This window comes from Marinobacter sp. (assembly GCF_048269445.1).
In the GTDB taxonomy this organism is placed as follows: domain Bacteria; phylum Pseudomonadota; class Gammaproteobacteria; order Pseudomonadales; family Oleiphilaceae; genus Marinobacter.
Genome location: NZ_JBLXIQ010000008.1, coordinates 57,672 through 115,342, shown reverse-complemented (window position 1 = coordinate 115,342; position 57,671 = coordinate 57,672). Strand labels below are relative to the sequence as shown.

48 protein-coding genes, 2 tRNA genes and 2 pseudogenes (2 of these 52 cut by a window edge) are annotated in these 57,671 nt (G+C 53.7%); 22 read left to right on the top strand and 30 right to left on the bottom strand.

The window, feature by feature from the left end; genetic code table 11:
- Both ACN0XM_RS16640 and ACN0XM_RS16635 read right to left on the bottom strand, forming a co-directional pair.
- A protein-coding gene (locus ACN0XM_RS16640; RefSeq protein ID WP_417568059.1) for a hypothetical protein crosses the window boundary here: on the bottom strand, positions 1 to 2,288 show its 5' portion. 652 nt of this gene lie to the left of the window's left edge; only the first 2,288 of its 2,940 coding nucleotides appear in the window; its start codon is at positions 2,286 to 2,288; its stop codon lies beyond the left edge, outside the window.
- Positions 2,281 to 3,063, bottom strand: a complete 783-nt coding sequence (locus ACN0XM_RS16635) for a hypothetical protein (RefSeq protein ID WP_417568058.1) — start codon at positions 3,061 to 3,063, stop codon at positions 2,281 to 2,283. The genes ACN0XM_RS16640 and ACN0XM_RS16635 overlap by 8 nt, the downstream gene beginning before the upstream one ends.
- 141 nt (positions 3,064 to 3,204) lie before the next feature.
- Here ACN0XM_RS16635 and ACN0XM_RS16630 point away from each other — a divergent pair, with 141 nt between their 5' ends.
- Positions 3,205 to 3,747: a CIA30 family protein gene (locus ACN0XM_RS16630; protein WP_417568057.1), complete on the top strand. Its 543-nt coding sequence runs from the start codon at positions 3,205 to 3,207 to the stop codon at positions 3,745 to 3,747.
- A 171-nt stretch (positions 3,748 to 3,918) separates the two neighbouring features.
- On the opposite strand, the gene ACN0XM_RS16625 is transcribed toward ACN0XM_RS16630, so the two are convergent.
- Positions 3,919 to 4,131: a penicillin-binding protein gene (locus ACN0XM_RS16625; protein WP_417568056.1), complete on the bottom strand. Its 213-nt coding sequence runs from the start codon at positions 4,129 to 4,131 to the stop codon at positions 3,919 to 3,921.
- 183 nt (positions 4,132 to 4,314) lie between these two features.
- Here ACN0XM_RS16625 and ACN0XM_RS16620 point away from each other — a divergent pair, with 183 nt between their 5' ends.
- Both ACN0XM_RS16620 and ACN0XM_RS16615 read left to right on the top strand, forming a co-directional pair.
- Positions 4,315 to 5,133, top strand: coding sequence for an SDR family NAD(P)-dependent oxidoreductase (locus ACN0XM_RS16620; protein ID WP_417568055.1), 819 nt, complete (start codon positions 4,315 to 4,317; stop codon positions 5,131 to 5,133).
- A gap of 184 nt (positions 5,134 to 5,317) precedes the next feature.
- On the top strand, positions 5,318 to 6,037 hold the full coding sequence (locus ACN0XM_RS16615; RefSeq protein ID WP_417568054.1) for a DUF2799 domain-containing protein: 720 nt from the start codon (positions 5,318 to 5,320) through the stop codon (positions 6,035 to 6,037).
- 10 nt (positions 6,038 to 6,047) lie between these two features.
- Here the strand turns inward: ACN0XM_RS16615 and ACN0XM_RS16610 are convergent, their stop codons facing one another.
- The 8 genes from ACN0XM_RS16610 to ACN0XM_RS16575 form a co-directional block, all read right to left on the bottom strand.
- A complete protein-coding gene (locus ACN0XM_RS16610) occupies positions 6,048 to 6,392 on the bottom strand; it encodes a hypothetical protein (protein WP_417568053.1) in 345 nt (114 codons plus the stop codon).
- 22 nt (positions 6,393 to 6,414) lie between these two features.
- Complete coding sequence (locus ACN0XM_RS16605) at positions 6,415 to 7,038, bottom strand: hypothetical protein (protein ID WP_417568052.1); 624 nt, start codon at positions 7,036 to 7,038, stop codon at positions 6,415 to 6,417.
- A gap of 53 nt (positions 7,039 to 7,091) precedes the next feature.
- Complete coding sequence (locus ACN0XM_RS16600) at positions 7,092 to 7,718, bottom strand: SOUL family heme-binding protein (protein ID WP_417568051.1); 627 nt, start codon at positions 7,716 to 7,718, stop codon at positions 7,092 to 7,094.
- A 503-nt stretch (positions 7,719 to 8,221) separates the two neighbouring features.
- Positions 8,222 to 11,113: a formate dehydrogenase subunit alpha gene (gene fdhF, locus ACN0XM_RS16595; protein ID WP_417568050.1), complete on the bottom strand. Its 2,892-nt coding sequence runs from the start codon at positions 11,111 to 11,113 to the stop codon at positions 8,222 to 8,224.
- Between the two features lie 11 nt (positions 11,114 to 11,124).
- On the bottom strand, positions 11,125 to 12,840 hold the full coding sequence (locus ACN0XM_RS16590) for an NADH-ubiquinone oxidoreductase-F iron-sulfur binding region domain-containing protein (protein ID WP_417568049.1): 1,716 nt from the start codon (positions 12,838 to 12,840) through the stop codon (positions 11,125 to 11,127).
- 333 nt (positions 12,841 to 13,173) lie between these two features.
- Positions 13,174 to 13,719, bottom strand: a complete 546-nt coding sequence (locus ACN0XM_RS16585) for a hypothetical protein (RefSeq protein WP_417568048.1) — start codon at positions 13,717 to 13,719, stop codon at positions 13,174 to 13,176.
- A 36-nt stretch (positions 13,720 to 13,755) separates the two neighbouring features.
- Complete coding sequence (locus ACN0XM_RS16580; protein ID WP_417568047.1) at positions 13,756 to 14,403, bottom strand: hypothetical protein; 648 nt, start codon at positions 14,401 to 14,403, stop codon at positions 13,756 to 13,758.
- Between the two features lie 94 nt (positions 14,404 to 14,497).
- The gene (locus ACN0XM_RS16575) at positions 14,498 to 15,472 is read right to left on the bottom strand and encodes a hypothetical protein (RefSeq protein ID WP_417568046.1); all 975 of its coding nucleotides are present in this window, start codon (positions 15,470 to 15,472) and stop codon (positions 14,498 to 14,500) included.
- A 273-nt stretch (positions 15,473 to 15,745) separates the two neighbouring features.
- On the opposite strand from ACN0XM_RS16575, the pseudogene ACN0XM_RS16570 reads away from it, so the two are divergent.
- From ACN0XM_RS16570 to ACN0XM_RS16560, 3 genes and pseudogenes are all read left to right on the top strand, one after another.
- A pseudogene (locus ACN0XM_RS16570) lies at positions 15,746 to 15,880 on the top strand (IS1595 family transposase); the annotation flags it as partial.
- 315 nt (positions 15,881 to 16,195) lie between these two features.
- A complete protein-coding gene (locus tag ACN0XM_RS16565) occupies positions 16,196 to 16,759 on the top strand; it encodes a hypothetical protein (protein WP_417568045.1) in 564 nt (187 codons plus the stop codon).
- 2 nt (positions 16,760 to 16,761) lie between these two features.
- Positions 16,762 to 17,367 (top strand): replication protein P, encoded by a 606-nt coding sequence (locus ACN0XM_RS16560; protein ID WP_417568044.1) that lies wholly within the window; start codon positions 16,762 to 16,764, stop codon positions 17,365 to 17,367.
- A 211-nt stretch (positions 17,368 to 17,578) separates the two neighbouring features.
- Here ACN0XM_RS16560 and ACN0XM_RS16555 read toward each other — a convergent pair whose 3' ends face one another.
- From ACN0XM_RS16555 to ACN0XM_RS16535, 5 genes are read right to left on the bottom strand one after another with little or no spacing between them, the layout of a single operon-like run.
- On the bottom strand, positions 17,579 to 18,322 hold the full coding sequence (locus ACN0XM_RS16555) for a hypothetical protein (protein WP_417568043.1): 744 nt from the start codon (positions 18,320 to 18,322) through the stop codon (positions 17,579 to 17,581).
- A gap of 53 nt (positions 18,323 to 18,375) precedes the next feature.
- A complete protein-coding gene (locus tag ACN0XM_RS16550; RefSeq protein WP_417568042.1) occupies positions 18,376 to 19,548 on the bottom strand; it encodes a hypothetical protein in 1,173 nt (390 codons plus the stop codon).
- Between the two features lie 3 nt (positions 19,549 to 19,551).
- Positions 19,552 to 20,115 carry a hypothetical protein gene (locus ACN0XM_RS16545; RefSeq protein ID WP_417568041.1) on the bottom strand — a complete coding sequence of 188 codons (564 nt, stop codon included), beginning with the start codon at positions 20,113 to 20,115 and terminating at the stop codon, positions 19,552 to 19,554.
- Positions 20,033 to 20,407 carry a hypothetical protein gene (locus ACN0XM_RS16540; protein ID WP_417568040.1) on the bottom strand — a complete coding sequence of 125 codons (375 nt, stop codon included), beginning with the start codon at positions 20,405 to 20,407 and terminating at the stop codon, positions 20,033 to 20,035. Before ACN0XM_RS16540 ends, ACN0XM_RS16545 begins: the two co-directional genes overlap by 83 nt.
- Complete coding sequence (locus tag ACN0XM_RS16535; protein ID WP_417568039.1) at positions 20,404 to 20,973, bottom strand: hypothetical protein; 570 nt, start codon at positions 20,971 to 20,973, stop codon at positions 20,404 to 20,406. The genes ACN0XM_RS16540 and ACN0XM_RS16535 overlap by 4 nt, the downstream gene beginning before the upstream one ends.
- 298 nt (positions 20,974 to 21,271) lie before the next feature.
- Here ACN0XM_RS16535 and mobI point away from each other — a divergent pair, with 298 nt between their 5' ends.
- On the top strand, positions 21,272 to 21,706 hold the full coding sequence (gene mobI, locus ACN0XM_RS16530) for a conjugative transfer protein MobI(A/C) (protein ID WP_417568038.1): 435 nt from the start codon (positions 21,272 to 21,274) through the stop codon (positions 21,704 to 21,706).
- A gap of 114 nt (positions 21,707 to 21,820) precedes the next feature.
- Here mobI and ACN0XM_RS16525 read toward each other — a convergent pair whose 3' ends face one another.
- The 4 genes from ACN0XM_RS16525 to ACN0XM_RS16510 form a co-directional block, all read right to left on the bottom strand.
- On the bottom strand, positions 21,821 to 25,159 hold the full coding sequence (locus ACN0XM_RS16525) for a DEAD/DEAH box helicase family protein (protein ID WP_417568037.1): 3,339 nt from the start codon (positions 25,157 to 25,159) through the stop codon (positions 21,821 to 21,823).
- A 10-nt stretch (positions 25,160 to 25,169) separates the two neighbouring features.
- Complete coding sequence (locus ACN0XM_RS16520; RefSeq protein WP_417568036.1) at positions 25,170 to 28,721, bottom strand: site-specific DNA-methyltransferase; 3,552 nt, start codon at positions 28,719 to 28,721, stop codon at positions 25,170 to 25,172.
- Positions 28,722 to 28,819: 98 nt separating this feature from the next.
- Positions 28,820 to 31,693 carry an SNF2-related protein gene (locus tag ACN0XM_RS16515; RefSeq protein ID WP_417568035.1) on the bottom strand — a complete coding sequence of 958 codons (2,874 nt, stop codon included), beginning with the start codon at positions 31,691 to 31,693 and terminating at the stop codon, positions 28,820 to 28,822.
- Positions 31,694 to 31,778: 85 nt separating this feature from the next.
- Positions 31,779 to 34,112 carry an AAA family ATPase gene (locus tag ACN0XM_RS16510; RefSeq protein ID WP_417568034.1) on the bottom strand — a complete coding sequence of 778 codons (2,334 nt, stop codon included), beginning with the start codon at positions 34,110 to 34,112 and terminating at the stop codon, positions 31,779 to 31,781.
- 170 nt (positions 34,113 to 34,282) lie between these two features.
- Between ACN0XM_RS16510 and ACN0XM_RS16505 the strand changes: the two genes are divergently transcribed.
- The 6 genes from ACN0XM_RS16505 to ACN0XM_RS16480 all read left to right on the top strand — a co-directional run bounded on the left by ACN0XM_RS16505 (position 34,283) and on the right by ACN0XM_RS16480 (position 42,070).
- Positions 34,283 to 35,725 carry a hypothetical protein gene (locus tag ACN0XM_RS16505; RefSeq protein WP_417568033.1) on the top strand — a complete coding sequence of 481 codons (1,443 nt, stop codon included), beginning with the start codon at positions 34,283 to 34,285 and terminating at the stop codon, positions 35,723 to 35,725.
- Positions 35,726 to 36,430: 705 nt separating this feature from the next.
- Positions 36,431 to 36,580 (top strand): hypothetical protein, encoded by a 150-nt coding sequence (locus ACN0XM_RS16500; protein WP_288992021.1) that lies wholly within the window; start codon positions 36,431 to 36,433, stop codon positions 36,578 to 36,580.
- Between the two features lie 260 nt (positions 36,581 to 36,840).
- The gene (locus ACN0XM_RS16495; protein ID WP_417568032.1) at positions 36,841 to 39,093 is read left to right on the top strand and encodes a hypothetical protein; all 2,253 of its coding nucleotides are present in this window, start codon (positions 36,841 to 36,843) and stop codon (positions 39,091 to 39,093) included.
- Between the two features lie 219 nt (positions 39,094 to 39,312).
- The gene (locus tag ACN0XM_RS16490) at positions 39,313 to 39,573 is read left to right on the top strand and encodes a hypothetical protein (protein ID WP_417568031.1); all 261 of its coding nucleotides are present in this window, start codon (positions 39,313 to 39,315) and stop codon (positions 39,571 to 39,573) included.
- A gap of 1 nt (position 39,574) precedes the next feature.
- Positions 39,575 to 40,843 (top strand): hypothetical protein, encoded by a 1,269-nt coding sequence (locus ACN0XM_RS16485; protein WP_417568030.1) that lies wholly within the window; start codon positions 39,575 to 39,577, stop codon positions 40,841 to 40,843.
- 279 nt (positions 40,844 to 41,122) lie between these two features.
- Positions 41,123 to 42,070 carry a hypothetical protein gene (locus ACN0XM_RS16480; RefSeq protein WP_417568029.1) on the top strand — a complete coding sequence of 316 codons (948 nt, stop codon included), beginning with the start codon at positions 41,123 to 41,125 and terminating at the stop codon, positions 42,068 to 42,070.
- Positions 42,071 to 42,167: 97 nt separating this feature from the next.
- Here ACN0XM_RS16480 and ACN0XM_RS16475 read toward each other — a convergent pair.
- Together ACN0XM_RS16475 and ACN0XM_RS16470 are read right to left on the bottom strand one after the other, a co-directional pair.
- Positions 42,168 to 42,241, bottom strand: a tRNA-Cys gene (locus ACN0XM_RS16475).
- 53 nt (positions 42,242 to 42,294) lie between these two features.
- Positions 42,295 to 42,370, bottom strand: a tRNA-Gly gene (locus ACN0XM_RS16470).
- 225 nt (positions 42,371 to 42,595) lie between these two features.
- On the opposite strand from ACN0XM_RS16470, the gene ACN0XM_RS16465 reads away from it, so the two are divergent.
- The 4 genes from ACN0XM_RS16465 to ACN0XM_RS16450 are packed head-to-tail and all read left to right on the top strand — an operon-like array spanning position 42,596 to position 46,144.
- Positions 42,596 to 43,762 (top strand): MlaE family lipid ABC transporter permease subunit, encoded by a 1,167-nt coding sequence (locus tag ACN0XM_RS16465; RefSeq protein ID WP_417568028.1) that lies wholly within the window; start codon positions 42,596 to 42,598, stop codon positions 43,760 to 43,762.
- A 2-nt stretch (positions 43,763 to 43,764) separates the two neighbouring features.
- The gene (locus ACN0XM_RS16460; RefSeq protein ID WP_417568027.1) at positions 43,765 to 44,562 is read left to right on the top strand and encodes an ABC transporter ATP-binding protein; all 798 of its coding nucleotides are present in this window, start codon (positions 43,765 to 43,767) and stop codon (positions 44,560 to 44,562) included.
- Positions 44,563 to 44,567: 5 nt separating this feature from the next.
- Positions 44,568 to 45,506, top strand: coding sequence for an MlaD family protein (locus ACN0XM_RS16455; protein ID WP_417568026.1), 939 nt, complete (start codon positions 44,568 to 44,570; stop codon positions 45,504 to 45,506).
- On the top strand, positions 45,503 to 46,144 hold the full coding sequence (locus ACN0XM_RS16450) for an ABC-type transport auxiliary lipoprotein family protein (protein ID WP_417568025.1): 642 nt from the start codon (positions 45,503 to 45,505) through the stop codon (positions 46,142 to 46,144). The genes ACN0XM_RS16455 and ACN0XM_RS16450 overlap by 4 nt, the downstream gene beginning before the upstream one ends.
- Here the strand turns inward: ACN0XM_RS16450 and pgsA are convergent.
- The 5 genes from pgsA to ACN0XM_RS16425 all read right to left on the bottom strand — a co-directional run bounded on the left by pgsA (position 46,089) and on the right by ACN0XM_RS16425 (position 51,225).
- Entirely contained in the window at positions 46,089 to 46,655 is a 567-nt protein-coding gene (gene pgsA, locus ACN0XM_RS16445) for a CDP-diacylglycerol--glycerol-3-phosphate 3-phosphatidyltransferase (RefSeq protein ID WP_417568024.1), read from the bottom strand. The genes ACN0XM_RS16450 and pgsA overlap by 56 nt on opposite strands.
- Before the next feature lie 7 nt (positions 46,656 to 46,662).
- Entirely contained in the window at positions 46,663 to 48,525 is a 1,863-nt protein-coding gene (uvrC, locus tag ACN0XM_RS16440) for an excinuclease ABC subunit UvrC (RefSeq protein WP_417568023.1), read from the bottom strand.
- Complete coding sequence (gene uvrY / locus ACN0XM_RS16435; RefSeq protein ID WP_417568022.1) at positions 48,509 to 49,168, bottom strand: UvrY/SirA/GacA family response regulator transcription factor; 660 nt, start codon at positions 49,166 to 49,168, stop codon at positions 48,509 to 48,511. Before uvrY ends, uvrC begins: the two co-directional genes overlap by 17 nt.
- Positions 49,169 to 49,268: 100 nt before the next feature.
- Complete coding sequence (locus ACN0XM_RS16430; RefSeq protein ID WP_417568021.1) at positions 49,269 to 49,520, bottom strand: hypothetical protein; 252 nt, start codon at positions 49,518 to 49,520, stop codon at positions 49,269 to 49,271.
- Between the two features lie 85 nt (positions 49,521 to 49,605).
- Positions 49,606 to 51,225, bottom strand: coding sequence for a methyl-accepting chemotaxis protein (locus ACN0XM_RS16425; protein WP_417568020.1), 1,620 nt, complete (start codon positions 51,223 to 51,225; stop codon positions 49,606 to 49,608).
- Positions 51,226 to 51,393: 168 nt separating this feature from the next.
- On the opposite strand from ACN0XM_RS16425, the gene ACN0XM_RS16420 reads away from it, so the two are divergent.
- Both ACN0XM_RS16420 and ACN0XM_RS16415 read left to right on the top strand, forming a co-directional pair.
- Positions 51,394 to 52,098 carry an AzlC family ABC transporter permease gene (locus ACN0XM_RS16420; RefSeq protein WP_417568019.1) on the top strand — a complete coding sequence of 235 codons (705 nt, stop codon included), beginning with the start codon at positions 51,394 to 51,396 and terminating at the stop codon, positions 52,096 to 52,098.
- Entirely contained in the window at positions 52,091 to 52,420 is a 330-nt protein-coding gene (locus ACN0XM_RS16415) for a branched-chain amino acid transporter permease (protein WP_417568018.1), read from the top strand. The genes ACN0XM_RS16420 and ACN0XM_RS16415 overlap by 8 nt, the downstream gene beginning before the upstream one ends.
- A gap of 24 nt (positions 52,421 to 52,444) precedes the next feature.
- On the opposite strand, the gene ACN0XM_RS16410 is transcribed toward ACN0XM_RS16415, so the two are convergent.
- The gene (locus ACN0XM_RS16410) at positions 52,445 to 52,840 is read right to left on the bottom strand and encodes a DUF1330 domain-containing protein (RefSeq protein ID WP_417568017.1); all 396 of its coding nucleotides are present in this window, start codon (positions 52,838 to 52,840) and stop codon (positions 52,445 to 52,447) included.
- Positions 52,841 to 53,049: 209 nt separating this feature from the next.
- On the opposite strand from ACN0XM_RS16410, the pseudogene ACN0XM_RS16405 reads away from it, so the two are divergent.
- A pseudogene (locus ACN0XM_RS16405) lies at positions 53,050 to 53,229 on the top strand (molybdopterin cofactor-binding domain-containing protein); the annotation flags it as partial.
- Positions 53,230 to 53,277: 48 nt separating this feature from the next.
- Here ACN0XM_RS16405 and ACN0XM_RS16400 read toward each other — a convergent pair.
- Positions 53,278 to 55,374 carry a diguanylate cyclase gene (locus tag ACN0XM_RS16400; RefSeq protein WP_417568016.1) on the bottom strand — a complete coding sequence of 699 codons (2,097 nt, stop codon included), beginning with the start codon at positions 55,372 to 55,374 and terminating at the stop codon, positions 53,278 to 53,280.
- A 270-nt stretch (positions 55,375 to 55,644) separates the two neighbouring features.
- Between ACN0XM_RS16400 and ACN0XM_RS16395 the strand changes: the two genes are divergently transcribed.
- Complete coding sequence (locus ACN0XM_RS16395) at positions 55,645 to 56,592, top strand: AEC family transporter (RefSeq protein ID WP_417568015.1); 948 nt, start codon at positions 55,645 to 55,647, stop codon at positions 56,590 to 56,592.
- On the opposite strand, the gene ACN0XM_RS16390 is transcribed toward ACN0XM_RS16395, so the two are convergent.
- Positions 56,589 to 57,359, bottom strand: a complete 771-nt coding sequence (locus tag ACN0XM_RS16390) for a fructosamine kinase family protein (RefSeq protein ID WP_417568013.1) — start codon at positions 57,357 to 57,359, stop codon at positions 56,589 to 56,591. The genes ACN0XM_RS16395 and ACN0XM_RS16390 overlap by 4 nt on opposite strands.
- An 85-nt stretch (positions 57,360 to 57,444) precedes the next feature.
- On the opposite strand from ACN0XM_RS16390, the gene ACN0XM_RS16385 reads away from it, so the two are divergent.
- On the top strand, positions 57,445 to 57,671 hold the 5' portion of the coding sequence (locus ACN0XM_RS16385) for an acylphosphatase (RefSeq protein ID WP_417568012.1). It continues 49 nt past the right edge of the window; the window shows 227 of its 276 coding nt (coding positions 1-227); its start codon is at positions 57,445 to 57,447; its stop codon lies off the right edge, out of view.

Below are 57,671 nucleotides of genomic sequence, written 5' to 3'. Positions count from 1 at the left end.
AGCTCGCGGTTGAGTTGCGCCTCAAAACGGGCAATGTGCTCGTGGTTGGATTTCAGGGCCTGGCGGTAACTGGCCACTGTCTCGTTGTGAATACCAACTTGCTGCTCCAGCACATTCCAGCGCTCGGCCATGCCAGCAAACAGATCCGACAGGCTTTTAAAGGTCTCACGAATGACCGATGATGCCGGGCCGTCTTTCTGCAATTCGCCTTCGGTGTCTTCATGAATGCCCAGATAGACGAACTGGCGCAAGTGGTCGAGGATACTGCGACGCCGTTCTTCCAGGTCGTCCAACTGGGTCTGTAGATCGTCGAAGGCGGCAACGGAGACCCGCTCAATGGCCAGCGGCTGCTCGGCGTCCACGGCTGTCAGATACGGGAAACGGTGCTCCACGGTTCCCACGCTACGGCTGAGGCCCGCCAGCTCCCGCTCTCGCTCTTCGATCCGCTCTTTTTCTGCTCTGGCCCTGGCCGCTTTTTGCTGCACGGCATCCTGTTTCTCCTGTTCCAGCTGGGCCTGTTCTTCCAACTTGGCCAGCTGCTCCTCCGCCGCCTGCTTTTCCTCAGTGGCGTCCCGCAGGGTGGTGGCCGCGGCCGGGTAACGGCTCAGGGTGTCCAGATCTTTTTCGATGGCGCGGATCTCTTTTTCCGTGCGCTCGATCAACCGGGGCCGATCATGTTCCTGGTTGGCTGTGTCTGCTAGCTCGGCACGCTCCTTTTCCAGGCCATGAAGCTCGCCTTCAATATGCCGGCGTTGCTCTGCAAAGTCAGTCTGCCGGGCCGGCTGGGCCTGGTATTCGGCGTCGAACCAGTCAAAGCCTTTATCATTGGGTACGAACAACCGGGCAAAGGCTTCGATGGCGGCCTTGGTCTCTGCGTCCAGATCCTGGCCCGGACTGGCCATAACCAAACGCTGATCCACAGATCGCAACGGCGCAGCGGTGGCCTCATCCAGCTGATTCTGTAACTGCCATTTTTGCTTGCTCTCACGATCCTTCAGGGTTTCGAGTTTGCGCTCCAACTCCTGATTTTTCCGCTCTATCTGCTCCAGCCTGATTTCTGACTGGGCGGCACTTTTCAATGCCGCCAGATGCCCTTTCTTGCCCTCGAGTTCCTCTCTCTGGATGTCCTCGATTTCCTGCAGAGTCATCTCCCCGTACTGGGATACCAGCAGTTCGCCATCTTTCTGGTTCTGCTCTGCCTGCTTTAGTCGACGGTCGGCGGAACGGATTTCGCCCTTCAGACCGCTGGAATCCTGCTCCAGTTTTTTCAGAGCCTGCAGTATGTGGCGCAGTGTGTCGTTCTGCTCATTGAACGCATCGACTGCGGCTCTGCGCCTGGAACCAATGTCCTGCAAGGCATTGGTCAGGCCAGCCCGAAAAGCGGCATAGTCGTGCTGACTGCGAAGCAGCGTTTGGTGCGCCTGGTAATCCCGGTAGAGTTTTTCAAACCGCGGGCGCTCTTTTTCGATTCGGGTGAGCTGGGTTTGTTGCTGTTTTAACTGGTCATGCCGGTTAAGAAAGTCGTCGATATTGAAATCGAAGGCATCGTCGGCAAACTTCTTGTCCGCCTCAATGATGCTGGCCACCGCATTGGCCATGGCCTGATCGTCCGCCTTCATTTCAAACAGCAGGAGGATCAGCGTGCGCAGCGATTGCACCCGACGCTCCTCGGACTCACCCAGGGGCAGCACCGAATAGCGCACGGCATCGGCGTTCATCAGCTCGCTGCTGTACAGCATCTGTTTGAGTTTGGCGGGGTCATTCACCAGCCGGGTATCTTTGGAGAATTTTTTCAGCGCCTCTGATAAACGGCTGAAGGACAGCTCTGGCACGGCCTGGCCGATTCCGTCCTCATCATCACCGTTCCAGAACAGGGGCCGCAACTGGTCATACCCCACCGGCACGAAAGCGCGGCCATAGCTGAGCTGACTGGCGCTGTCCCGGTACAGGATCTGGCAATGCACCCCGGCCGGGTTCTCGGCTTCCATGATCAGGAAACTGAAATGGCTGGGGAAGTAATGCTGGTAGCTTTCCTCGTTGGTGTAAAAGCTGCCGGCGCTGGCATTACGGAAAGCGAATTTCTTGCGGCTGTTCTTGAAGTTGTTTTCCGGCAACAGAAACAGACGCAGCGAATTCAGCAGACTGGACTTGCCCAGGTTGCCCGGGCCCAGGATCAGACCGTGGTTGTCCACCGGGATTTCCACGTAACAGAAACCGGCGGAATCCACCAGCACCAGACGGCGGATGCCGAAGGTGAATTTGCTTGGGCTCGCCTGGGGTTCAGTCATCCAGAATCATCTCCTGTTCCATGAATTTGCCGGTAGATCGAAACGCCTCTGCCAGGGCCACAAAACCAAGCCCCTCAGCCAGCGATACAGCTCTTGTAAACCGCTCGGTGCTGTCCGGCACCTTGCAGAACTGGTTCAGCCTTGGCTGCCAGTTGGTCGGCTGAACAAACGTGGCTTTGTCACCGAGAGAGGCTGCTATCGTCGAGAACATTTGCAGCCCACCGGCATCATAATCGAAGGCGCAGAATACTTCCTCGTAGCCCTTCAGCCAATCAAGAATCGCGGCCCGGGTAACCCGGTTGCCACCTCCCAACACCACATCACACTCCTCCAGCTCCAAACGCCATCCCAGTGCCTCACTGGCAAAGTTCAGCATCTGTGGATATTCGTAGAAATTACGCTCGTTCTCCACGACCAGCACGAACCGGGCTCGCTGAAAACCCATATCGATGGAATCGTTCCCGATGACCACCACATCCGGCCGGCTGGACGCCAGTCCCTGATGGTAGACGAGGGTGAAACTTACCTCGGTGCCATGTCGATGGGAGTTGCCCTTTTTCGCGGCATCCACCCGGCTTACCGGCGCCTGCGCTATGTTCTGCAGCTCTGCAAAAGCGGTTTCATCCAGAACGGTGACAATCCAACCGTTGGATCGTACCTTATCCGTCGCAAATAATTCCCGATGGCGGCGGCGAAAGGTGTCCGGGAGTTTCTTCAAGAACGCTTCATAGTTAATGGGTTGGCCACGGAGGATTTTCTGAATGTAGTCGTTCAAGGGCTCACCACAATCACTCTGAATATTGTTTTCGGACGTATAGTTAGCGATTAGTGTAACGCTTCCAAACACCGACTGTATTGGGGATCGGTGATTCAAAATGACGGCCTCAGTCTTTGCAAAACCATTTAAGGTAAAGCAATGAAACCAACGCAAAGTACCGGCCACTGCAAACCAGCCCCGGCATTGGTCACTTTTGATGGTCAAGAGAGAGACCTTGAGTGGGAATCCCTCGGTGATCAAGTGATGGGTGGGCAATCCGACGGCAAGGTTGCCTGCTCGGAGGAAGGGTACGGCCACTTTTCTGGCACTGTGCGGTTAGATAACGGCGGCGGCTTTGCCTCGGCCAAAGCGGACCTGCCCCAACCACGGGATGCATCCGGCTGGACAGGTATTGAACTGCTGGCTCGCGGCGATGGTAAAACCTACAAGATCGGGCTTCGAACCAGCACTGATCGGCGCAGCATTGTGTACCAACATGCACTTACACCCGATAAGGAAAACTGGAGCCGAATACGGCTTCCGTTCAGTGACTTCACTCCTACCTGGCGAGGGAAAACGGTGACGGATGCGGAACCACTAAACATCCGGCACCTGGCGTCAGTGAGTCTTTTCATATCCGGGCGGCAGGCCGGTGAATTTCACCTCCGAATGCAGAACTGGGTGCTCTTCCTTGATTCGTGACCTACCAGACATCAACAGGGGACTCGTTCACCTCAAATCCCTATCCGAAAAAATCCAGCAACGCCCCAGCCACCTGCTCAGGGGCCTCCTCCGGCAGAAAGTGCCCGCCAGCCTGATGCGCATGGCAGCTCAGCGACTCTACAACGACAAACGAAGCCAAAAAGCCACACCTCAGTAGCAGGAATTTGGCTCAGAATCCGGATTGATATCACCGCTGACCTCTTCGGGGTCGATGCCATGGTGAGCCAGCACTTCCCGAACAAATTTCACCTGTGCCTGAACCTTGTCGGTATCGTCACCGTACTCGAAGCGGTTGATCTCCATTGGGTGTGGCATAAACGTGAAAGCAATTTTAAGCGCTTGCAGAGTGTCTTCGTCGGCCATACTTGGGCTCCCGTCATTGAATAGTCGGTAAACAAAGTTACGATGTAGATCGTATCGACGATATCTTGATGGCGCATCAAACGAAAGGACAGCAACTATGAAAAATCGCAACGCAGCCTGGCTTGTCATCGGGTTATGTCGGCGCTGTTTGAGTCGGCGGAATCTGAAGGTGCGGATATTGCGATGACGAACCTCGCCCTGATAACCGGTGCCAGCGCCGGCATTGGCCGTGAGGCCTGCGCCCTCTTTGCCCGGAAAGGCTACAGGGTTATCGCCCTGTCCCGACAGCCAACTGGCGTTGAGTCCGCAGCTCTGGAGATGGCACTGGATCTTGAGTCCTTTGACCAGATTGAGGGCCTTGCGGGCGCACTGGATCCGGAAATCGCGAGCGCCGAGCGGGTTATCCTGGTCAACAACTCGGGTTACGGGCAATTCGGCGCGCTTCGCGATCTGTCCGAATCCATGTGGCAAAAGCAATTCAGCACCCACGTATTCGGCCCGATCAAGCTGGCCGCAGTCTGCCTGAGGCTCTGCGAACAACACGGAATACCGTTACGGGTCATCGCCGTCAGCTCCGTTCTCTCTATCGCGCCCCAGAAAATGAAAGGCGCCTACTGTGCCGCCAAGTCCGCGATGAACGCCGCTCACGACAGCTTCTGGTTTGATGAACAGGGCAGCAAAAGCCTGGAAAGCGTCTCGCTTGTGCTCCCGGGGCCCGTGGCGACCCGCTTCAGAGAGCATGCCCTGGCCGCCTTACGGCCCGTGATTGAGCGGGCGAGCATGGCGCACCAGGAAAAATACGAGGCAATGGAAGCAGCTCTCGCGCCTGGCGCCAGAATAAAGCCCTTTACAGCCAGTGCGGCAGACGTTGCCGAAAAGATCTACAGAGCTGCAGAAGCGGCACGCCCCAAGCCTCGGTATCTGGTTACACCGCAGACTTATATTGCCGCTTTTATCACTCGATTTCTGCCCCACTCTATCCAGCGGAGACTATTGGGGTAGGTAACCATCCCCTAAAGCCGTTCCTTTTCCGGGAGCTTTTAAAAAGGCTTCGTAGTTAATCGCTTGGCCACGGGTGTCGCCGCAATTCGACGTGCTATTATTGCGACCTGGAATTTAGTCAAAACCCCTGCTGTATGATCGGGCGCCGCTTCATAATTCTCAATAATCTGGAAGAACACGCTCTATGCTTAACCGCAAAATCTCCTGGTTTGCCACTGCCGCTGCGTTTCTCATGCTGGCCGGATGCGCAACAATGAATGAGCAGGAATGCCGCGTCGCAGACTGGCACGCCGTTGGTTATCAGCACGGTGCAAACGGCCAGGGCACACAAAGCTTCAGCGAATACCAGTCAGATTGTGCTGATCACAACATCCGCGCGGATTTCCAGGCATTCAAAGAAGGGCATAGGTCCGGATTGTCTGACTTCTGCGTGTTTGAACGCGGTAAAAACCTGGGACTGAAAGGCGCAAGCTACAACGCCAACTGCACTGCCACACGATACCCCGATTTCAAAGCGGGCTATGACATGGGGGTTGCGGGATTCTGCACCTACGAAAACGGCCTCACATCCGGCGAAGCAGGAGGTAAGCTCAGCCCTACATGCTCAGAATTCCCCCGTTTTGCAGAAGGCTATCAAGAAGGCTATGCCCGGCACGAGTTAGCGACAGCCATTAGCCGTATTGAAGACCAGCTAACTGCCACCGAGCAAAAGATCGTCAAAGAGCGGCAATTCATTGAAGATTCAGAGACGCTCATCGTCAGTGATGGCACGACACCGGAACAGCGCGCCGATGCGCTTGAAGACATTAACTACCATCGGGAAGAGATTGCGCGCCTGAAACGCGAACTACTCACCCTTGATGATGAGCGCAGTGAACTAATCCATACACTGGAGACGCTCTAGCTCCAGAACGTCAGCCCCCGCGCTGGCGAAGGGACTTCTTTACCTGCCTGGCCTGGCTCAGTTCATCCTTCACGTAGGCCCCGGCGGCCTTGAGGATGCCCAGATCCGGATCCGCCTCTTCGTCATCTGCAAGCCGGAAAATCTGCTGGTAATACCAGGACTGGCCGCCCAGCACGTTGATTTTTTTGAGTGGCATCAGCGGGCAATCACACACCTCACGAATCGTCTGAGCATAATCCAGGAAGTAAGCCTCCCGCTTGCGAGTGCTTTCCCGCATGGCCGGCCCATCGCTCGCGGTTTCGGCATTGCCACTGTACCCGAGCAGCCGCGGCTGTTCGTAGGTGCCGCCGGACACCTCCAGCAGATCAATACCCTCCTCATTGAGCCAGCGCCCCGCCCCAGCGATCAGTCCGCTGGTTGGTTACCGGAGAGAGAAAAGAGGACAACAGATAACCATGAGCACCATGCACCTGAACACCGGTGAAACCCGCCTCTTTGGCAATCCGGGCAACGTTGGCAAAGCGCTGGATAAAATCGAGGATCTCCGGCTCCGTGAGCGCCCGTGGGCGGGCGTAGTTGCCCATCAGCGATAGCTGCACCGCCGACGGCCCCATTGGGCGCGAGGTAACGTAACGCGGCGACTGCCGACCAGCATGGGAAATCTGCATCCACAAATGGTTGCCGTTGCGGGTGCCTGCTTCGGCCCAGGCACGCAACTGCGCCATACCCTCGGGCTCGCCCTTCCCTTTCGTTAAATCGGGCGCCGGATCAATCGCCACGTTACCCGGCCGCTCCAGCACCCGGTGATCAATCATGACGTTGCCGGTAATCAGCAGCCCTGCCCCGCCATCGGACCACCGCCCATAAAGGGTTTCATGACGGTGGGTAGCGTGTAGCTGATCGTCTGCCAGCCCCTCGGTCATGGCAGCCTTGGCAATTCGGTTGGGCAGGACTGCTCCGCAGGGGAGTTTCAGGGGTTGGGCGAGGGGGGATTGGGGCATTACATCATCCTGATGGTTTGAATTCGTTGATTTTCAAATCATAATCTGAGGTTTCATTGCGCCCGTTCTATGGGAATCAATACTTCGTTCCGTCTCAGAAACCACGGCACGAACGGTGCGTTATAACGCGCCCATATCGGCGCTCCAGTTGCGATGTACCCCTTTTTATCAATCCACTTTTCCAGCTTGGATTTGTTCTTTTGGTAGCCTGATTCACTCCAAAACCCGGAGTATCGTATGGCTGCCATCGTCCGTTGCGGCACCCGACGTAAAACGATCCGTTGGTCCATGGGTTTCGGTATGCTATCCATCGTAAATGATCCCGGCATCATAAAACTTACTACCCATTTACCATCAACCTGGGTCTGACCTACCGGTGCTGTCATTTCGATATCCTGACCTTCGGCCACCTGCCCAACGGGCGCGGTCATGGCAATTTCCTGCTGGGATTGGTTATTGCCGGAAATGTATTTAAACAAACGACCGAAAGCTTCGCTGCCCGCGTCTTCAAATTCTGTGTCAACGACGGTCTCTGCAACGATCTGCGGCTCATAATGACGCACTTCCAGATTCTCCTCCTTCAGAAGTACTGTGTATTCCGCTTCTTCTGTTGCCATGGTGGTTGCCGATATGAACATTGAACAAAGGGCGATAACTAGCGCTGCCTGCCGCTTAAGCATGACGTTTCCTTTCATATTTGCCTTCAGGCTCGAGGTCTACCTGTAACCATCCCTTTGGAATCAGCGCATGGCTAGCTAGAGTTTTTTATCTTCGAATAAGGCGACCGACAATATCTCGCGTTAAAACCGAGCCTTGTAGTTTTGCGGCAACAAATGCACATGTTGCTCAATCGCCCCCGGCAAAATAAAAAGTTTCGGGGCGGTGGTGAATTCGTAGACCCGGTACAAGCGGAATGCGTCAGAGTAGTCATTGGAAAACGCCCGCTCGTGCAAGTTGCAAGAGTCCCCTGAAGACACTGCATCCGGGCTACTGAGCCGCCGCAAGCCCTGATACCAATCCACAAATTCGACCAAAGACTAAGAGTGTCCATTTAGCCTGAGCATTATGATCAGATTAAGTATCGTGCATTCAAATACTTAAATTGCTTTATTGATAACTTACTGGAGCTTGAACCAGCCCGCTAGCACCACCTTGGATCGAAGGCAACGAGTCGCTTCGGAAACTACACCGGGCTCAACCGGCACGCCGCGTACTTGAACTCCGGAATCTTCCCGTCCGGGTCCAGCGCCGGGTTGGTGAGCAGGTTGGCCGCTGCCTCCACAAAGGCGAAGGGTACGAACACCATGCCCTCGGGCATGGTCTGATCGGCCCGCGCCGCCAGGGTGATGCTGCCGCGCCGGGTGGCAATTTGAATGGGATCACCCGATGCTACGCCCAGGCGAGCGAACTCCGCTGGTGCCAGAAAGGCAGCTGCTTCGGGCTCCCGCTCGTCCAGTACCCGGCTGCGACGGGTCATGGCACCGGTGTGCCAGTGCTCAAGCAGTCGCCCGGTGGTTAAAACGGTGGGATAGGCCTCATCCACCGGCTCGTCGGGCGGCAGTGGCCAAGCGGGCGAAAATCTGGCCCGGCCGCCAGCCCGTGGGAAGGCATCAGAGAAGACAACATCGTACCCCGGCGCGTCGTCGGCCGGACATGGATAGGTCACGGAACCTTCGCGTTCCAGCCGGGACCAGGAGATATGATCGAGTGAGTGCATGCCCTGTTTCATCTCGGCGAACACTTGCTTGGGGCCGGCGTAGTTCCAACCCAGTCCGAAACGCCGGGCAATTTCCTGAATAGCCCACCAGTCGGGCTTTGCCTCTCCTGGCGGCGGCAGTGCGGCACGGCCCATTTGCACCTGCCGGTTGGTATTGGTGACGGTGCCTGTTTTTTCCGACCAGGCGGCGGCAGGCAGGATGACGTCGGCAAACTGGGCGGTCTCCGTGACGAACAGGTCCTGCACCACCAGGTGCTCAAGGGCAGCAAGCGCGGCCCGGGCATGGGTCAGATCCGGGTCGGACATCGCGGGGTTTTCTCCGAGGATGTACATGCCCTTGATCGTTCCCGCCGCGATGGCGTCCATAATTTCCACAACGGTGAGCCCCGGCTCAGGGTCAAGTTCGGTGTCCCAGAGTTCTTCGAAGGCGGCGCGCAGCTGGGCGTCTCCCACCGGTTGGTAGTCGGGCAGCACCATGGGGATCAGGCCGGCGTCTGAGGCGCCCTGGACGTTGTTTTGACCGCGCAACGGATGCAGGCCAGTGCCCGGCCGGCCCGTGTGGCCGCATGTTAGGGCCAGTGAAATCAGGCAGCGGGCGTTGTCAGTGCCGTGCACGTGCTGGGAAATGCCCATGCCCCAGAAGATCATTGCTTTATCGGCATTCGCATAAGCGCGAGCCACTTCACGAATGGCGTCTGGCTCAACGCCGCAGAGCGGGCTCATCACCTCCGGCGACATATCCGCAACACTGGCTGCCAGCGCCGCGAAGCCCTCGGTGTGGGTATCTATGTAGGCCTGGTCAAAGAGTCCTTCGCTGATGATCACGTGGAGCATGGCGTTGAAAAGTGCCACGTCGCCACCGGGCGAGAAACGCAGGCTGCGCCAGGCATAGGCATCCAGCGCCTGGCCCCGGGGGTCGATGATGATCAGTTTGGTGCCGTTTCGCGCCGCCTGCTTGAAATAGGTGGCGGCCACCGGGTGGTTCACCGCCGGGTTGCAGCCGGTGAGGATCACCACATCAGCCTCCAACGCCTGCATGAAGGACGCGGTGACTGCGCCAGAGCCCAGGCATTCCATCAGCGCCGCCACGGAGCTGGCGTGGCACAGCCGCGTGCAGTGGTCGACATGGTTGGAGCCGAAACCGGTGCGTACCAGTTTCTGGAACAGCCAGGCCTCTTCGTTGGAGCACTTGGCGCTGCCAAAGCCGGCGAGCGCATCCGGGCCGTGTTGTGTTTTGAGTTGGGTTAATCCGTTTGCGGCAAGATCCAGTGCCTCTTCCCAGCTTGCCTCTCGAAAGTGCGTTAACGGATTGGCCGGATCGAAGTCAGGGTCGAGCCCCTTGGCCACGCCCGCCCGGCGGATCAGCGGCCGGGTGAGACGTGCCGGGTGCGCGGGGTAATCGAAACCGTAGCGCCCCTTAACGCAAAGCCGGCCCTGGTTTGAGGGCCCGTCTCTGCCTTCAACAAAGAGGATACGCCCGCCCTGCTCGCCGGCCCCTGCTGGGGCGTGGGAAGGTTCGTCTTTGACGTGATAGGTGAGCTGGCAGCCCACCCCGCAGTACGGGCAGACGGAGTCAACGGTGCGATCGGCCATGGCGGAGTCTCCGCGGCCCTGGGCATCGATCAAAGTGGCAGGCATCAATGCCCCGGTCGGGCAGGCCTGCACGCATTCTCCGCAGGCCACGCAGGTGCTGTCTCCCATGGGGTCATCGAAATCAAACACGACCTTGGACGCGGCGCCACGGTGCGCCAGCCCGATAACGTCGTTGCCCTGCACCTCGCGGCAGGCACGCTCGCACAAGCCGCAGGTGATGCAGGCGTCCAGATTCACGCTCATGGCAGAATGGGTGATGTCATGACCCTGGGCGTGGGCCAGTGAATCCGGCCGCGGCGTAACATGGTGAACCGTGGGCTCGTCGCGCTCTGAACGGGCCGGGAGGCGTTGGCGCACGGCACCGGCATCAATGGCCAGTTGATCTGCTGTATGCCACAGGTGGCTGGACTGGTCCGGGCTTTGCGCTCGCTCGGGCTGATCGGCCAACAGCAATTCCAGTACCCCTCTGCGGGCTTCCTGGGCACGGACGGAGACTGCGCTTCGCACCACCATGCCAGGCGCTGCCTCGCGGATACAGCTTGCGGCGAGCACCCGCTCACCCGCCACTTCCACCATGCAGGCGCGGCAATTGCCATCCGCGCGGTAACCTGGACCGTCTTTGAAGCAAAGGTGCGGGATGGTCTCGCCGGCCCGCTTGGCAACCTGCCACAGGGTTTCGCCGGGGAAGGCCTGAACTTCAACGTCGTCGAGTGTCAGGGTAAAGCTTGTGGTCGCAACGCTCATGGCTCTTTTTGGATGGCTCATGGCTGCCTCCCCTAACCTTTCGCTATCAGGTTGCGGCTTGCGAGTTCGCTGCGGAAGTCTCGCAGCAGACTCAGAACCGGATTGGGTGCGGCCTGGCCGAGACCGCAGATGGAAGCATCCGCCATCACTCTGGCCAGCTGCTGGAGCGTCTCCTCGTCCCAGGTATCACGCTCCAGTAACGTGAGCATCTTCTCGGTGCCCACACGGCAGGGAGTGCACTGGCCGCATGACTCATCCGCGAAGAAGCCCAAAAGGTTGGAGGCTGCCGCGGCCAAATCGTCCTGATCTGATAGAACGATCACGGCAGCAGAGCCGATGAAGCAGCCGTGTTCCTGCAGAGTGTCGAAGTCCAGGGGGATGTCTGCTTTGCTGGCCGGCAGTATGCCGCCGGAAGCCCCACCGGGCAGATAGGCCAAGAGTTGATGCCCTTCCGCCATGCCGCCGCAGTATTCCTCTAACAGCTCATTGAGGGTAATGCCGGCGGGGGCGAGATGAACGCCGGGCCGCGCGACCCGACCAGAGACAGAAAAGCTCCGAAGGCCGCGACGACCATGGCGCCCCTGGCTGGCGAACCAGTCGGCGCCCTGGGCGTGGATGCGGGGAATCCAGTAAACCGTCTCGACGTTATTAACCAGGGTGGGCTGGCCAAATAGCCCTTTCTGGGCAACGAACGGCGGGCGATGGCGTGGCTTGCCCGGCTTGCCCTCAAGGGACTCGATCAGGGCGGATTCCTCGCCACAGATATAGGCACCCGCGCCACGGCGCAGGATCACGAAGCCCTGCTCGATAATTGCGGCTGCTTCCAGTTCGGCAATAGCCTCTTTCAGCACACCATGCAGGCCGGGGTACTCGTCCCGCAGGTAAATGTACAGGGCCTTCGCCTCAACCGCCCAGGCGCTAACCAACGCGCCTTCCAGGAATACGTGGGGTTCTCGTTCCAGGTAATAGCGATCCTTAAAAGTGCCCGGCTCACCCTCATCGGCGTTGATCACCGCGTAGCGTGGCCCGGGCTCGGCCCGCACGGCCTGCCACTTGCGGAAGGTAGGAAATCCTGCGCCACCAAGGCCGCGCAGGCCAGCATGCTCGAGTTCCTTCTCCAGCGCTTCGACACTCACCCGGCCTTCACGGCAATCCGTTAGCAATTGATAACCACCGGCCGAACGATAATCCGACAGACGTGGCCAGGAGATCGCCTCTGGCTGAACCTGCCCCTGCTCTACCGCGGCCTCAACATTCAGGGCGTTGGCATTCAGGACATGATGATGCCCAACGGCTACCACGGGCGCGGTGTCGCAGCGCCCCATGCAGGGCGCGCGCCGTACCCTCACCCTGGCGGGATCAGCTCCGTCAGTCAGCGCCTGATGCAGCGCCTCCACTCCTGCCAAACGACAGGATAGCGAGTCACACACCCGGAGGGTCAAGGAAGGCGGTGGTGCTTGTTCGTCGTGAATAACATCGAAATGGGCGTAGAAGGTGGCCGTTTCGTAAATGGCGGCCATGGGCAGATTCATGAAAGCTGCAAGTGCCCGGAGGCGGGGCATAGAGAGGTAACCGTCTGCGTCCTGCAGTGCATGTAGGTGCTCGATCAGGCGATCGCGATCTCGCAATGACGAATCGACACCTTCGTCACCGATCAGGTCCCGCAGCTCCGCCAATACGACGGGTTCCAGTTGGCGGCCGCGAAGTGAAGCGCGCCGGGGTTTGCCCCTCTTTTCGTCTGTGCTCATTGTTTTTGACCAGGCACCAAAGTACAAAAGACAGCCTTGTTGGCTGGCCTGACTAATTACCGATCATTGAAGCATATCGAGCTGTGATGACGCCAGAAGATTGGAAACGGGTTGCGTAGGAAGCCAGCCCTAGTCTGAAGCCGTCAAAATGCTGGGGATTACTGGAAATAATGGAGGCGCGGGTCGGAATCGAACCGGCGTACACGGAGTTGCAGGACGAGCTTTCTGATTATGACTTATTCTTTATTTTCAATGGCTTAATTGATATTCTTAGAAATGAAACTACGCTCATTCAATCTCCATAAAAACGTTTATGCTCAATAAGTTGCGTTATTATTTTTTGGGTGAAGATTTGAGCTCCCATAACTGTACTTTTCGTTCGTAGTGCAACCGCGTTTTGCTACTCCCAGCTTTTTCTCCATGATTACCATGGATCGCCTCTGCCAAGTCATCATGCTTTTCCTGTAAAGCCCGAAGTATTAACAGTGATTTGCTGATCAGTTCCTCGCTACGATCCGGATCAAACCAGCGACCGTTGAACTTACCACCATGATATAAGTTGTTTCGTACCCGTCGAATGTGGGAGAAGAGAATCTGGGGCGAACGTTCTGCGGTTTCCACACTCTGCCAAAATAGAACCCCGTCTTTTAAGATCTGCTTCTTCGGCGGGTGGTCAAACAGATAACTGATGGCATCCAGTAGTTCCCCGTTCGCCTCGTCCATAACCAGGAGACCAATTTCGTTGGAGAACCTATCCCACTCAGGCTCAGCTTGACCGCCTACTCCACTGCGGGCGTATTGCATCGCTTTCAGAGCGTATTCGTATTGGGCGAAAAGCTTGAAAAAGCAAAACGCCAAATTATCGAGATCCTCAGGCATGCTCTCTCCTTACACTGGTTATACCCATGTTGAATGTCAGCGCTCAACCTCAAGCCACTGGCATAATTTCTCGACCTCGGCGATAACGGCCTCTAGCTTAATCTCATCTACATACACATTCGGAGACAACCACCAAGACAACTCCCCATCATCGAAACTGATCACTTTTTGGTCCGCTTCAGAGACGAAATACGGAGATGGATATTTCTCCAAGTCAGTCTTGGAATGTGTCGTCTGTAGGATGGTTAAGACTTCCGGATGCTGACCCCGATTTCGTGCGAGAACAGCCTGCTCAATCAAGTCCAGATCTGCAGGGCAATTCTCGATATCGAGGCCAACAATTTCGAATATTTTTCGGTAAGCGTGGAACCAACCCTTGGTGTTTTTCCGTTTGTACTTTTCGTCACGCCATCGCTCATGCCGAAAATAGACCCAATCATTTAGAAACAGCTGGAGTGAAGAAGCCACCATTGATAGTGCCGTCAATCCTACAGACTCTAGTCCCGTTTTAGCATCCTGCCATTCCTGTAGATAAAAAGGCTCTCCAGACTCATCATATTCGGGCACGAACGGTGGTTCTTCGTTTTCAATTGCGGCCACTATCTTCGTGAATGGCTCCGACGCATTACTGTAAAAGTATTTGGCAAACTCAAGCCGGTCTTTCAAAAAAAGTACAAGATCCACCGATCACCTCATTTGGCATTACGCATAGCTTTGCGGCAATTTTGAGCCACGAAGCGGTGGAATTTTTCCCGACAACAGCGTCTTTTAAACGTTATCAGTCATCAAGATTCGCTAGCAGTTCGTCACAAGATGAATAAAAATAGCTTGGTTGATTAGTTTTCATAATTGCTGCGTACGAGTTCTTCGGCTTATCACTCTTCTTGAACTCATATTTTAACTGCAACGAGTTGTAGAATTGCTCATCCAGATACAATTGCTTGGGTGGATGAACACCTGATTTTATTGCATTCTTGGCGGAGCTTTCTATAGCAAGAAGCTCAGCGAAAGGTACACCTAGGCTATTTAAGCAAATATGATTTTTACTCTTTGATATATGGAGCAAAGGTTCACCATAGTACTCATTGCTGCCCTGAGTAAGAACTGCATAGATGGGCAACCCAAGAACTTCTTGGTAAATTCGATCTAGCTCTTTTATAATATGTAGTATTTTTTCGGGCTTATACGAGCATTCGACACCCTTGTTATAATACCCAACATCCCAGTTCGTTTTAAGTATCAAGCTATCAGCAAAAGAAATAAAGGATATATTAAGTTCACTTTCCGCTAGCTGATCAATTTTTGACCTTAACTCTATCAATTTATCCTTACTAAGATAATTATTCGTTAACAAATTTTTTACACCAATGGCATCAACCAATGCGAATACAGAGTATTCGCGCAAATGGAGATGTTCTAGCCATTCGTGATCTACGAATATATAGGGCTTCACATCGTACGGACCACATTCAACGCAGATCTTCACCGCGTCAACAGGCAGCGTTATGGAAACCTCGTGAAATCGTGTGAATGTGTTTGGATACCAAGATAGATCTAGCGATTCTTTGTTTACCTTTCTGACAGCAACTGGACTCACATAGCCGACTTCATATGGATTACATTCCTGGCCTTGTAGCATTTTATCAAGCTCTTTAGCAAATTCCTCCATGTATTTTTCGCTCATAAGGAAGCAATCTCTATCGAGAGGAATTTCTTTGACAGCGTATTTTTCTATATTTTTATTTTCAAACAATACTTAAATCTCCATGATGAAAATAACTACCATTAAAAAAATCGCGGTGCAATTGGAGAAATTTGACCGTTTTATTATTACAGTCTCTGAATCCCCATTTGTTAGATCTTAGACCGGAAAAAAGCTTAGCCTACTGCGAGCAGTCTTACCATGGAATCATTTGACATAAATGATCTGCGGCACCAAAAAACCATTTAAATATGCCTATGCTGGCTGTCAACTCTTGATGCGCCCCGAAAATGCTCTATAAATAGTCCTTCATTGGAGCTTACCATGAAGGGAGCTGACAGTAATGCAGCTGCAAAGACCATAGCCAACCTCCCTGTCGACCTGAAGAAATATCATTCCAATCAGCTCCTTGGGCATATTAGTGCTCAGGCTAACGCCCTACTCGAGACGGCGACCTCTCAATAGTTTGGCCCTCCCCCTCGGTCAGCCTAATTGCCCATTGAAGGCGAATTTAATGCCTAATCTTGGATCATCCTTTGACCCCTCCGCTTGAGAGCGAACGCAATATCTATGGATCGTCTCAGCGGGATCGCCCGAAATTACCGCTCATTGGTTTTGTCAACGCAACACGCAGCCATTTTTACGCTTGCGTGTGTTCAGTCGGACGGCTTGCAACCGAGTAAATTAGTTTTCACGTATTAGGGAGCGCCAGCGGCAGCAAGTGTTCGACGCGCTTCCCTTTTAAAGGGATTCAAACTCCAGGAGAAAGCCGCAATGCCGATTAAAAAAGAACGATTAACCAAAAACTTCGCTTCGATTCCAAATGCCTTGTTCGAGGAAAAGGGGCTTTCCCTCGACACTATCGGTGTATTGGTTTACCTCTTGTCGCTACCGGAAGACTGGGAGGTCCGGGCCGACCATATTCGGAGAAAGTTTGGCATTGGGAAAGATAGGCAACAACGAATCTTCAAACAGCTTGAAGATGCCGGTTATTTGGTGAGGAAAAAAGTGCGTGGAGAGCATGGGCGCTGGACCACTGGGATCACGATTAACCAGACCCCTCAGAAACCTGCCGATACCAAAAACGGGGATACCGATGCCGGCTTTTCGGGCCACGGTCAATCCGACACCGGTGCAAACGGCCCTTTATGTAAGACAATTTCCAAAAAGAAATATTCAAAAAATAAAAACATCACTAATGCGCAGCTAAAACCGAGCACTAGGCGAAAGAAGCCAACCCTGGACAGAGAAAAGAAGGCAACCAGGTCAGGTGGCGAGCCAATGACATTGGTGAATCAATCTACTCACGGGGACATTTCCTGGCTATGGGAGGGTTAACAATGCAGCCAAATGAAAAGCCGAGTGATGCTGAAATGAAAATGGCAGAAGCCGTGAACGTTATATTCGAACAGATTAAGTTGATCTGTCCGGGCTGGGGGGCGACGTGGACAAACGAATCGGTTGAGAAAAAGGCAAAAAAATTCTGGGTGAAAGCTCTCTTAGATGCGAATGTTCGAAGCGACCTCGAAATCCAGTGCGGACTCCATAAAACTTTGAAAAGTGGCTCCTCGTACTGCCCTCCGGTAGGAAAATTCATAAGCTGGTGCAAGCCTGACCCTGAGTTTATGGGGTTACCATCAGCTGTAAGGGCCTATCAGGAAGCCTGCCGAAGAATACATCCGGCTGGACAGCAACGAACTTGGAGCCATCCAGCGGTGTTTGTCGCAGCCCAGTCGGTTGGAGCACATGAACTACGAACAATGAGCCGAGATAAGAGTTGGCCGATGTTTGAGCGAGCGTATGAGATTGCCTGCAACAGGGTATGCGCTGGAGAAGATCTCAACAAGGAAATTCGCAGTGCTCTTCCAGAGGAGGTTCCGGGATGTCCAGCACCGAAGAATGTGGCAAGAGAATACATGCGAAAGCTCAAAAAGATGGTTCGGTGAGCTGCTTGGTTGATAATGTTAGGCTGTTGGCATTAAGAAACGTGGACTGATTCAAATGAGGCGAGGTCTAGACCAAATGACTATCGAAATCGGCGTTCTGACTGCCATGGCTATAGGCATCATTGGCGCAACGTTTCTCACCGGATGGTGTCTCTACTCTCGTAATCAGGAAAAGAAGAATGCCGAGTGACCCCGGCAAAGGAAACGCCAGTCAGTAATCTAGTCCGACATATTTAGACGTGTTCTCCTCATAATTGAACGGCGCCAGAGGATAAATCACAGCAGCGCCAGAGGCGGCCCCCGCCCAACATCCTGAGTCTTCCAATCCCAACGTATTTGGCTTTCCGACTGAGTGATACTGTATGTACGCGCGGTAGTCTCTTGCGATCTCCGATGTTCGCTCCAGGCCAGCCAACATTTTATCAATTTTGTAGGTCGTATCCTGCGGTGGAACGTTGCCACTACAGCGCATTGCCGCGACCTTCCCAGCTCGGGCGTCGTACGTGAGGACGGCCAGATCTGGTCCAAACCCATTTTTTTGAATCAATTGCTCGCCGATTTGTTCCGCCGCTTGGTAGTAAAGCGCTGCCCTCCCGTACCTGTGATTCCATAGGGAGAATGTACCCTGTAGCGCATAAACCATCAGAGTTACCTTCGATGCGTGCTCTCTAGATCCATACATCAAATTTGAGTAGATGTGGTCATGATCAAGCCACTGAATATAAAGCTGCTTCGGATCGTTTGATGGTGGTAACCGGAACTCATAATGATCAAAACCGGTATCGATCCGTTCATCCAGGGCCATGGCAACGAGCAGTCTGGCCGTGGCATCTCCATCATTTGCAGCTCGGTCCATAATGTCTCGTGCACGAGTCTGATCAAAGTCCCATCCGGACGCTGGAAGGGACACCGCCAGCAGCAATGCAGCTATCACACCCCAAAAGCTGTTCGTCATACTGCTACCCTCTTGTTCGCACGTTGAAAACACCCAACTCATTCTGCCGTCCACTACCGCTTGTATTTCAAAAGCAACTGCCTCAATAGCTTATTTGGATCCGGATCCTCTGCTCGATCGTCGTCGAACAAATCACAGTCGCGCTCGCAGGTATTATTGCCATACAGGCTAAGCTCGGCCCTCACACCACGCTGCATGGTCTCTATCACTTCAGCCTCGTTTGATGCCTCAAACGGGATTTTCACTGTAAAACGTTGGCCACAGTAGACTGCAGACGCGCCTTGCTGGACGGAGCCGCATTGCAGGTCGGATTTTCGTCTATCAATTCTGGCGTCACCGCCGACGACATTGCCCTTCGTCAGCGATATCTCCCCTCTGGTTGCCTGTGATTGCTGGTAGCCCGTCTGCGCGGAATCCTCGGTCATCGGTTGAGCGGATACCAACAGGGCGTTTTTATAGAGAATGAAGTTCGAGACGTTCCTGCCAACTGATAGGCGCACCGGCAGAGGGTGAGCGAGATCGTATCGCAGGCCCTTATCGACTCGACGACTGGAAGCAGAATCAACGGCAGCAGTACCGTTGAAAACTTTCAGAGGTCCTTCCGGTATTACCTGGTTGCCCTGAGGAACAATCGTGCGGACCAGCCGATAGTAGGTGTCCCACCAGGACTGATTCACGATAACATCCACATAGATATGGCCTTTGATCTGGTGAACGTCGACAGCCGAGACATCATAGGATCTGAGTACGATGGCATACCCCGCGTTCAGTTGATGGCGTGGGCCGATCAGAAACTCATCCAGGAGTCGCCGATACTCGCCGACAGACTGCTGAGCCTGATCCCAACTCCGCACACCATCAATTCGCTGATCCCACGTTTTTATCTCCTCCGGGACGATTCCGGCGATATCTTTCTCAGTCAGAGTCACCTGCAGACGCACATGAACCCCATCAAAGATTTCACGCTCTTCTAAAAGTTCGTAGCTGTGGACCCGGCCACTGGTAACAGCGGTGGCCATTGAATGAAACTGGTCGCCATTCATTGTTGTCACGGAAAAAACCTGACTACCTAGCGTCTCTACAAAGGCCCTACTCAAGGCCGCCTCAATAGCGGAGTCCCGATCCGACCCTGTAGCACCCACGGTGACAACGGTGTTTGCAACAGCGAGAACCGGCAGGAAGAAAGCAACTCCCACGTTGAATAAAAATCTCAACATCACACTCATGGATCAGCCCCCTTTTACCCAGCCAAGGAGGAAGCTTTCAGCAACTGCTTCCTCGCCTTCCCACCAAACTCGTTCAGCAACAACTTCCGACCGTACGAATCCTGTGGCGCTGGAGTGACTCATGTCGACTTGTTGACCGGACTGCGCCGCAACGGCTCTTATGGACGCGCCTTTTAAACGATTGACGAGAGCAACTCTTCCCGAATGCCGAGCCTTGCGGCGCGCTTCGTATTCCACAGAAATTCGCAGTTCGTTTGATCCGCGCTGGGCGGACGCTTGCTCCTGAACAACCGCGTAACGGTAACCGTTGACTCCATTGCGTCTAGACAGCCCTGCCAACCGGTAAGCCTCAATCTTCCGAAGAACCTCTGCCCTGTGCGCGCGAGCCACTTCATCACGCGCAGCCTCAACAGACTCGATTGGAAGGCTCAAACGAAAATACCCGTTCACAACATTGCCGGAGGAATGAGCAACAAACTCTGAATCACCGCCCTGAAAGAAGCTTTGCGAGGCACTGTCGGTATAGCGTTCCCCCCCCCACTGAATATTGGGCGATGCCGTCTTCATCTGTCTGTGTGGATTCCACCAGCTTCTGACTAGTAATCACCACGCCGCCAACAGCCAATAAAAGCTGTGCCTGGGCATCACTTCGTGCCCGGGTCTTTGCCTGCGCGATCGAGTATCCCTGCCCGATTCCCACAAACACCATCCGCTTGCCGCCAGGCTCCCGAAATTGAGTTTTTGAGGTCCACGATGGAAGCTCAGCGGTCTTGAGGACAGATGTATCGTTTGCGCGGGCCAAACCAGATGCCATAAAGAGAAAACTGATCGTGATGAGAAGAACACCTCTGTTGATCATTCGTCCTCCTCGAACCGACGCATATCTCCCAGTTCACCGAACCTTCCAACATGCAGCGAATTCATGGGCATGGAGGCCTGAACAAATGCGTTGAAGAAGGTTTTGCCGGTTCGGCTATCCAACCATTGCTCAAATCGAGAATTCTCCACTGTCATTGAGTTAACGGCATGAACAGACAGCTGCTGCGTAATCCGTTTCAGCTCCTGAACTGGGTCTTGTACCCCACTCTGCGTATTAGCTCCGCTTTCAATTCGCTCGACCTTGTCCTCGACCTGGCTCGAAAAATAGTTAGCGATCTGGCGGCGTGCATCATCCATGGCAGCATCTCGCGCGCCCTTTTGCGTGCTGTGCCGGTTACTCATCCCGACCACACGGACGGCCTGGTCTTCTGAATCCTGTCTTGCGGCCGGCATAAGTGTCCACGCTGGGCGAACGCTTTCTCCGTCAGATGTCCAGATAAGCTTGTCGGCGACCACGGGAGGCTCGTAGGTAGTAGTGCAGGCGGTCATAAAAATGACCAGAGAGAGTGTCGCAGAGAGAGGAATAGTCAGTTTGAAATTCACCATTTTGCACCTTGTCGCAATTGAGGGATCAGCTTTCATTCTCCTGATCATTACCTAAGTGCAACCCAGGGCTCGAACCTGCTAGTTACTCATTCAAAAAAACTCAACCCACCAGCTATTGGCCAACTCCGTCGATAACATTTATTTGAATCGCAAGCTTGCAAAACGCAGGGGTAAAAATGGGGGGCGTTATGTCAGTCGCACGAGGATCGATTCTTTAATCTGTCTTTAATCCAGGGAATACAGCTCAAAACCCACACCTGGAGACGATCAAAATTGACTGATTGAGGAATTACTATCTATGACAATTCAGGAAATAATCGCAGCCCTACACTTTAATATTGAAGAGCTAAAAAAAGAGGCACAAAAGATTGCAGATGAGCATTGGCAATTCCACTATCGGAATAACGCACTACTACCTCCAAGGGAAAAGTGTCGGCTTAATGTGTGGGTCCGCATGCGTCAGCATCGCCTTGAAATCTATTGGACTTACTTCAAGTTTTTCAAACGCGCTAACAGTGATAAATCCGGAGTTTACTCGAACTACATCCCAAAAGGCAGAGGAAATCAATATCGCGCAAAAAGCCTGGCACTTCGAGCAGAGCCGTGGGAAATCGATAAAGTTTTGGAGGTAGAGGGGAAGATGGCTGAAATCCGTGCTGAATATGCTGATATTAAACGTGCGATCACTGCACTGAAACGAGCAGAGAAAAACGCAGTTGAGCGCAGCTCTTAAAAACTAACCCGATTATTCGAATATTCTAGTCCGCAAAAACGAGTAATTGACGAGTCGCCAGAGACTTGGCCGGCGACTCGCCTTTTCTTACTCTCACCTAATTCGTCGTCCCGATCAAGTCACCGCCTTGACCAGCTTCTCAACATACCCAACATCTTCTTCACGGAATAGTATATTCCAGCTTTCCATAAGCTCCCGAGTGACTGCATTGCCTGTCGTATCCTTCCACTGGCTGACAAGCTGTGAAGAATGGGTTTCTGAAATAAGGAAAGCATGCAGCTCGATTCCGGCATTCTCCGGACGTTGCTTGCGAAGGTCTGCCTCAATGTCCTTGATGGTCTCATGGAAGCGGACTTTGGGATCGTCCGGTTTATGATGGCGCAGGCCTTTCGGGTCGACGAAAACCACTTTCTGGGATTGGCCCTTCACCAACCAAAGGATGAAGTCCGGGTAGAAGCCACCATCAACGAATACGCCCACGGCTCCCTGGCCGGTCTGGTTGCGCAGTAGGTAAACCTCGTAGCCTTCAAAAGCCCCAGTCTTAGTTGCCGCCTGGATGTCGCGAACGAAATCGGCCTCGCCTTTGTTGAGGGATACCGGAGTCACCTGAAAATCCAGCCCCTGGGTGGATGCCAGCAGCGGCTGATAGAAGTGCCGCTCACACCAGATAAACTCCAGTCCTTCTTTAACCGCGCCATTCCAGGTATCCATATCACCCTTTTCGATACTCTCCCTCAAGTTCGAAAGTTGTTTGATCAGGGACTGATGGCGAACCCGGTCAAGGGTGACCATGTAGCTGCCTTCTGGTGTGGCTTCACTCACACCCGGGAGGTACTTCCGATTTTCGGTAATCGGTCTGTACTCCAGCTTGTCCGCTTCCCACTGTTTCCGGCGGAATCCGTAGAACAGCTCGCAGTATTTTCTGAGCAGGGATATCGCCATGTCATGCCATAGCGTCATCTTCTCCAACCGGCCCAGCTCCATGGCCTCATCCGGGGCATAGAGCCGGTACCAGTCGTACCGGTTATCAGTCAGGAGTTTTTCAACCACATCCGGCGTGATGGTCAGGTTTGACCAGCGCTTGTCCCGCTTGAACGCCAGCAGCTCGAAATAAAGGCGCTGCATATCCAGCAGTGCAATGTGAGTCGGCTTTAGACGCTGAATCTTGGCTCCGGTGTTCTGAACACCCTTCTTGTCGGTTGCGAACAGTCCAACCTGGGGATAGAAATCCAGGCTGACCCTCGGCGGATTGCAGAAGTAGTCGATCTCAGTAGGCTGCAACTCACCTGGAGCCTTCAGTACGACCTGTTCGGCAAGTTCCTGAAATGCTGTACCGGAACCACCAATGGCCTTATTGGCAATGCTTTCCTTAACACGAACAACATGGAGGTCCTTGCGCAGATCTTTCATCGGCTTGAGCGGAAGCACGAATTCTTCAAGGCCCTCGTTAACCGGGATCTCTTCGTCTTCCAGCTCCTTCCGGAACTGAGCGATATAATCGGCCTTCACCCCAAAGATGTTAAGTGTCTCCATGACACCAATGTGGTCAGGCCGCTCAATGCCGGCCTCTTTCAATCCAGTGGCAAGCTCGGCTGAACGCTTCAGTGTCGTTTTCCAGCCTTTCAACCGAACGCCACGGCCGAACAGCTGGATGATCTGGGCGCCCTCGTTCTTACCGACGTTCATCAACGTCATGTTGGAAACACGCCAGCTGCTCCAGCCCTCAGTGAACTTCTTCGAGCCCAATAGCAGGTTGACCGGTGAAGTGTCGGTGTTGATCCCGTGGAACAGGCTTTCGCTAAAGCGAGAATCCTGAGCGAACAGGTCGTGCTTCTCGCAGAGTTTGACTAGCTTTGCATCATCCCCCACGTTAATGACCCCGAAAGGGGTGTCAGACGTGCCAGCTCGAAGCGCGATCTCACCAGGAATGCCGGTGATATTCTCGATGTGGAGTCGACCGCCACTATGAAATACCCTTTCGAGCAGATCGTAATATAGCGCATCCCCGCTTTCCCCAAGCTCTTTCAGGTAATTGAACCGACCATGCAATAGATCGGTACCGCCCTTGGCAACCATGCCGCGTTTCAGCAGGTAATCAATCGCGGCGACCGTTTCTTCCTGCTTGTGCAATACCTGGTCTATAAACGCCAGCACCTGAACGGTGTCTGAAGCCTCACCACTGGACAGCGTTGCCGTTACCTTAGAGCTTACAAACACCCATAGAGGCTTCTCCAGGTTGAAGGACTTGAAGCTGGCCTTTTGCTCTTCGAACAACCGTAGTTGCTGGTAGTAACTCAGTAACGAGGCAACCAGATATCGGAATTCATCCTGGGCATTGGGATTTGCTTGAAGATTCAGAATCTGAGACTGCTTACCGTAGCCATCCCCGTAAAAATGTCGGTAGGAGTAATCGAACAGAATGGCCTTCGTATAGGTCTGACGCAGGTTCTCGTGTTTGGAGCCTGACTGGGCAAACGTAGCGGAGTATTCGAAGGAGAAACCCAGCGAACACAATTTTTGCCGATAGTCGTACCAGCTACCGCCACCACTGGCCGTTCCCCGATGGCCCTCATCCACCAACAGCAGGTTGCGGGAGCCGAAGGAGTCGACCGCAACCGTCTTCTTCTTCTCACTATCGCGGAGCTTGTTGATGTCGATGACAATCACATCCTGAGCGAACAGGTCGCCACCACGGGCAGAAAACTCACTGGCCCTGATTCCGGATTTCTCCAGGTCCCGCAGGTGCTGCTGGGTGAGCCCTTCGTTGGGGGTTAGCAGAATAATCTTATTGATATCCCCGGCTTTGCCATACCGCTGCAGGTAGAAGCGATACTGTAGGATGTTGGCATGCATGATCAGGGTTTTACCCGAACCAGTCGCGCTCCAATAAGCCACCATGTTGAGCTGCGACCACAGATCATCTTCCGGGTTCAGTAAATCCAGCGGTTTGTGATTAAAGCCCTGATCCACAACCCAATGATCATTCCAACGCTCAATCTGTTGGTTGAGCGCCTCCAGCAACTCATCCGGTTTGGTGAACAGGTAGTCCAGGTAGATCTCGGTGAACAGCAGCATCAAGTACTGGAAATACTTCCATTCAATCGGCTCCTCACCGGAGGCCAGCCGCGCGTTATTGATGGTATCTGTCAGCTGCTTAATCCGGCGGTCGTACTCCAGCAGTTGCTCATCGCTCAGCTTCGCGTTTTCGTTGAGGTTTTCCCGCATTCTCTGAATGATCAGATGCTCCCCCTCGGCATTACGGCCGCTGGTTTCGCCAATCAGCTGAAAACGGTCGCGAAACGCCTCGAGCGTCGGCGCTTCCCGATTTCCCAGATCAAACTGGCCACTGAGCGAGTCGAAGCCGAACAGGGAAAACAACCACTGGTTGAGCACCAGGTGGTGGCGGAACTGCAACGTCTGTTTGCTGTCCTTGGCGGATTTCCGTGCTGCCATGATAATCCCCTTAAAGAACCGCTTCGGTGCCAGCGAACATAAGCCGATGGAAAGCTTCCTCAATCAGCTGAATACGCGCCTGTTCCATGGGTTCACCTTTGCGGGACCGGGGAATACTGATGTTGTGGTCACCATTCACGTACAACACATCGATCTCGTCGTCCTGGCTTTCGGTCATGCGAATAGAGAGCTTCTGGATTAGTACCGCATCCAGCACGGCATTGTCCTTCTGGATGCCATCGGCCTCGCCATCAATGACCGAGGGAAGGTTTCTCCATACAACCAGCACCTGTTGCCCCGCTCGGTTCGTGCCGTAGACGGTTCTGAACCACCACTTGCCGGTTTCGCTACGTTTAACCTTTGCTTGCCAGCGGCCATATTCGCCTTGGTTCAGCTCTGCCTCGAAGTGAATCGGAGCAGCAATATGTTCTACCTCTAAGCCCAGTAGGTAGTTGAAGGTCTCAAGGAGATCGACATTTATTGGTTTTGTCTCGTCACCGCCTGCGGAACGAACATCAAGCTTATATTCCGTCGGCTCAACAAATTTACGCGCATTCAGCAGTGATTGAGAGCCCCTCGTCTCTACCGATAGCATGTAATTTAGAATGTAAGATTCGCGAGCCGAGTCGAATGAATCACCATCCTCAGTACCGAACAGCTGACCATGCGTGCCAGGCCGAGAGACCTCAAGATTACCCAGTGCATCTTCGTAGCTTTCGAGCCTCAAAGTTTTGATGATATGGCTCACACCTGTGTGTTTGGTCGGTGACCCTGCACGCCAATCCTGAGAATACGCAGCCTTGATTACTCTTGGCTTGAGAACGGTGTCAAAATATGCACCCATCTCTACAAGAACGTACTTTCTTTTTCCGTTATCTGCCTTATTTAATTTTATAACTGCGTGCGCCGTGCTCCCGGATCCACCGAAACAATCCAATATAATGCTATCTTCTTTTGCCGCCTGTAGTATAAATCTTGAGACGAAATCAGCATGTTTCGGCGCCAGGAACATACCAGAGCGTCCAAACATCGCGGAAGTTTGTTTTTCTCCATCTGAGTAGTCTGAAAATATACTTTTAGATATATTTGATTCGACCTCATGTAAGTATCGTTTGAGCTGAGGAATTTTCGATTCATCATCTCCCCATGCAATTCGGCCATCGGCATCCAATGTTTTAAATGTCTTCCGGTCTGACCCTTCAGCACGATCGTAGGGGAACTTCCATCCACTTTTTGGGTGAGGACACGCTTTTCCAGTCACAGGATGAACGGGGTTGTAATACCGATAATTCACGTGATCTGGATCGCGAGTGCTATCAGCCTGCTTGGTCGCCGGCATAGAGATATTATCTTCACGCCACACTAAAAGTTTGGCGTTGGCCCCCTTTGCAAAGGGCTCAGCCACTATCTTACCTTCGCTATCTCGATATTCCATTTTGTTGTAATTATAAATACCCTTCCAAGGGTCATTACTCTTTTCAGCATCCCAGTCAAAACCTTCTTCTTCCAACTGCTCACGCAGCTCTTTTTTATGCCTTCTAAATAGATTTTGAAGCTCTTTTTGTGCATCAGAAAGATTGGGATAACTTGGATTTATCTCATCAACCAACAACATAATTTCTTCGTAACCAGGCTTTGGTTCCCTAAACATAGAAAAATCTTGCTCAGCCTGGTTTCGATCTTTAGCATAGACCAACACGTATTCATGATTCGTTGAGTAATTAGGGGCTTGACTATTGTTAGTATTCATGGCCCATATTAACTCTTCCACTTTATTGTCTTCACCAAAGACAGAATCCATTACGTGTTCTAAAACGGTTCTCTCGGCTTTATCTATACTCACAAATATAGCCCCATCTCGAGGTAATAGATGGCTCAAACGTTCAATTCTGTCATTCATGAGTGTTGCCCACGCGGAATGGCGGTAGTCATTCTTGTATGGGATAGAACTACTTGCCGTATTGTAAGGCGGGTCAATATAGATACACTTGATTTTTGACTTGTACCTTTCCTGGATCAGATTAAGTGCTTGAAAGTTTTCAGAATGAACGAGAAGACCATTACAGGACTTATCCAAACCGTCTAATCCAGTCAGGATCTCTGCCTTAAAAGAGCACTCAAAAAACGAGGTATCAAGCATCATATATCGGAACTCTGGCTTATCCAGAACAGCCAGCCAGCCCTCGGAATCCCGTATTCTTTTCATCTCCTTGATATCTACTTTGTATAACGATTCCCATTCCTGCAGTTGCCGATCGTTCGTTAGAGCCTTATCCAAAAATTCTGTTCGACCCTGAAAGTGATCTAGTGTAAGACAGTAATCTGTCTGCGTTACAAACTTCTTTTTTAACCACAGCTTCTTCTGAAAATTCTCGAGCTGCGAAAGAAACGCAATGATCTTCTCTCCCAGGGAACGAATCACTTCAATCTTGCTCAACAACGGAGCGAGTCTCGCCGTATCATTCTTCAACGACGCAATATCATTCCAATCCAGCAACTCATTCTTTATGTAGAAGTCGAGCTCTCGAGTCAGGAACCCCCCAAGATCCTTGTGAATGAAATAATCAAACGTATTCTTCTTGGTGTAGTTGTTCAGTTGCCCAGCCAGCATTGAATAATCAGCCCGACTGCCATCAGCCTTGCGGTAGGGCTTCGCCAGCGCATTCTTCCAGGGTTCGGGAAAATTAGCAGCTGCTCCCAAAAGCCTTTCTTCTGCAATCGCTCTAAGCGCATCTTGTGTCGGCGGTTTCTTCTGTGCGGCAGCTGTCGCCTTCTTTTTCTCGGTTTCCGTCCAGTCACTTTCCGTTGCCGGCCGAAACACGAACCGGCATTGCAGTTCCGTATTCTGGTCACCGTGCTCGGTTGCTTCACCCTCTATCAACGCAAACGGTTTCTCAACGTCCAGCAAGAAGACCCGGCGACTGTCAGCGGATTCTTTGTTGTTATCCTTGGCACCGGCTTCGGCATCGACCAGCTTGAAATGAACGCGCATGGGATCTTCGCCGGGGCCGGCGTCCGGGTTCAGGCGAAAGCTGTAATCCCGCAAGGTTTCGCTGCTTTTGATGTAATACTGATCTTTGTTGGCCCAGTGCAGCACTACCTCTTCCCCCTGGTAGGGAATAGCGTAGGTGCCGTCTTTGTATACCCGGCGTGACAGGAAGTCGCCCTCGTTGTAGTAACGGCTGAAAAAGGTGAGCAACGCGTCGTAGACTTCGCCCTCTTCGCGTGCCAAGTCAAAGTCGTCTCTCAACTTAGCTTTCAGTTCCTGTACATACTCGTTCGTTTCCGGATTCACCTTGGCTTTTTCTAACCCTTCAACCGTCTCTTGAAGCTCCTTCTCAATTGCAGTTTTATCTTGGCTGGCAAAGTCCTGGAACGCCTTTTGGGTAATGCTGGGCAGGTCCTTCTCAATAAAACGGTTAACATCGTCCTTGCGGGCATGCATGATGCGATAGAGCCCAAAATCTAGTTCCGGCTGATTGAGCTGAAACATTTCGCGCAAAAGGTCGGCGAATTTCTGTCGACGTTGCTGGGCTTTTAACTGCTGTGTCGCGTTACTCATGGTATTCCCTGTTTAAAAATCGAACTTGGCAGGTCAGAAATGCTGAGGATTCTCCCACAAATAGCTAGGAGATTGTTAATCGAACTGACAGCTAAAGATCAGGCTAGGCGCCATCGAATTCGAAACAGGTGATGGGTGCTACTGCTCTGATGCATCTGGCGCTCCAGCGCATCAATTAAGGCATCCCTGCGGGCTTCTATCTCGTCTTCCACATCGAATATTTCCTGTCGCTGCCGGCGCTGTAACTTGCTAAGACGCTTAATCTCTTCTTGAGCATGCTTCTGATCTTCAACACTCTCTGCGAGGCGGGACTGGCGCTTTGCCTCTTTGATCTGGGTTTTGGTGTCCTCGAGTTTTTGCTCGGCACTCAACAACTGATCGTCCGCCCAGGCTTCGAGCTTGGTCCGCTCCCGCTGGAAGTATTCGTTGTTCTCGTCAAGCAATCGGCTGAGCCGGGCATCCAGTTGCCGGGTGACGGTTTCACTTAGCTGGCGTCCAGCTTGCTGATCAGGGCCGCCAAGTTCGTTGCTCAGCACCTCACCCTGCAACCGGAAAATGAGCTCGCACTGCTCTTCATCCAGATGCTGTCCTCCATCCGTGACTGCGGTAAAAACCAGGTGCTCTTCACGCTGAAAGCTTTGCAGCTCAAGCAAATTCAGTTCAAGCCATCCGGATTTTTCCGGCAGATTCTGGAGTGCAGAAAGTTTCGCCTCGTGACCAGTCAGATTGAACACCATTTCCGTTACCGGCGTTTCCAACCTACGGCCAGTGTCCAAAACGTACTCACCGAGGGGGTGGCTTAACCGGTATAGGTGGGCGTGCTCTGACGGTTTCTCGCCCTTTCGAATCAGCTCGTAAGCACCGGTAGGCACCTTGGTTAACGGACTTTCATTCAACTCAAATGACAGACGGTTCTCATCAAAGGTTGCGAAGGGGAAAAGTTGATGCCTCGTGAGCTGCCAGAAGAGGCGACTTACCCGGTCCAACTGTTGCTCTGCTTTCTCGCGCTGGATCTTCAGCAAATCATGAATTTGGGCATCGAAATGCTCCAGAAGCTTTTCCTGAGTCTCTTGCATTCGCCGGTTGATGCTTTCTTCCAGTTCCTTTTGAAGATCATTGAAAGCCTGTTCGATTTCGACCTGAGACCGGCAGGTGTCGTAAATGGCCGCTATGCGCTTCTCGAAGTCGACACCGGACTCGATTCGGCCCAGCACTTCGTCTGACGCACCAAACAGGCCATCAAACAAGTGAAACTTCTCACTGAGCAGTTCAAGAACCCGCCGATCTGCCTCATTCTTCTGGTTGAGGAAGTTGATGACGACGACATCAAATTTCTGGCCGTAGCGATGGCAGCGCCCGATGCGCTGCTCTACTCGCTGAGGGTTCCAGGGCAAATCATAATTGACGACTAGGCTGCAGAACTGAAGGTTAACGCCCTCTGCTGCAGCTTCGGTGGCAATGAGTATTTCTGCATCGTCTCTGAAGTGATCGATAATCGCTGTGCGCCGGTCAACTGCAGGGCTACCAGTAATCTGATCAGAACCTTCATTACGCGTGAGCCATCGCTTGTAAATCGCCTGCGTAGTGCTGGAATTATTGGTACCACTGAATGTGGCGACCTTACCGAGGTAGCCATGGCGCTCCAGGTACTTGAGCAGGTAATCCTGAGTTCGGCGGCTTTCGGTGAAGATAACGGCCTTACGCTCCGCCCCCATCTCCGTCATGTGGCGGAAACCCTGTTCCAGCGCATTTAGTAGCGCCTCAGATTTGGCGTCTTCGGTGATCCTGTGTGCAAGGTCCAGATACTGTTGTAATTCAGCAATTTCTCCTCGGAGGCGGTCCAGCTGTATCGGCTCATCCAGTTGTTCAACCTGGTAATCACCCTCCCCGTCAGCTGCTTCGTCAAGGAAGTCATCTTCGACATCCTCACTACCAATCAGTTTTTCCAGCCAGTTATCTTCATCCTCTTGAGTTTGCTCCAGCCTTTTCAACCGGTCGATCATCGTCTCAAGCGTATTGATAATGGCACTGGTGGAGGATGCCAGCAGTTTTCTAACCACCAGAGTGACCAGGTGCCGCTGTTGATGGGGGACACCGTAACTATTCTCACGCTGCAGGTAGGCTGACACTAAGTGATAAAGCCGCAGTTCATCTTCCGAAGGGGCGAAGGGAATAGTGATGGCGCGTCGCTGTGTGTAGCGGATGTACTCCAGAACCTGTTTACGCAAGGTTCGCTTGGTGAACTCCTGAAGCCGATCTTTCAGGCCTTCCAGGTCTTCTCCACCGCGCAGGTACTGGCGACGGAAGCTTAGTGCGTCACCAAACAATTGACTGTCGATGACTGTTGACAGGCCGTACAGTTCCATAAGGGAATTTTGTAGAGGCGTCGCCGTCAGTAACAGCTTGTTGCAAGAACCGAAAGCTTCTTTAATAGCCTGGCCAGTACGGTGGCTTTCCCGGTGGGCGTTACGAAGTTTGTGGGCTTCGTCGAACACAACCAAGTCCCACGGTGTAAGCCGTAGCTTCTGCGACATCCTCGCAGCAAAATTGTAAGAAATGACGTTAACACCGGGCTGGTCGAACGGGTCTGCCACACCCTGCTTACGCAACTCCTTATAGGTTCGGGCATCCAGAACCTGCGAGGGCAGATGAAATTTCTCTGCCAGCTCGTTTGCCCACTGCTTACGCAAAGCCGCAGGGCAAACAACAATCAATCTTCGTCTACGCTCTGCCCAGTACTGTGCCAGCACCAGAGCAGCCTCAATGGTCTTACCCAGGCCGACCTCGTCCGCCAGGATCACACCTTTTACCAAGGGGTTCTGCAAAGCAAAGAGCGCTGCATCAATCTGGTGGGGGTTCAGGTCTACTGAGGCATCGAACAGCGATTGGGTCAGACGACCAACGTCACCACCACGGCGCTGCCTGGTGAGTTCGTAGGCAAAATACTTGGCGTGGTAGTCCGTTATCGGCATTGGTTACTTCCTTATTTACGACAAGAATACTCAAACTGTAGCCTGCTAACGGCAGGAATCAATAGTACCGGTCGCTTACCCAGAATCACTGTTGCTGTATGCTCGCTACCAAGCCTTTATAGTGCCCTTCATCCAAAGCTTGCATGAGCTCCAATAGGTCAGAGAACACCTGGGGAGCTTCGCTGAGAGTTGAGAGGTCGTGCTCCGGATCAGCAACACGATCGTGATGGGAATGAACATGTAAAAAACGCAATAGGCGGGTTTTCTTTGCCGGATCAAACTCAACCTTAGACATCAACAAACCAAGAGCGGGTTTTCCACCTGGGAATTTGAAGCTTAAGAAGGTTTCCAATAGCCGCCGGCCCACGTTGGGAAGCACGTAGTACTGGTCGAGAGGCGCAGCCTCTGTACTTTGAGCGACGGACCAGATCTGCTTAAAGAGGTAATGGTACTCGGATTCGTAATTAGCGAGTAAAGGGTCAAGCGGAACCAGCGACGAGGACCGGTTTCCTTCGGCCCATTTGGGTTCGAGAAGGTACATGTGAGCATTCAGCGCATTTTTCTTCTTTCCTCGGTTCATATGGTCGAACCAATTTCGAACTAACCGGAAGAGCTGAAAATTATGTGTGAGAATGAACAGTTGCGCGGCTTCTGCTGTTTTCGTTTTCATGAAACTGAAAGCGCTATACAGTGAGTTTGCATCCAAACTCGATATTGGATCATCTATCACGATTATCGCTTCTGTAAGATCCAAGCTCTCATCCTCGAGCGTTTTCAGGAAATACATGAAAGCTATAGCAGTCCTCTCGCCCTCGCTCAGATGATAAGCCGGTTCTCCATGGCGAAATAAACGATACCCAGAGTCAGACGTCTCGAATGTCAGTTCTCGCCGCCCAAGGTATGCCGCCACCTCTTCGTTTAATTCCTCGGCAGCTTTTAGGTGATGACGCATCTCTTCTTCGAGCTGCCTCATTCGGGCTTTTTTCCTATCGCGTTCGCTCCTTTTGTCCTGAAGGCTGGCATCCAGCTGCCGCAAATCGTCCTTATATTGTTGGTACTCATCGAGCGCCGAGAGAACCATGTCGTCTGCCACGCGATTCATCGCGACCTGGACTTCTTGCTCGAATGATGAGCTGTGCCGATTGTGCTCGTCGATTAAATTATTGATCCGTTCGATAACCTCAAGCCCAAACTGCGCTGCGATATTCTGAGAGGCATCCAAAGCTATACTGGCGGTTTTGAGTAGCCAGTTAGAGTCTTTTGCCGCTGTCGAGAATGCGAATAGATAATCCCGAAGCTCCATTCGCTTAAAGGGGTTTTCACGCTTTGTCTTGAGCGCCGATACCAGGGTGTTAAGGAAATTAACAACACTCAGTTTGCTGGACTTCCACCGTCCCGCGCTTTTTTCGAAGTCAGCCTGAAGGTGTTGATAGAGTAACCCAGCAGCCGGAAGCTCGAAGTCATTAATCGCGCTGATCGAAGACTCGACACTCTGAATTTGGTTGTCCAGTTCCTCCTGAAACCGATTAAGCTCATCGTTGAAATGAGCTTCCAGATCGTCCAAACGTCTTTCCGGGAGGCTCTGGTTACAGAACAGGCAGCGGTCTGTTTCGAAATGGTGTTTATGCAGATTTAGGCCGGTTTGAACCCACTGGCCTAGCTTGGGGTTGTCGCGAAGCTCCTCGATAACTGATGCCGTTACAGACCTTTCCAGCAAAAGCTCGACCCTTTGGGTCAATTCCGTGAATTTAATCGAAGGCAGTTTCACGTTAGCAACCGTTTTCATGAGTTGCGCATGTGCAACTCCCAGAAGCTGCTCTCTTTCGGTCTCCTCCAAGCGGGTGCCACTAGAAGCCAACAGCTCTTCTACTCGGCTTTCAAAAGCTGGCCGATTGTAATTATTAAATCTCCCGCCAGGCCGCGTGAGAGCATTTTTTATGCTGGATGCGCCTTCACTGCAGAACTTGTCGAATCCTTTCTGCTTGGTACTGTTTTGGGATTCGAGCGACTTGAGATCTTCAACAATAGTTTCGACCTGAGACCTTAACTCAGAGATTTCCTTCTGCTTTTCAACGGAGTCCTCACCCAGGTAAAAAACCGGAGCCAACTCCCGTTGCGCAGGATCTTCAAAGATAGCGTGTTCAATAAAGCTTCGGTTGAATACCCGGACCGGCGGGATGGAGGCGGTTTGAGGCGACTTTGCGTCTACCACTTTGTCACCGAACTCAAAGTGCAGTGACGATGCGCTAGTCGGGCGCCGATGCTCCAGATTAGAGAAAATGCTCGTCAATGTTGTTTTACCGCTTCCGTTTAAGCCATAGATCAAGTTGAAGCGAGCAAAGTCGTCAAGGTTCTCTGGCCAACTGAAGTCTTTGAAAATTCGGAACCCTTTGATGTCCTTGATTTTTGTTAAATGCATCCTGCCCTTCCAGAGTGTACTGCCAGTCCTGTAAAGATGTGCCACATATACTGAACGAATCGCTCATGGAAACCAACGTCGTATGCCAAATCCGGCCGTAGCGAATTGATCACCGAGCATACAAGGGAAAGTTGCCTAAAATCTCTGAAGATCTATAAGGGGAATAGTCCATGGATTCAGGTTCAGACAATAGGGAGCTCGACGAAGAGCGAGAAGAGCTTTTTTTCCTTGTTTGGTCGATGCCTAGTTGGCAGGCAGCCGAAAAACTTGGGGTTTCAGCGGCCGCGCTAAGGAAAGGGTGCTCCAAACTTGGCATCCCCAGGCCTCCTCGAGGGTACTGGACGCGATTCAACGGAAATGCAGATCGACCTGCCCCACCAGTGACTGCATACCTGGACGTGCTTAGGGGGCAGCTTAATCAGAAGGTTATCCGACCTGGGCTTCATTTGTCTGAGCGGAAAAAAGAACTGTTCGAAAAGGCTGCTCAAACTGTCCTGGGCCAGAACTCCGAGTTGGGACGATTCGAGTTTAAGGGATCAATGCTCACGCAAATCGAGCCCCCACTAGCTTCTGCAGTTTTGACCACGGCAATTAAGCGCTTTGAAGAGTTCCTACCAAACACACCATTTGTTTCTGCAAGACAGGTTGCCGCCGGCCTATTGGATGCTCTTTTGCCATTGGTCGCCAAGCATGTATTGGTATTCCCGAAATCTGAAAAATACAGCCATCGGGCCGAGAACGAATTCGTAGTGGTCCGCGTTTCCGAGGAACTACTACGGCACCTTGGCAATGCCAAGCGATTTGTTGATGAGCTGCAGCTGGCCTTTTCAGCAATCCCTCTGAATAGCTCAGAGTATTGTCAGAGCGTTCGGTATATCTTTTCGCCGAAATCGTATTGGATCGCCAAAGCCGACCTTTGCGTGTCGGGAACACATGCTTGGCTCCGGATTGAGCAACAATCACCCGCCGAGATCTATGAGACGGATCAGGTTCCAATTGATCACCTGGGACCGCTATCTTTTTTACCTGAACGGCAGCGCACTACTCACATCGACCCAGAGGTTCGAATATACCGAGAAGACTGGGATCTGCTTCAAATATTACTGGACGCTGAGGATATGCATACGCTCGCCTCGTCTGTCGTGTACGACCTTCTAGATTCCGACTTACACCAGAAGTTGGCGCGTGCTATGAAGATTTGGTGGCCCAGCGAACAATTCCAGGCGCTGCAGCTACTGCAAGACGGGTTGGCCTCTGCCGAAGAAAAAATCGAGCAATGGGAATCAGAACTTGAAGTTGCCAAACAGCGAGTTTGTGAAAAGATCCTTGGTGCTCGCCGCGGGGATATCTTGCAGGTTATGCAGCAAGGAAAACCCGGACGTATCCAAGTCGAAAGACTGGATGTGTTCAAGTATGAACACAACGTGACCTTTATGGCTCATGGCAAGCTGTTCAGAAAAGACGGGATGGTCGGAAAGCGAAATGAAACATTGTATTTGTCGGTGCCAACGTCCGTCGCTCGTCAACTGACCGGCTATAAAGAGCCACCTCCCTCATCTCCGCAACAAGCCCCACGAACCTACCCATACTGGAAATGGAATTGGCGACGCTGAGGGTGTACCGCCAGTGAACCCATGGGTACACCCCGCCCGATATCCAAACCCAGCATCTGCCACACCGGTATACCTGTAGGTTCACTGGGGGTACACCGCTCCCTTCCAACTCAAACTCTGTTCTAAAGTTGGTGTACCTGCAGGTTCACCAGCGGTGCACTATCTCTGAATTGGCCGAAATCGCAGAAATTACGGCTGTACCCACAGGTGCACCAGCGGTTCACTCTTTTACCTAACATATCGCGCCATCTGCCCTTCAATGACGCCTAAGACATGCTAACTAACCCTGCCTCTCAGATGTTTATAAAACAGGTTTGGGAGCACAACGCGGATCCCAAATCAGATTCGCCAGGCAAGCATGGCTCCCAAATCTCAGAGTGATTAAACAAACTCGAGATTTGGGAATTGGGTGAAGTATCCAAATCAGATACGCGGGCCGTGGCACCGATCCAAATCAGGCAACATGGTCAAATGATGGAATCTGCCTGATTTGGATTTGAATGAAATTCCCAAAACGGCAGAAAGGTTGGAATTTATGGTTTCAATCGAGTGGTAAAAATAGCTCTACGTAAGCCCACCGAATATCAACCCGCAAAAAAACCAGATTTTTCCTCCAACTGCGCTGCCGACGATTTATCTCCGCGTCTGTAAATTTCAAAGGGTCCCGATGGGACTATTCAAACAACCAATGAACGGAGATATGACATGAGCAAGAAACCTTCAAGCAAGCCCATGACCGCCGCAGATGTGGCAAGGATCCAGAGCGCCACCGCCAAGCAATCTGGCGGTGGAGTTAGTAAGGATTCGTTTGTCGCCAGGGCTCAAAGGACTGTTGCAAAAAAGGATTCTGAATAGGCGTTACAAGAGAGCGGGCCTCGTGCCCGCTCGATTGTTGCGGGAGAGTACGATGAAACGAGTAAGCAGCGATAAGGATATAAATCAGTTGATTAAAGAGCTACTTCAGAACGGCTGGCGATATCAGTCTGGCAAAAAGCACGGGAAAATCGAACTACCTGGAGTGGGCACAGTGGTTATCCCGACGAGCCCCAGCGACCGACGGACCCTACAGAACCTCATTAGAGATATTCGTCAACTCGAGCGCAGGGAGGCCACTCTTGCATAGCATTCCTGCCTATCCGAACCACCTCGAGATCATTAGGTCACTTGCACGAGCGTTTGACACAAAGGGATCTGATAAGTGGATTGACGACCATGCCAGTAAGTGGGATTTTGATTATAGAGCCATTCCCGTCGCAACCGACAAGGTAGTCTATGAACCGCTATCACGATACATCGGAGAGGATTTTGGGCGAGATGTGGCCGCCAAGTTAACCGCCTTCTGCAAAGCATACAGCTGGTATGTTTCGAACCTGAGCCTAGAGGGAATTTCTCGCACAGAAGCTTTGAGAATTCTCTCGAGTCACCTATTCAGCTCCTTTGGAGCTGAAGCTTTGAGAAGCGCCAGCAATAACCTCGACGGTCCACCCCCAGAACAGTTGCTGACGCCCGGAAAGCAAGCCATTGCAACTTTGTTCGAATGGTTCGAGTTATCGGTACCTGGCTGGGACGATTTCTATGACCAACTCAGCAAAGAAGTGAAAGACCGCATGCGAAGGTGGCAAACGGGCACACAGCTTCCTGCTCTGAGTTCGCTCAGCGCCCTCTTTTCTAAACAAGATGCTGGCAAATTCTTCGATGAAATACAGAGAACTCGATTGCGAGCGCTGCTCGTTACAGCGCGAGCCGTTGATTATTACCGAGATCTGACTTTTGGAGAGGTTGCAATCGAACGGACACAGGGCCGTTCCCCTGCAAACCCGCAAGATATCCACTCTCGAATTGTTGATGAGTGCTTGTTAAAAGCTCCCCAATTCAAGCCGATCGCGAAGCTGAATACGATGCTCGCAACACTACTGAATCCTGTTCGTGAAAAGGCATCCACGGATCAAGCTTTCACTCAACAGGTACTCACACATTTCAAGATCTTTTTACCAAAGGTTGCCCCCTCAGGCTCGCTCTCCTACTGTCAAAGCTGGCATGAAGCGCGCTGGCTCACCCTCTCAGGAAAATTGGATCGTGCCGCTGAGGCTTACCAGAGAGCGTTTGAGCAGTCTTATTTTCATGCAGGGCCGAATCAGGGCCTAATTATCCAAGAGGCCCTGGCCGTAGCGGCAATATTCCCATCCCCCCCTAAGACATTTCTCAGGCAACTTCGAAATGCGCAGGTAGTGCTGGGGCTCGAAGTACCCCTAGATCTCGGCGACAGAACCGCTGTGTCGTCACGATACGACAAACATCTTGAAAACTGGTTCATCCCTCAGTATCGCGGACATTTTCCAAGGATATTTCCGTCTGATGGTGCGTTCCCCGGAACAGAGTACCCGCAGCAGGAGCCAGACTTCCTCGGGTCGATTCTTGTAACTGATGAGGACCTCGCCAAGCAACCCTCCACCAAGGATCCAAATCGGAAGATAAAAATCGGCCAGCTTCGCCAGAAACGACTACCCCAACTTACCTATTTCGTATGGAGGGAAAACGCAGACGCTGTAGAAAAACTTCTGGACGCTGGCGCCAACGTGAATCAATTGTCCGATGCGGGCGACTCAGCACTATTGCAGGCTGTGCAGTTGCTGGATGTCACTACCCCGAACCAAAAGCCAGGTGATGATTCGTTTTTCACTTTGCTGAGTGAAAAGCCACACAAGCCAGAAGTTTTGAATGCGACTACGCAGAAGAAGCGCCTATCCCTGCTAACAGCCGCTATCAACACCAACAGGCTCGATGTGCTGCGGAAATTACTTGATATGGGTTGCGCGCCGGATTCCAGAGCCGGCATCGAGCTGAGCACACCCCTGTACTACTGCATTCAGAAAATTGGATTGGTAAAGGGCAAGAGTGAGGTCTTGAAACAGATAACACAGGTGCCCCAAGACCAGGTGCTACTTGAAAGTATCAGGCGATATACCTCAGGGAGTCTTGGTATGACCCTCGAAGCCCAACGGCAGTATCTGGAACGAGCCGCCTCCAACCCTAGGTATAAAAGCATCCACCAAGCGGCAGGAAAAATTCTGGTTGAAACAGAGCGAAAATCGTTTGACCTGGATGTTTTGCGGGCGATGGCCGGACTGCTTATCGAGCAGGGAGCAGACACCAACGCAGAACAGAATTACCCCATTCCAGGCTATACCCCCCTTATGCTTGCAATTGAAAGTGATGAACTAGACCTAGTAAACAGAATGGTCAGCGCCGGTGGAATCCTTGAGAAGACGTACCTTGATCAAAATTCAGGTAAATGGGTGACGCCTTTGCAAATCGCCACTGAGTTCCAAGCCCACTCAGTACTCAAGGAGGTGTTCGGCAAAGGATAGGCCTCGCCGCTAACGATTTGGCTCATCGCCAAAATTGATGCCCTGACACACCCAATCCCTGTTACTTGCGCAAAACGACGGCATTTTTATGCGGTCGTTTTGCACTTGCTCTTCCCGAAAAAAACGTAGAGTGATCTCAAAGTCTGATCAGCAGTGCTTCTGAAAAGGCACGCTTTAGACGATCAGATGCGTCCAAACCAGTGAGTTCGGGAGATTGCCATGCGTCCGGTATCGATTGAGGATTTTATAGAGGTCGTTTTTGAGTACGACAGCACGCCACCTGCCCCATCAACTATTCGTCGGCTTTGTGCTGCGAAAGACGAGTTCGGACTGGCAGTTATCCCGGGTGCCTTTAAATTGGGGAAAGCCTGGAAAATTGACCTAGACGGGTATTTTCGGGAGATGGAGCGTCGGGTGTCCGGATCGGACGCTGCAGAAGACGCCTTTATCCATGACTTGGCACATAAACTAGCTTCCTAACATGGCACCAAGATACCGCTCTGAAAAACACTCATCGCTGCACAGATACCCTGGCCTCTATCAGAGCGAGGACGGTGTCTACTTCGTTATCCATCCCATTACGAAAAAACGCGGCACCCTGGACACCAGGGACAGGAATAAAGCGATCCGACTGTGGTCAATGCTTAACCATAGGTGGGAGGCCGAAGTCCAAGAACGGAAAACCAACGCCCTGGCTGAAAAATTGGATAGCCTCTCGATACCAGCAAGCAAGGGGGATCACATCCTGCTCCAGGACTACCTGAAGAAATGGAGAACGGAGGTCCTCGGTCATCAAATAAAGGGCAAGAGCATAGTTTGGTCGGAGTGCCGAGTCCTATCCCTACGAGGACCGAATAAAGGCGCCCCTATCGCTAAACCAACCCGTGTTGATTACGCGAGCGATGCCCGGCAATTGGAGCAGAGCGACGATGCCAAATTCCCGCTTTCTGATCCGCAAATCCTTCGCAAGATTCGCAAACTGCTTTCCCCATGGCTGCCGATGCCGACCCATTACAACGGTCTCAAAAACACGTTGAACCGGGTGTTCCTCCATGCGGTTCAGGAAGGTCTCATTGACCGAAATCCGATGATCGATATACGTAAAGCCGCCGAAGAAAAACGCCAAGTTCTCATCCCTGATGAGGCCTACCGGAAGATAACTGAACACCTGTGCGTCCATCGTCATAACAAGCGAGATATGGACGGCACGTGGCGTGCGAAGATTTGCGATCTCATTTACATGATGAGTCAGCAGCCAATTGACGTTTTCAATTTGAAGGAAAGCCAAGGTGAGCTCTATGACAAACCCATCGATCGCGGGGACTATTTCGCCTACGGAGTGATCCGCTTTGCTCGCCACAAAACTAAAATCGGCATCGAACTCGAGATGAACGAGGATCTTGCCGATCTGTGGAAGTGGTTTGTGGAGTTCAAGCGGAAGGAGGCAATCATAAGCGAATACCTCCTAGTATACCCACGCTACTTCGATAAACGCTCCAGAGCCCAACAAGTAAAACACAGAACGATGCAGGCCGCCTGGCGAGATGCCTGCAAGACAGCAGGCTATGGAGGCATGTACCACCTCAGAGACCTCCGTAAGAAAGGACTGACCGAAGAATTCCTGAGCCAAGGAGAAAACGACAAAGGCGGACATGAAACGCAGGCCATGCGTAATCATTATCGGTTGATCAAACCGCCCAAGCGGGCGAGAACAACGATCAGATTTGAGCGGGAACAAAAAACTCCCTAAACTTTGCCCGTGTTTTCAGCCAGTTTCGACATCAGACCCAGGTTTCCAAATCTTTTCTATCAGTTTGACAAACGGTCAAAATATGCGCACAATTTTGTCACTATTTAGCGAACTTGGTTAGCCTTATGTCGCAGCATGCTGTCCTGAAATCTGATGATCTCTTTGGCCGTCGTGAGGCGGAAAAAGAATCTGCCCGCATGCGTGACTATAAAGATCCTGCTTATGGCAGAGCTATGTCTGACTTACTTAAAGGTGCTGCTCCTGCGCCTGTAAGAGCTCGTGTCAGAGGCTAATCCTCCTCCCGACCAAACATTCCCACCATCGTTTCAGGTCATCCAAGACCAACAGCCTTCAGTTGTAGAACAATATTCTCTTATCAATGACCTGCTTTGCCGAATTCCAGACAGTGCACGGGATCTGGTCTTTGTCGTGGGCGGACAAGCACTTATGTTTTGGTCCATGAAATATGCCCAGACACGACCAAGCCCCCTCGAGTTCAGCGAAGATGAAGCAATCGCTATTGCTAGCATGGACCTGGATCTTTATGCCAGGGACAAACAAGCTATCGAAGCTTGCGCCGAGCGCTGGGTAGGCAAGGCCACTTACCCGAAGTTCGGTGACAACACGCCTCAAAGCGCCATAGTCCTTCTCAATCTGCCAGAGGAAGATGAACCATACAAGATTGATTTCATGGAGAGCGTACAGGGAGTGCCCCAGAAACATATTGAGGCATTCTGGGATGGATTTGTGATTGGCGGTGAAACTGTGCGCTTTCTCTCACCCCCACTTTGTCTGGCAAGCAGGATTCATAATTTCGCCACACTGGGTTACGGGCCTGACAAGGCTGCTCGCGAGGCCATTCGAATCAACACAGCCATAAAGATCACTAAATGTTATCTGAGTGAACTGCTTGATGAACATTATCTTGAAAATAACGGAGGGACACCCCGCCACGCGCTGAATATTCTTAAATTCTTGTCTCAGCTGTTTGAACATGACGACACCGTAGAGGCAGTCCTCGGTGCCGATGCGGACCCAACGCTCTGCATACCTGCTGCTCACCGAGGATGGCCCCAAAGAACTCGAGACGAGCAGATACCTCGGATTATTGGCAAGGCTTATGACAAGTACCGTCGAAGAGCCATGCTCAGGTATCGTCACCTCAAACCCGGAAACGCCGCACCAATTGGAATTCATCGTTGGTTACCAACCGGGCATGCGACCTAAACCCGAAAAAATACTTTGGGTTTAATTTGGATATTTTTTGGGTGAGAAAATCAACTAAATGGGGATGAAGTAATTTGTTGATTTTAAAGGGTAAAAATGGAGGCGCGGGTCGGAATCGAACCGGCGTACACGGAGTTGCAGTCCGCTGCATAACCACTCTGCCACCGCGCCGGGTAAGCCCTGATCTGGCTTTTGCTCTCAGGAGGCATTGAGAGACTTGGAAATGGAGCGGGAAACGAGATTCGAACTCGCGACCCCAACCTTGGCAAGGTTGTGCTCTACCAACTGAGCTATTCCCGCTCTTCGTCTTTGAAGCGTTGCCTCATCAACGGCTGCGTATTCTACGGATTACCGGTCGGGCGTCAATACTTTTTTATCAAGTTTCTGTTTTAACGGGCTTTGTGAGCAAAGTTTGGCCAATCTGAGCTTCTCAGGATAAACAGGCACCTGCGGGACTGGCAGACTGTCAATCGAGTCTCTAAGCTGGTGACTGGCCAGTTAAATCACCCATGGATTCGACATAACGTGCCCAGCCCCCGACACTCCGAGCAGACTGATTCGCCATCGGGCTCACCCGTTCCGGGATCCGTGTCCCTGGAGGCTGGCACCTTGAGGGTCACCGGTGACTGGTTGCTGAGCAACTATCGGCAACTGAAATCCATAGCCCCACCGAAGGCAAAATCCGGGGTGAGCAGGCGTCAAATAGACCTCTCTGGTCTGAGACGCATTGATACGGCCGGAGCTTCCCTGCTTGCAACCCTGATCGGCCCGCAACGGTTACTGGAGGCAGCCTTAAAGTCGGAAGCATTGCCAGACGAGAAGTCCGCCCTGATCGAGGCGGTCTGTCGTGCCATGGAGAACCAACCCAAACCGGCACCATCGACGCCTTCGGTGCTCGAAAGCTTCGTTATGGGTACCGGGCAGAAAGTGGAAAGCATCTGCCGCTTGCTCTGGATTCTTGTTGGCTTTATCGGCCAGACCCTCGCCACGCTGGCCCTGAATCTGCCCAAGCCCTGGCGCTGGCGCATGACGTCGTTTGTCGCATCGGTTCATGACACCGGATTGAATGCACTGCCCATCGTTGCGTTACTGACCTTTCTGGTCGGTGCGGTGGTTGCCTTCCTCGGTGCCACGGTCCTGGACAACTTCGGCGCAACTATTTACACGGTCAACCTGGTGGCCTTTGCGTTCCTTCGGGAGTTTGGGGTACTGCTTGCGGCCATACTCATGGCTGGCCGAACCGCCAGTGCTTTTACGGCACACATCGGCGCAATGAAGGTGAATGAAGAGCTGGACGCGATCCGGACACTGGGGCTCAACCCCATTGAACTGCTTGTGCTGCCTCGGGTTATGGCCATGATGGTCAGCCTGCCGATTCTCTCCTTTGTCGGGATGATTTCGGGCATGATCGGTGGCGCTATGGTGTGCGCCCTGGTGCTGGACATCTCACCCACCCTGTTCATGGCCATTGTTGAGCGCGACATTCCATTGCAGCACTTCTTTGTGGGCATGGTTAAGGCTCCGATTTTTGCCTTCCTGATTGCGGTTATCGGATGCCTCGAGGGATTCAAAGTCGCCGGCAGCGCACAATCCGTTGGTGAACACACAACCTCCAGCGTGGTCCAGTCCATATTTATGGTCATTCTGCTGGATTCCATTGCTGCGCTATTCTTTATGGAAATGGGTTGGTAATTATGTCGGCAGAGCCTGTTATCGAAGTGCGTGAGCTGTGCAACCGGTTTGGTGAGCAAACCGTGCATGAAAATCTGGACCTTGACCTGCTGAAGGGTGAGATTCTCGGGGTGGTTGGCGGCTCGGGCACCGGCAAAACGGTGCTGCTGAGAAGCATTGTCGGGCTCAATACGCCCGCCTCTGGCCATATCCGGGTGTTTGGCGAAGACCTTATCCAGCTTTCAGCGCGTGCCCGCTCCAGAATCGAGCAACGGTTTGGCGTGCTGTTTCAGGGAGGCGCCCTGTTCACCTCACTGAACCTGCAGGAGAATATTGCCGTGCCTCTGATCGAGCACGCGGGCCTGAAACGGCCGGAGGCCGAGCAGCTGGCACGGATGAAACTGGCACTTACCGGGCTGTTGCCGGAGGCTGCCCTTAGATACCCGGCCGAACTTTCCGGCGGCATGGTCAAACGGGCGAGCCTGGCACGGGCTCTTGCCCTTGATCCGGAGATACTGTTCCTGGATGAGCCCACTGCCGGGCTCGATCCCATTGGCGCTGCCGCATTTGACCGGCTTATTGTTACCCTTCGGGATGCGTTGGGGCTTACCGTGTTCCTGGTCACCCACGACCTCGATACCCTGTATACAACCTGCGACCGGGTTGCGGTACTGTCACAGCGACGGGTCCTCGTAGCTGATACTCTGGAGGCCGTGGCAGCCACGGATGACGAATGGATACAGGATTACTTTAACGGTCCCCGTGGCCGTGCTGCGAGCTACGCCTCAAGGGTCCATTCGCCAATACTGAGTCAGGAGTAGTTTTCATGGAGCCAAAAGCCCATCACCTGATCATTGGCCTGTTCACCATTCTGGCTTTCGCGGCGGCACTGGTTTTTTCCCTGTGGCTGGCAAAGTCCTCGGCGGATCGGGACTGGGCCTATTATGAAATTGTCTTCGACCATGCTGTCAGCGGTCTGGCGGAAGGTAATCCGGTTTTATACAGTGGCGTGCAGATTGGTGATGTACTGGAAATGAAGCTGGACCAGGAAAACCCTGGCCAGGTACGGGTATTGGTCCGCGTGGACCAGACCATACCTATCCGGAAAAACACCAAGGCAGGGTTGGTGTTGGCGAATATCACCGGCAGCATGAATGTTCAGTTCATTGGCGGCAGCCCCGATCAACCCACGCTGGAAGGCGACCGGGATAACCCGCCAGTGATCATCGCAGAGCCCTCGGCGTTCAACAGTATTCTGGCCAACAGCGAACAGCTTCTCGCGAAGGCTGATCAACTACTCACCAGCACCAACAGATTGCTGTCAGGTGACAACATCGAGAATCTTTCCGCCATCCTGCAGAACACCCGAGACGCAACCGATGCCCTGCTCTCCCGCCGCGTACAGCTATCTGCCATGCTGGATCAGTTCGACTCGGCCGGGCGCAGGGCCGAAGAGGCTGCGATCAAGGTTTCCCAGGTGTCTGATGACGCGAGTGAGTTACTTAACAAAGACGGTCGCCGGGTGCTGGAATCCATGGATAAAACCCTGGCCATCATTTACACCACGATTGCCCGAATCGACCAACTGACCCTTGCCAATCAGGGTGCCATGGACTCAGGGCTTCAGGGCATGGGTGAGCTGGCACCAGCACTGCGGGAACTCAGGGCAACGCTCCGGAACCTTAATCAGTTCAGCCAGCGCCTGGAAAAGGATCCCACGGGCCTTTTGTTCGGCTCAGACACCATGAAGGAGTTGTCGAAGTGAAGTTAGCGGTTATCGGTAATCTGACGCTCCTGCTCGGCATTTTCGTGGTCAGTGGCTGTACGGTTTTTCCGAACCCGGAGCCGCCCCGGGTAATGGATCTGGCGTTACCTGCAACCACGCATCAGGCCGTTCAGGAGTCCCCCCTCTCTCTGCGGGTTGACACACCCTACGCATCGGAACCTTTCAACAGTACGAGGATACTGGCCAAGCCAACACCCTGGGAGTTCCGGGCCTATGACAACGTTCGTTGGCGAGACACCGTGCCAGTGGTGATTCGTGACTCACTGGTGGAAGCACTCAGAAACAGCAACGCCTTTGCCGGCGTGATCAGCGATACCAGTCCCGCCGACGCGGAGCTTACATTGGTCAGCGAACTCACCGCCTTTCATGCCGAGAACCCTGAAAGTGCGCCACAGATCGTGATTGCACTGCACATGCAACTGATCCACAACCGCTCCCGGGCCAGCGTGTGCTCAAACAATTTCAGGATCGTGGAACCTGTCCCAGGCACCGGAATTGAGGAGATCATTGAGGGATTCAGCGCTGCTGGTGGCAAGCTTGCCAGCAGCGTGATTGAATGGGCTAAGGCGTGCGACCTTCCGTCTCACCCGGAAAGAGGTCAGCCCAGGCAGCCCTGAGGTAAAGCCCCATGGACCAAAGGGTAAGGATGGCTGCGACATAGAGCAGCACCACAGCAATATTGGACCAGAATACCCCCGGCGGGAACGCCAGCAACCCCACAATGGCAGCCATCTGGGCCGTGGTCTTGATCTTGCCGATGTAGGAGACCGCCACGCTGGCACGACTGCCAATTTCCGCCATCCACTCGCGCAGGGCGGAAATGACGATTTCCCGCCCAATGATTACCGTCGCCGGAATGGTCAACAGAATCGCCGAATGCTCCTCGATCAGCACCGCCAGAGCCACGGCCACCATCAGCTTGTCGGCGACAGGATCAAGGAACGCACCAAACGGGGTGCTCTGGTCGAGTTTTCGCGCCAGGTATCCGTCCAGCCAGTCTGTGGCCGCTGCAAGCCCGAAAATGGCCGCACTCACGAGATAGCTCCACTCCACTGGCAAGTAGAAGATCACCACGAACACCGGGATCATGATGATGCGGGAGAGTGTGAGGATATTAGGTAAATTCATGCTGTCCTTACTCGTCATGCAATGCTGCGTAGATGGTTTCTGCCAGTGATTTGCTGATGCCCGACACCTTGGTCATCTCATCAATCCCGGCTTTGCGGAGTTCCTGTATTCCACCGAAATACCGTATCAGGTCGCGGCGTTTTTTCGGTCCCACACCTTCGATACCCTCCAGTGTAGACTGCCGGCGCTTTTTATCCCGCCGCGCTCGGTGCCCGGTGATCGCGAAGCGATGGGATTCATCCCGGATGTGCTGAATAAGATGCAGCGCGGGAGAATCCGCAGGAACCCGGAAAACGTCGCCGGTCATCGCATCAATCAACTGCTCCATCCCGGCCCGGCGGGTTACACCCTTGGCCACACCGATCAACGGAATATCCGAGATTTCCAGCTCGTCAAACACTTCCCGGGCAATGTTCAGCTGCCCCTTGCCGCCATCAATAAACACCAGATCCGGACGCTTGCCCTCTCCGGCCACCATCCGCTTGTAGCGCCGGCTCAACACCTGGCGCATGGCGGCGTAATCGTCGCCTGCGGTAATACCCTCAATGTTATAAAGGCGATAATCGCTCTTCACGGGGCCATTCTCATCGAAAACCACGCAGGATGCGACGGTATTTTCCCCATGACTGTGGCTGATGTCGAAACACTCCATGCGCGAAGGCGTTTCCGCCAGCTCCAGCAAATCCCGCAGGGCCAGCAATCGCCGATACACAGTCTCCTTGCTGGCCAGGTGCGTGAGCAGGGTCTGGCGGGCATTGGTCATGGCCAGTTCAAGCCAGCGGCGGCGTTCCCCCCGGACATTGCCCCGGATGCGCGTTTCGCGGTTTGCGGACTCGGTGAGCGCCTGGGCCAGAAGCTCCTGCCCCTCCACCTCTACAGGCACCAGAATGTCCCGGGGAATCTCTCGACGGGTATTACCACCGAAATAGTACTGTCCGAGGAAGGCACTGAGCAGTTCGCCTTCCGTCTGTTCGATGGAATACCTCGGAAAGTAGTCCTTGGTGCCCAGCACCCGTCCGCCACGAACGATAATCACCACGATACAGACAACACCGGCATCCTGGGCGATGGCAACCACATCCGCATCCCCGCCTTCTCCGTCTACGGATTGCTGTTCCTGAACATGGCGCAAATGGTTGATCTGATCCCGATAAGCAGCTGCCTTCTCGAATTCGAGGTTTTTGGAGGCGGACTCCATGGCATTCATCAGATCATGGATGATGACCGGGTTCTTTCCCTCCAGGAACATCGCCGCATGGCGAATGTCCTGCTGGTATTCCTCTGGCGTAATAAAGCCGACACAGGGGGCGGTACACCGGTTAATCTGGTACTGCAGGCAGGGCCGGGTTCTGTTTCGAAAATAGCTTTCACTACAGGACCTTATACGGAATACTTTCTGCAGTATATTAAGACTTTCCTTGACCGCGCCGGAGCTTGGAAACGGACCGAACCAGGTGCCACCGCCTTTTTTGGTGCGCCCCCGGCGAAACGTTAGAGACGGATAGTCGCTGTGGGAGGAAAGGTAAATATAGGGGTAGGATTTGTCGTCCCGAAGCAGGATGTTGTACGGAGGCCGTAACGATTTGATCAGGTTTTGTTCGAGTAACAGCGCCTCGGTTTCACTGCCGGTGATGGTGACCTCGATTGAGGCAATCTTGGCAACCAGCGCTTCGGTTTTCGGGGCCAGGCCGGTCTTTCGGAAGTAGCTGCCGACCCGTTTTTTCAGATTGCGGGCCTTACCGACATACAGCACGGAGCCGCCTTCGTCATACATTCTGTAGACGCCGGGCCGCTCCGTAAGCTGTTTCAGGAAGCTCTTGCTGTCAAACTCCCCGATGTTGTCGCTCTCAGGGTCAGACCTTGTCGGCATCAAGCAACCCGAGCCGCACTGCCATCAGGGCCAATTCAACATCACTGGAAATTTCCAGTTTCTCGAAAATTCGGTAGCGATAGCTGTTGACCGTTTTTGGGCTCAGGCACAGCTTGTCGGAGATGTCCTGCACCTTCTGGCAGTCCACAACCATCATGGCAATCTGCATTTCGCGTTCGGAGAGCCGCTCAAACATTGACAGCTCACCGTCTTCATCCCGGTCGCCGCCCAGTTGTTTCAACGCCATTTTCTGGGCAATTTCCGGGCTGATGTAGCGCTGGCCCGTATGCGCCATGCGAATGGCACGGACCATTTCCTTGATGTCCGCGCCTTTGGTTATGTACGCCGTGGCGCCGCTTTGCATCACCCTGGCCGGGTATGGGTCATCCGCACAAGCGGTCACTACGATCACGCGAATGGAATCGTCAATCCGGAGAATGCGACGGGTAGCTTCAAGGCCCCCGATTCCAGGCATACGGATGTCCATCAGGACAATATCCGGACGTTGCTGACGCACAAAATCAATGGCGCCCTCTCCAGATGACGCCTGCCCGATGACCTCAATGTCCGGGTTATCAGCCAGCATCCGGCTTATACCGGATCTCACCAGCTCATGGTCATCAACAACCAGTACCCTGATCAAAATACACCTCGCAAACGGCTTTCGAGAAAACAGCGCGATTGTAACGTTTAGTTCAAGCCCCGGGTAGGTGAAAATCCAAATACCCTGATAGACATGCCGCCTAAGCGGGCACACCCAGACCTGCCGTATTCTCCACAGGGTCAAACCAGACCACCAGATCGCCACGCCGCACTGCTGCCACCACGCGACTCCTTTCTTCCATCGGATTCTCGGTATCGTTCAACCCGTGGTATCGGGTGCAATACTCCTCAACCAGGCCCAAAAGCTGATCTTCCGATAGCAACTCAGTGTCAACGGTGAACTTTTCCTCTCTGGGATCCGGCTGGGGCTGGTGTTCGCTGCTGTCTGTCATACTACCTCCTGTGAGACCACCATAGTAAGGATAATAGCAGTGAGGTAGAAGCCCGACAGAACAGGCGGGCCAGAGCATGAATCCTTCAGGCGTTGTCTCCTGCGGTTCTGAACCGCGAAATCAATTGTCGCATCGACGCCGATTCCTGCCTTAAAGCCTCGCTGATGGTCCTGGTCTGTTCCACGCTCCGGATCAGGAAGTCGGCACTTTCATCCAGTGCGCCAGACCGGCGACCGACACGACCCATTTCATCCCGCTGCAGCAAGACGGCAGAACTGATTTCCGTGCTGTGGCTTTCCAGAACCACAAACTGGCCCTTAAGCGTTGCAAGGTGGGCCTTGAGCGCCACCAGATGCTCCCGGTTGCTGGTGCCCGCCTCACGCATCTCATCCAGCAAGGCGTCCACGCTGCTAACCCCAGACACGAGATCCTGAACCCATTGGGAAATATCCCGGGTGGAATCCGAGGTTCGGTGGGAAAGTGACCGCACTTCATCCGCCACAACAGCAAAGCCCCGGCCATGCTCGCCGGCCCGGGCGGCCTCAATGGCCGCATTCAGGGCCAGCAGATTGGTCTGCTCGGCTATATCGGCAATTACGCCAATCACCTGCTCGATTTTGCCCGTCGATTCGTTCAGGGCATGGATAGAACCGGAGACGCGGGAAATTACGTCCACGGTGCGCTCCGCCGCCGCCTCGCTGGTGGTCAAACGATGCTGAACCTCCTCATTGGCAGCAACCGCTGCTTTTACCGTGCCGGCCGACTCAGCTGTGGCCCGCTCAATGGCCGAGGCCTGATCCGCGATTGCCGCCATGGATTGACTGACATCGCGAATCTGCCTGCGGGTTTCCTCGGAAGCCGCCTGGAGCGATTCTGCACCGGTGTCCAGGACCCCCGAACGCTCATCGAGACCGCCTGCTGCAGCACGGATATCGCGGATGAAATGCTCGAACCTCGAAACCAGGCCGCCCAGCGCCCTCGCCACACCGGCAACTTCATCTCGCCCGTGAAGAACCGGCACACGGGTAAGATCGGCGCTCTCTTCCATCGCCACCAGATCACTCTCCATGCCCTGCAAGCGCAGAATGACGGACTTTCTGAGCCACCATGTCATGACCACCACAATCAGAAGGAAAGACACTGAGCCGGCGATCAGAAAAAGTTGCTGGCCGGAAAGAAACGCCAGTAATTCGTCAGCCCCGACGGATACCGAATCCCGGCTTTTACGTTGGCGTGCGGTAATGGCGGTCAGCATCGGCTCCATGGCAGGGAACAAGTCGAAATCCACCACATGCCCTACCCGGTAATAACTTTTGTCACCGATGCCTGCTTTCATTCCGGCCATCAGGGCCTGGACCCGTTCATAATCGGCCCGGTGCTCTTCCACCCAATTTTTCAGGCCGTCATTGGTCGCCAGCTTGTTCCAGTGCGCAGGCAAGGATCCCTCCAGTTCGCTGAACGCCGCCTCAATTTCATCCCACAGCAGAAGCTGGGCCTTGATCTTGTAGGCCAGATCCTGAAGTTGGCGATGATCCTGCTCGAGATCCGCCAGCAGCCAGGATTCGCTGAGATTATTGCGAATCAGCGTTTCCGAGGCGGCCTCGGCTTTCAGGATGATGCTCCAGGACAGGGTGGCCAGCCCTGAGAGGGCGAAAACCGACAAAAAGGCGAAAAATAGAATCCGGGTTCTTACCGTGGCAAACATGACAACTCCAACAGCGGGCTATCCCGCGGATGGTATGCCGGTTTTATGACACTTTTATGGCGGAGGTGGCGTCATGCATTGATCACGCACAAGGAGTAGAAGCGTGAACGGCTTCAAAAAACCCGGTGAATTCTCTATGATCGCCGCTTTGCGACCGTTTGGATGCTAATGAATCAGTCCGTTTTCCGCCTCACACTCCCTATCATGTTCGGCTACCTTCCGCTGGGCATGGCTTTTGGGGTGCTGTTCACCACCCAGCTGGATTACGCCTGGTGGGCGGCGCCACTAATGGGCATCCTGATCTACGCCGGGGCCGGCCAGATACTGGCAGTCAGCCTGCTTGCCGCCAACGCGGGGCTTCTGGAAGTTTTCGTAGCGATGTTTGTGCTCAATGCCCGCCACCTGTTCTACGGGCTGTCCCTGCTCGGGCAGTTCCGCGGCGCCGGCTGGCGCAAGCTTTATCTGATCTTTGGCCTTACCGACGAGACCTACTCCTTGCTCACCAGCCGACCCAGGGGAGCCAACCGCGCTCACGAGCAGGAGGTAGACTTCAGGATCACCGGGTTCAATCAGTTTTACTGGGTGGTTGGCTGCGCACTCGGCGCTTTGCTTGGCGACAATGTCGCCTTCGACAGCACCGGTATTGAATTCGCTCTGGTTGCGCTGTTTATTGTGCTGACGCTGGAACAGCTCAGGGCGCTTGGGGAGGGGTTTCCGATCTGGATTGGCGCGGCGGCAGCAGGGGTTGCAATGCTGCTGTTACCTCCGGCTCACCAATTGATCGGGGCGATTGCCCTGGTGACCGGGGTACTGCTCATTGTATACAGAAGGGCGCGGAAACAGCATCTGCAGGAGGAAGGAAACCATGGGTGAGACGGGTTATCTTGCAGCGTTCATTGCGGTAGCCGCGATCGCCACCTTTGCCACGCGGGTGATCCCGTTCCTGTTTTTCGAGCGCCACACGGAGCACCCGCTGGTTCGCCATCTCGGGCGATATCTGCCGGCGGCAGTGATGGCACTGCTGGCCACGGTGTTTCTACAACGCTCGGCGGACTGGTCAGGGGCATGGGTGGGGTTTGACGCGCTGCTGCCCGGCGCTCTGGTGGTCATCATCCATTTATGGCGCCGGAATGCCCTGCTCTCCATTGCCGCAGGCACCCTCAGCTACATGGCGATCCAGCAAACCGGGCTTTAGGCCAAGCGGGACAGGGTCCGGCCCTCACTCAACATTGGCTACCAGCCGGGAATCCTTGAGTGCGGCGGTGCGATGCTTGACCACACCCTTGTATTCAGGGCTCTCAATCATGGCCATGAAGGCATCAATTGAAGGGTAACGAACCAGAAGGACCTGGTCCCAGGATTCGTCCGGAGGCGCGATCAGTGCGCCAACGGTCCGGCCAGACCAGATAACCTCGGCACCCACCGATTTCACACAAGCAGCTGCCTCTTCCATATACAGTTTGTAGGCCTCCCGGCCAGACCGCTCCGGCGCCTCTTCCCTGTAATTGGCCCGATCACGGAAACGAAGCAGGTTCAGCATGACCACTGGCTGATCCTTCGGGGTATCCACCAATACCTTCTGCAGCTGCTCGGGTGTGGGATTAATGGCGTCCATCCTTATCCTCGTGTACTCATGGTTCCGGCGACTACTATAGCCCAGCCCTGATGCCTGGACGCAAGGGTTTTCATTACCTTTCATTCAGACGGCACTTTTTGCCTTCCCCTCACGCACAGCTACGTTTGAGGAAACGATGAAACGACCGGTAAGTGGACGAAATGGCGAATCTCACGATCAATAGCGAGCAGCATGAACTCGACGTTACTGACAATATGCCCCTTTTGTGGGTCATCCGTATAGATTCCGATGGCACCGTTACTATCGTTAACGACCGATCGGAAATGGGCCAGGGCATTCGCACCAGCCTAGTGATGGTCGGGGCGGATGAGCTGGGCGCTGACAGGCAAGAAACTTGGTTTTGGCGAGCTGGCCAGCAAAGCCCGGGAGCTTGAGGTGCCTGGCCACCAGTTTATGGCGCCAGCATCAGGGGCTCCTCAGAGCCCCTGATCTGTTTCTATCCGGTTTCGGCCCCCGGATTTGGCTGCGTACATGGTCTTGTCTGCGCGTGCCACCAGTTCCTTACGCTTGTCGTCGGGGCGCCAGGTAGCCACGCCTATGCTGGCGGTGACACCTTCCGGCATCTGGCTAATGCGGACATCGGCGATCGCCGCACGAATACGCTCTGCCAGAACCACTCCGTCTTCCCTCGACGCACCGGTTGCCACAACAACGAATTCCTCACCGCCCCACCGGCCAATATGATCTTCCTGTCTCAGGACGCCTCTTGCCGCAAAAGCGACTTGCCGGAGCAGCTCGTCTCCTGCCTCATGCCCCCAGCTATCATTCACCTTTTTGAAGTGGTCAATGTCCAACAACAGGACGCAGAACGGGAGTTTGTGCCTGCGCGCCTTCGCCAGCTCCTTATCAAGTTCCTGCTCGGTTCGGTACCGGTTCCAGATACCAGTCAGAGAATCATGGCTAGCCGCCTCCCGAAGTTTTTCGTTGGCCTTTGCCAGGGCCTGCTGTTCTTCCCTGAGCATTTCGTTCAGCCGGGTTATTTCACTGGCCGATGCCAGAAGTGCTATATCCTCACCAAGATCCGCCGCAGCCTGGCACTCCACTGGCTTCCAGGGTTCGCTGGTGCCCCGGACTTCCGCCAGCCAGGTCCCGAAGGTGCGGCGCAGGTCCTGCTCCCTGGCCGGTGAGCTGACCAGGGCATCGGATTCCGGCCTGCCGGCCCAATAAAAGGCTTTGTCGTGTTCAAGCCGGAAAAACATCAGCCATCCCTCGGAATCCTCACCAGGCAACGGGGCCGCTAGCAGTCCGCAGCAGCCATTCAGATCAAGCCCTTCCGCGACCGGTTCATCCTTCAATCGATAACTGGCGCAGACCCCCTGCCCATGCCGCTGCTCCAATCCCCGGGCAATCTGAGCAATACTCTTCAGAGGCGGTGTTACTCCAAAACCGGAAATTCCGCCTTTGGTCTTGCATGCCAGACCACCGGCCCGGAAAAACGTCAGCCACTCGTTGCCGTACTTCTCAAGCATCGCCGAAGGCGACAGGCCGGCTTTTACATCCTCTACCAGGTAATCTCTCGATTCCTGCACCTGCAAAAGAAAACGGGACTCCATCCGTGCTTTAAGCAGGAACAGCCGCTGGGTTGCCATCGTAACCAGTGTGCGGGCGGCATCGCGCAGTGTCGGCGTCAGCGGTGTCGGTGTTGCGGAAATACAGGTCACCATACCCCAAAGGCCTGTCTGGCCGGCAATGGCGATCGATAACAGGGACCTGGCTTTAAAATCGTCAAGGAAGCTTCGCTGACGGCGAGATGGTGCCCGTAAAACTGCGCCACTGGCATCAGTCCTTCCCGCCTCACCGGCGGGAAGGACTGAAGACGAGAAAACCGGCACAGCATCGGCATCAAGATCCGGGATACTCCGGATTTCCTGTTCGGCGAACTTTTCCCGCTGTTCCGCAGGGTAGCCACTCGCTGCAAAACGCTGGCCCAATACTGGCATCAGTCCTTTAGCCAGATTTTCAGCCAGACAGACCCCATGGCCCTGGTCATCGAAATGGAACACGAGGGACCGCTCAAAACGGGTAATGTCTCGGACACCCGCTACCAGAACGTCCATCAACGCCCCCGGTGTGGCTGCCCTGGCCAGTTTTGTAAGCCATTGGTTCACGGTTCCCATGAGCCGCCGGTTGCCAAGTGGCGTAATCGGCTCAATCTCGACAATCACCACCTTGCCGGAACGGAAGGCATTCACCTGCAAGCGCGTTTTCCGCCCCTTGATATCCTTCTGCATCGAGAGTGGACCACTGAGCCGGCCACTGGATCGCAATTCACTGCGCAGCCTGCCTGCCAGCCGGTTCCCAAGCGCCCTATCGGGCCTCTGATCCAGCAGTTCGTCAGCAGCAACACGCAAAAAATGACCGGTATTGGCACTGCACTGGACAATTCGGGTGAGATCCTTGTCCAGAACCAGCAAACAGCCGCAAGGCTGGATACTGAAAGCTGTATTGGGCATGAGGCGGGCCGCAGGCGATTGGATTACCTCCGGAGCCTGTAGAAGGAGATCGGGTTTCAAGGTAAACAGCGGCTCCTGTAATACAACATTGAGACAGTTAACCGGAAACCCGTCCCTGGAGCATATCTTTTCCGTACATCCGGCAGTGAATTAGATGAAGTATACAGCTTTCTCAGAGCCGAAATGTGTGGAATTAGCAACTATTCGGTAACTTCGAGTACCGGCTTGAACATAGGACCTTGGTGGAATTCCCATAGCAGGCTAGCTATCTCTGTGTTTATAATCGGGACTAACTCTATTTGATGAACGTTTTCCCCACGGCCGCGCTCCATGACCTTGATTGACCTTTTCCTGCAAACCATGGAGACCACCCTGCCGGTTTTCGCAATGGTGTTTATCGGGCTGGGGCTGCGCCGGATAGGATGGATTGATAATGCATTCGTGAATACCGCCTCTGCCCTGGTATTCAAAGCGACACTGCCGACCCTCGTGTTTCTGAGCATCATCCGAGCGGACCTGGAAACGGCCTTCAACCCGGGACTTCTGCTGTTCTACCTGAGCGCGACACTGGCGAGTTTCGCTATCACGTGGCTGTGGGCACAGTGGCGGGTTGCCCGGGAAGACCGGGGGGTTTATGTTCAGGGAGCCTTCCGCGGCAACTGTGGCATCGTAGGTCTGGCCCTCGCCGCCAACCTGTATGGCGATTTCGGGCTGTCTGCAGGAGGAATCCTGCTCGGGCTGGTGATTATTTCCTACAACGTGCTGTCCGTGATCGTACTGGTAGCCTATCAACCCGGCCAGACTACAGACTGGCGGAAGATCATTCACGATATCGTTCGCAACCCGCTTATCCTCGCGGTGTTCATTGCCATTCCCTTTGCCGCTCTCGAAATAACGCTACCGGGCTGGGTTATGACCAGTGGCGGCTATTTTGCCTCCCTGACTCTGCCATTGGCACTTCTGTGCATCGGCGCCACTGTCTCCCTCAGTGCCATCCGGAATGACAGCGAGACCGCATTCAGCTCCAGCTTTATGAAGATGGTGGTGCTACCGGCGCTGTGTACCGCCGGCGCTTGGCTCGTGGGATTCCGGGGCCCGGAACTGGGGTTGATGTTCCTGTTCTTTGCCAGCCCAACCGCCGCAGCCAGCTTCGTTATGGTAAAAGCCCTGGGCGGAAACGACCGGCTGGCTGCCAATATCATTGCCCTGACCACCTTGATGGCCAGCATTACCGTAACACTTGGGGTATTCCTGTTACGCGGGGCCGGCCTGATCTAGCCCCCCCGGCCAATGGACTCAATGGCTGCCATGCCGGCCTGGCAGCCGCCAAGATAGCCACCACCAAACAGGTTGTAGTGGTTCAGGTAATGGTAGAGGTTATAAACCTCACGTTTGCGTTCATACACCGGTGTGCGTGGATAGCGCCTGTCATAGGCTTCGTAAAAAGGCCTGCCTAACCATCCGAACATTTCCGTCATGGCAATATCCGCTTCCCGGTCACCGCAGTAGACGGCGGGATCAATCAGCCAGGGTCCCTGCGCGTCGAACAGGACATTGCCGTTCCAGAGGTCGCCGTGGAGCAGGCTCGGGTGTCCACAATGGGTGTCCAGCCATTCCATGAGCCGATTACCATGCTCATCCAGCACCTTCCGGAAACGGGCCCGCTGGCTGGCGTCGCGTACCCGGGAAACCTGAAAGCCAAGGCGGTCCCGCACAAAGAACTCGCCCCAGCTATCGCACCAGCGATTGGGTTGTGGCGACAGCCCAATGTAGTTGCCCCGGCTCCAGCCGTAGCCACTCTGGGAAAGCCTGTGTAGGCAGGCCAGGCCCTCACCCAGCACTTCCCGGGCCTGATCCGACCCGCGCGAGGCTCTGATGGCGGTGATTTCCAGTTCGGTTTCATCAACCCGATAGACTTTCGGGACGCCAATGCCCACCACCCCGGCCTCTTCAAGCGCACTGGCAAGACACGTCAGACCCTCTGCCTCGCAGACCAGGGCATCGGCATAGCCTGTGGCGTTGTGCTTCAGGTGGGTATCGGCCATCAATTACCGCACTCCTTGAAGTTTTGCTACCTGAACCGGTAGATTGGGATAAAGCCTGACACGACAGAACTACCGGGGGCAAACGATGGACACCAAGCGCTGGCAACTTCTCATATCCGGTAGGGTGCAGGGGGTTTACTACCGCGCCTCTGCCGAGCAAAAGGCATCCACGCTGGGGCTGACCGGCTATGCCCGAAACCTGCCCAATGGCCGGGTTGAGATTGTCGCCGAAGGGCCGGAAGACCGGCTGAAGCAGTTGGAGACCTGGTGTGCAGAAGGTCCGCCGGATGCCAGGGTGGACGCTGTCGATAT

Bases quoted from the DNA above. Each gene is read 5' to 3' on its own strand.
- pgsA (WP_417568024.1), bottom strand. From the start codon at position 46,655: ATGAATTTACCTAATATCCTCACACTCTCCCGCATCATCATGATCCCG.
- ACN0XM_RS16395 (WP_417568015.1), top strand. From the start codon at position 55,645: ATGACCTTGATTGACCTTTTCCTGCAAACCATGGAGACCACCCTGCCG.
- ACN0XM_RS16410 (WP_417568017.1), bottom strand. From the start codon at position 52,840: ATGGACGCCATTAATCCCACACCCGAGCAGCTGCAGAAGGTATTGGTG.
- mobI (WP_417568038.1), top strand. From the start codon at position 21,272: ATGACAATTCAGGAAATAATCGCAGCCCTACACTTTAATATTGAAGAG.
- ACN0XM_RS16625 (WP_417568056.1), bottom strand. From the start codon at position 4,131: ATGGCCGACGAAGACACTCTGCAAGCGCTTAAAATTGCTTTCACGTTT.
- ACN0XM_RS16525 (WP_417568037.1), bottom strand. From the start codon at position 25,159: ATGGCAGCACGGAAATCCGCCAAGGACAGCAAACAGACGTTGCAGTTC.
- ACN0XM_RS16555 (WP_417568043.1), bottom strand. From the start codon at position 18,322: ATGACGAACAGCTTTTGGGGTGTGATAGCTGCATTGCTGCTGGCGGTG.
- ACN0XM_RS16455 (WP_417568026.1), top strand. From the start codon at position 44,568: ATGGAGCCAAAAGCCCATCACCTGATCATTGGCCTGTTCACCATTCTG.
- ACN0XM_RS16560 (WP_417568044.1), top strand. From the start codon at position 16,762: ATGCAGCCAAATGAAAAGCCGAGTGATGCTGAAATGAAAATGGCAGAA.
- ACN0XM_RS16630 (WP_417568057.1), top strand. From the start codon at position 3,205: ATGAAACCAACGCAAAGTACCGGCCACTGCAAACCAGCCCCGGCATTG.
- ACN0XM_RS16550 (WP_417568042.1), bottom strand. From the start codon at position 19,548: ATGAGTGTGATGTTGAGATTTTTATTCAACGTGGGAGTTGCTTTCTTC.
- ACN0XM_RS16605 (WP_417568052.1), bottom strand. From the start codon at position 7,038: ATGCCCCAATCCCCCCTCGCCCAACCCCTGAAACTCCCCTGCGGAGCA.
- ACN0XM_RS16490 (WP_417568031.1), top strand. From the start codon at position 39,313: ATGCGTCCGGTATCGATTGAGGATTTTATAGAGGTCGTTTTTGAGTAC.
- ACN0XM_RS16425 (WP_417568020.1), bottom strand. From the start codon at position 51,225: ATGTTTGCCACGGTAAGAACCCGGATTCTATTTTTCGCCTTTTTGTCG.
- ACN0XM_RS16565 (WP_417568045.1), top strand. From the start codon at position 16,196: ATGCCGATTAAAAAAGAACGATTAACCAAAAACTTCGCTTCGATTCCA.
- ACN0XM_RS16535 (WP_417568039.1), bottom strand. From the start codon at position 20,973: ATGGTGAATTTCAAACTGACTATTCCTCTCTCTGCGACACTCTCTCTG.
- ACN0XM_RS16485 (WP_417568030.1), top strand. From the start codon at position 39,575: ATGGCACCAAGATACCGCTCTGAAAAACACTCATCGCTGCACAGATAC.
- uvrC (WP_417568023.1), bottom strand. From the start codon at position 48,525: ATGCCGACAAGGTCTGACCCTGAGAGCGACAACATCGGGGAGTTTGAC.
- ACN0XM_RS16430 (WP_417568021.1), bottom strand. From the start codon at position 49,520: ATGACAGACAGCAGCGAACACCAGCCCCAGCCGGATCCCAGAGAGGAA.
- ACN0XM_RS16515 (WP_417568035.1), bottom strand. From the start codon at position 31,693: ATGCCGATAACGGACTACCACGCCAAGTATTTTGCCTACGAACTCACC.
- ACN0XM_RS16520 (WP_417568036.1), bottom strand. From the start codon at position 28,721: ATGAGTAACGCGACACAGCAGTTAAAAGCCCAGCAACGTCGACAGAAA.
- ACN0XM_RS16500 (WP_288992021.1), top strand. From the start codon at position 36,431: ATGAGCAAGAAACCTTCAAGCAAGCCCATGACCGCCGCAGATGTGGCA.
- ACN0XM_RS16600 (WP_417568051.1), bottom strand. From the start codon at position 7,718: ATGCTTAAGCGGCAGGCAGCGCTAGTTATCGCCCTTTGTTCAATGTTC.
- ACN0XM_RS16460 (WP_417568027.1), top strand. From the start codon at position 43,765: ATGTCGGCAGAGCCTGTTATCGAAGTGCGTGAGCTGTGCAACCGGTTT.
- ACN0XM_RS16390 (WP_417568013.1), bottom strand. From the start codon at position 57,359: ATGGCCGATACCCACCTGAAGCACAACGCCACAGGCTATGCCGATGCC.
- ACN0XM_RS16505 (WP_417568033.1), top strand. From the start codon at position 34,283: ATGGATTCAGGTTCAGACAATAGGGAGCTCGACGAAGAGCGAGAAGAG.
- ACN0XM_RS16420 (WP_417568019.1), top strand. From the start codon at position 51,394: ATGAATCAGTCCGTTTTCCGCCTCACACTCCCTATCATGTTCGGCTAC.
- ACN0XM_RS16590 (WP_417568049.1), bottom strand. From the start codon at position 12,840: ATGAGCACAGACGAAAAGAGGGGCAAACCCCGGCGCGCTTCACTTCGC.
- ACN0XM_RS16510 (WP_417568034.1), bottom strand. From the start codon at position 34,112: ATGCATTTAACAAAAATCAAGGACATCAAAGGGTTCCGAATTTTCAAA.
- ACN0XM_RS16620 (WP_417568055.1), top strand. From the start codon at position 4,315: ATGACGAACCTCGCCCTGATAACCGGTGCCAGCGCCGGCATTGGCCGT.
- ACN0XM_RS16615 (WP_417568054.1), top strand. From the start codon at position 5,318: ATGCTTAACCGCAAAATCTCCTGGTTTGCCACTGCCGCTGCGTTTCTC.
- ACN0XM_RS16545 (WP_417568041.1), bottom strand. From the start codon at position 20,115: ATGAAGACGGCATCGCCCAATATTCAGTGGGGGGGGGAACGCTATACC.
- ACN0XM_RS16540 (WP_417568040.1), bottom strand. From the start codon at position 20,407: ATGATCAACAGAGGTGTTCTTCTCATCACGATCAGTTTTCTCTTTATG.
- ACN0XM_RS16415 (WP_417568018.1), top strand. From the start codon at position 52,091: ATGGGTGAGACGGGTTATCTTGCAGCGTTCATTGCGGTAGCCGCGATC.
- ACN0XM_RS16585 (WP_417568048.1), bottom strand. From the start codon at position 13,719: ATGCCTGAGGATCTCGATAATTTGGCGTTTTGCTTTTTCAAGCTTTTC.
- fdhF (WP_417568050.1), bottom strand. From the start codon at position 11,113: ATGAGCCATCCAAAAAGAGCCATGAGCGTTGCGACCACAAGCTTTACC.